General features: G+C 58.9%; 39 protein-coding genes and 5 pseudogenes. 25 read left to right on the top strand and 19 right to left on the bottom strand.

All coding sequences use genetic code 11. The features are described from left to right. The first annotated feature begins 560 nt into the window (after positions 1–560). The 11 genes from CK219_RS29200 to CK219_RS29150 all read left to right on the top strand — a co-directional run bounded on the left by CK219_RS29200 (position 561) and on the right by CK219_RS29150 (position 12,486). Positions 561–842 (top strand): acyl carrier protein, encoded by a 282-nt coding sequence (locus CK219_RS29200; protein WP_029356603.1) that lies wholly within the window; start codon positions 561–563, stop codon positions 840–842. Continuing rightward, positions 843–2,051, top strand: a complete 1,209-nt coding sequence (locus CK219_RS29195; protein WP_095769981.1) for a beta-ketoacyl-[acyl-carrier-protein] synthase family protein — start codon at positions 843–845, stop codon at positions 2,049–2,051. Between the two features lie 853 nt (positions 2,052–2,904). Further along, positions 2,905–3,495 (top strand): NodA family N-acyltransferase, encoded by a 591-nt coding sequence (locus CK219_RS29190; protein ID WP_063169401.1) that lies wholly within the window; start codon positions 2,905–2,907, stop codon positions 3,493–3,495. Next, positions 3,492–4,151 carry a chitooligosaccharide deacetylase NodB gene (gene nodB / locus CK219_RS29185; RefSeq protein ID WP_063169400.1) on the top strand — a complete coding sequence of 220 codons (660 nt, stop codon included), beginning with the start codon at positions 3,492–3,494 and terminating at the stop codon, positions 4,149–4,151. Before CK219_RS29190 ends, nodB begins: the two co-directional genes overlap by 4 nt. A 15-nt stretch (positions 4,152–4,166) precedes the next feature. Next, positions 4,167–5,492, top strand: a complete 1,326-nt coding sequence (nodC, locus tag CK219_RS29180; protein WP_063169399.1) for a chitooligosaccharide synthase NodC — start codon at positions 4,167–4,169, stop codon at positions 5,490–5,492. 261 nt (positions 5,493–5,753) lie between these two features. Next, on the top strand, positions 5,754–6,668 hold the full coding sequence (gene nodI, locus CK219_RS29175; protein WP_024505873.1) for a nodulation factor ABC transporter ATP-binding protein NodI: 915 nt from the start codon (positions 5,754–5,756) through the stop codon (positions 6,666–6,668). 3 nt (positions 6,669–6,671) lie between these two features. Next, positions 6,672–7,460 (top strand): ABC transporter permease, encoded by a 789-nt coding sequence (locus CK219_RS29170; RefSeq protein ID WP_063169398.1) that lies wholly within the window; start codon positions 6,672–6,674, stop codon positions 7,458–7,460. Between the two features lie 283 nt (positions 7,461–7,743). Then, complete coding sequence (locus CK219_RS29165) at positions 7,744–8,505, top strand: sulfotransferase domain-containing protein (RefSeq protein WP_063169397.1); 762 nt, start codon at positions 7,744–7,746, stop codon at positions 8,503–8,505. 392 nt (positions 8,506–8,897) lie between these two features. Then, on the top strand, positions 8,898–10,181 hold the full coding sequence (locus CK219_RS29160; protein WP_210326678.1) for a dicarboxylate/amino acid:cation symporter: 1,284 nt from the start codon (positions 8,898–8,900) through the stop codon (positions 10,179–10,181). A 275-nt stretch (positions 10,182–10,456) separates the two neighbouring features. After that, entirely contained in the window at positions 10,457–11,518 is a 1,062-nt protein-coding gene (locus CK219_RS29155) for a LacI family DNA-binding transcriptional regulator (RefSeq protein ID WP_051695606.1), read from the top strand. Between the two features lie 164 nt (positions 11,519–11,682). Then, positions 11,683–12,486 carry a TIM barrel protein gene (locus CK219_RS29150; RefSeq protein WP_063169395.1) on the top strand — a complete coding sequence of 268 codons (804 nt, stop codon included), beginning with the start codon at positions 11,683–11,685 and terminating at the stop codon, positions 12,484–12,486. 48 nt (positions 12,487–12,534) lie between these two features. Here CK219_RS29150 and CK219_RS29145 read toward each other — a convergent pair whose 3' ends face one another. Next, entirely contained in the window at positions 12,535–13,452 is a 918-nt protein-coding gene (locus CK219_RS29145) for a LysR family transcriptional regulator (protein ID WP_063170390.1), read from the bottom strand. A 701-nt stretch (positions 13,453–14,153) separates the two neighbouring features. On the opposite strand from CK219_RS29145, the pseudogene CK219_RS31540 reads away from it, so the two are divergent. The 5 genes and pseudogenes from CK219_RS31540 to CK219_RS29115 all read left to right on the top strand — a co-directional run bounded on the left by CK219_RS31540 (position 14,154) and on the right by CK219_RS29115 (position 20,933). After that, positions 14,154–15,377, top strand: a pseudogene (locus CK219_RS31540) (IS110 family transposase). Positions 15,378–16,595: 1,218 nt separating this feature from the next. Beyond that, positions 16,596–16,877: an acyl carrier protein gene (locus CK219_RS29130; RefSeq protein WP_029356603.1), complete on the top strand. Its 282-nt coding sequence runs from the start codon at positions 16,596–16,598 to the stop codon at positions 16,875–16,877. Beyond that, a complete protein-coding gene (locus CK219_RS29125; protein ID WP_095769981.1) occupies positions 16,878–18,086 on the top strand; it encodes a beta-ketoacyl-[acyl-carrier-protein] synthase family protein in 1,209 nt (402 codons plus the stop codon). A gap of 772 nt (positions 18,087–18,858) precedes the next feature. Further along, positions 18,859–19,902, top strand: a pseudogene (gene nifA, locus CK219_RS29120) (nif-specific transcriptional activator NifA); the annotation flags it as partial. A 464-nt stretch (positions 19,903–20,366) separates the two neighbouring features. Beyond that, positions 20,367–20,933 carry a sugar O-acetyltransferase gene (locus tag CK219_RS29115; RefSeq protein ID WP_024505228.1) on the top strand — a complete coding sequence of 189 codons (567 nt, stop codon included), beginning with the start codon at positions 20,367–20,369 and terminating at the stop codon, positions 20,931–20,933. Between the two features lie 307 nt (positions 20,934–21,240). Here CK219_RS29115 and CK219_RS29110 read toward each other — a convergent pair whose 3' ends face one another. The 14 genes and pseudogenes from CK219_RS29110 to CK219_RS29045 all read right to left on the bottom strand — a co-directional run bounded on the left by CK219_RS29110 (position 21,241) and on the right by CK219_RS29045 (position 32,742). Then, on the bottom strand, positions 21,241–22,134 hold the full coding sequence (locus tag CK219_RS29110; protein WP_024505229.1) for an SIR2 family protein: 894 nt from the start codon (positions 22,132–22,134) through the stop codon (positions 21,241–21,243). Positions 22,135–22,168: 34 nt separating this feature from the next. Beyond that, positions 22,169–22,381 (bottom strand): putative nitrogen fixation protein NifT, encoded by a 213-nt coding sequence (nifT, locus tag CK219_RS29105; RefSeq protein WP_024505230.1) that lies wholly within the window; start codon positions 22,379–22,381, stop codon positions 22,169–22,171. Then, on the bottom strand, positions 22,378–22,698 hold the full coding sequence (locus tag CK219_RS29100; RefSeq protein WP_024505231.1) for a nitrogen fixation protein NifZ: 321 nt from the start codon (positions 22,696–22,698) through the stop codon (positions 22,378–22,380). Before CK219_RS29100 ends, nifT begins: the two co-directional genes overlap by 4 nt. Positions 22,699–22,783: 85 nt before the next feature. Further along, on the bottom strand, positions 22,784–22,978 hold the full coding sequence (locus CK219_RS29095; RefSeq protein ID WP_024505232.1) for a 4Fe-4S binding protein: 195 nt from the start codon (positions 22,976–22,978) through the stop codon (positions 22,784–22,786). A gap of 29 nt (positions 22,979–23,007) precedes the next feature. Next, positions 23,008–24,489 carry a nitrogenase cofactor biosynthesis protein NifB gene (nifB, locus tag CK219_RS29090; protein ID WP_063169393.1) on the bottom strand — a complete coding sequence of 494 codons (1,482 nt, stop codon included), beginning with the start codon at positions 24,487–24,489 and terminating at the stop codon, positions 23,008–23,010. Positions 24,490–24,762: 273 nt separating this feature from the next. Then, a pseudogene (locus CK219_RS31535) lies at positions 24,763–24,849 on the bottom strand (helix-turn-helix domain-containing protein); the annotation flags it as partial. Positions 24,850–25,540: 691 nt separating this feature from the next. Further along, positions 25,541–26,257 carry an alpha/beta fold hydrolase gene (locus CK219_RS29080; RefSeq protein ID WP_063169392.1) on the bottom strand — a complete coding sequence of 239 codons (717 nt, stop codon included), beginning with the start codon at positions 26,255–26,257 and terminating at the stop codon, positions 25,541–25,543. A 255-nt stretch (positions 26,258–26,512) separates the two neighbouring features. After that, on the bottom strand, positions 26,513–26,812 hold the full coding sequence (locus CK219_RS29075; protein WP_024505235.1) for a ferredoxin family protein: 300 nt from the start codon (positions 26,810–26,812) through the stop codon (positions 26,513–26,515). A 12-nt stretch (positions 26,813–26,824) separates the two neighbouring features. Next, the gene (locus tag CK219_RS29070; protein WP_063169391.1) at positions 26,825–28,129 is read right to left on the bottom strand and encodes an FAD-binding protein; all 1,305 of its coding nucleotides are present in this window, start codon (positions 28,127–28,129) and stop codon (positions 26,825–26,827) included. A 10-nt stretch (positions 28,130–28,139) separates the two neighbouring features. Then, positions 28,140–29,249, bottom strand: a complete 1,110-nt coding sequence (locus CK219_RS29065; RefSeq protein ID WP_024505237.1) for an electron transfer flavoprotein subunit alpha/FixB family protein — start codon at positions 29,247–29,249, stop codon at positions 28,140–28,142. A gap of 16 nt (positions 29,250–29,265) precedes the next feature. Further along, on the bottom strand, positions 29,266–30,117 hold the full coding sequence (locus CK219_RS29060; RefSeq protein ID WP_063169390.1) for an electron transfer flavoprotein subunit beta/FixA family protein: 852 nt from the start codon (positions 30,115–30,117) through the stop codon (positions 29,266–29,268). Between the two features lie 188 nt (positions 30,118–30,305). Beyond that, positions 30,306–30,683 (bottom strand): nitrogenase stabilizing/protective protein NifW, encoded by a 378-nt coding sequence (gene nifW / locus CK219_RS29055; protein WP_063169389.1) that lies wholly within the window; start codon positions 30,681–30,683, stop codon positions 30,306–30,308. Between the two features lie 179 nt (positions 30,684–30,862). Continuing rightward, a complete protein-coding gene (nifS, locus tag CK219_RS29050) occupies positions 30,863–32,074 on the bottom strand; it encodes a cysteine desulfurase NifS (RefSeq protein WP_063169388.1) in 1,212 nt (403 codons plus the stop codon). Between the two features lie 347 nt (positions 32,075–32,421). Then, positions 32,422–32,742: an iron-sulfur cluster assembly accessory protein gene (locus CK219_RS29045; protein ID WP_029356570.1), complete on the bottom strand. Its 321-nt coding sequence runs from the start codon at positions 32,740–32,742 to the stop codon at positions 32,422–32,424. Positions 32,743–32,952: 210 nt separating this feature from the next. On the opposite strand from CK219_RS29045, the gene CK219_RS31525 reads away from it, so the two are divergent. Both CK219_RS31525 and CK219_RS29040 read left to right on the top strand, forming a co-directional pair. After that, entirely contained in the window at positions 32,953–33,276 is a 324-nt protein-coding gene (locus CK219_RS31525; protein ID WP_126066777.1) for a hypothetical protein, read from the top strand. A gap of 51 nt (positions 33,277–33,327) precedes the next feature. After that, a complete protein-coding gene (locus tag CK219_RS29040; RefSeq protein WP_082826587.1) occupies positions 33,328–34,464 on the top strand; it encodes a ChuX/HutX family heme-like substrate-binding protein in 1,137 nt (378 codons plus the stop codon). Between the two features lie 156 nt (positions 34,465–34,620). Here the strand turns inward: CK219_RS29040 and CK219_RS29035 are convergent, their stop codons facing one another. Next, complete coding sequence (locus tag CK219_RS29035) at positions 34,621–35,853, bottom strand: MFS transporter (RefSeq protein WP_063169386.1); 1,233 nt, start codon at positions 35,851–35,853, stop codon at positions 34,621–34,623. A gap of 1,487 nt (positions 35,854–37,340) precedes the next feature. Between CK219_RS29035 and CK219_RS29030 the strand changes: the two genes are divergently transcribed. The 6 genes and pseudogenes from CK219_RS29030 (at position 37,341) to CK219_RS29010 (ending at position 42,951) form a co-directional block, all read left to right on the top strand. Then, the gene (locus CK219_RS29030) at positions 37,341–38,519 is read left to right on the top strand and encodes a cytochrome P450 (protein WP_063169385.1); all 1,179 of its coding nucleotides are present in this window, start codon (positions 37,341–37,343) and stop codon (positions 38,517–38,519) included. Further along, positions 38,510–38,671, top strand: a pseudogene (locus CK219_RS32450) (ferredoxin); the annotation flags it as partial. The gene CK219_RS29030 and the pseudogene CK219_RS32450, both read left to right, overlap by 10 nt. A gap of 138 nt (positions 38,672–38,809) precedes the next feature. After that, positions 38,810–39,397 carry a nuclear transport factor 2 family protein gene (locus tag CK219_RS29025; protein WP_050580531.1) on the top strand — a complete coding sequence of 196 codons (588 nt, stop codon included), beginning with the start codon at positions 38,810–38,812 and terminating at the stop codon, positions 39,395–39,397. Positions 39,398–39,545: 148 nt separating this feature from the next. Beyond that, positions 39,546–41,147, top strand: coding sequence for an SDR family oxidoreductase (locus CK219_RS29020; RefSeq protein ID WP_063169384.1), 1,602 nt, complete (start codon positions 39,546–39,548; stop codon positions 41,145–41,147). Positions 41,148–41,285: 138 nt separating this feature from the next. Then, positions 41,286–42,338 carry an LLM class flavin-dependent oxidoreductase gene (locus tag CK219_RS29015; protein WP_063169383.1) on the top strand — a complete coding sequence of 351 codons (1,053 nt, stop codon included), beginning with the start codon at positions 41,286–41,288 and terminating at the stop codon, positions 42,336–42,338. Then, positions 42,325–42,951 carry a nitrogen fixation protein NifQ gene (locus CK219_RS29010; protein WP_063169382.1) on the top strand — a complete coding sequence of 209 codons (627 nt, stop codon included), beginning with the start codon at positions 42,325–42,327 and terminating at the stop codon, positions 42,949–42,951. The genes CK219_RS29015 and CK219_RS29010 overlap by 14 nt, the downstream gene beginning before the upstream one ends. On the opposite strand, the gene rpoN is transcribed toward CK219_RS29010, so the two are convergent. Both rpoN and CK219_RS29000 read right to left on the bottom strand, forming a co-directional pair. After that, positions 42,948–44,381: an RNA polymerase factor sigma-54 gene (gene rpoN / locus CK219_RS29005; RefSeq protein ID WP_063169381.1), complete on the bottom strand. Its 1,434-nt coding sequence runs from the start codon at positions 44,379–44,381 to the stop codon at positions 42,948–42,950. The genes CK219_RS29010 and rpoN overlap by 4 nt on opposite strands. Before the next feature lie 68 nt (positions 44,382–44,449). Further along, positions 44,450–44,983, bottom strand: a complete 534-nt coding sequence (locus tag CK219_RS29000; RefSeq protein ID WP_063169380.1) for a peroxiredoxin — start codon at positions 44,981–44,983, stop codon at positions 44,450–44,452. A gap of 1,173 nt (positions 44,984–46,156) precedes the next feature. On the opposite strand from CK219_RS29000, the gene CK219_RS28995 reads away from it, so the two are divergent. Next, the gene (locus CK219_RS28995) at positions 46,157–46,429 is read left to right on the top strand and encodes a hypothetical protein (protein ID WP_199489650.1); all 273 of its coding nucleotides are present in this window, start codon (positions 46,157–46,159) and stop codon (positions 46,427–46,429) included. 161 nt (positions 46,430–46,590) lie between these two features. Here the strand turns inward: CK219_RS28995 and CK219_RS28990 are convergent. Then, a pseudogene (locus tag CK219_RS28990) lies at positions 46,591–46,722 on the bottom strand (IS481 family transposase); the annotation flags it as partial.

Here is a 46,722-nt window from a genome sequence, read left to right as displayed (position 1 = left end):
GGCCGCACTCATGACCGGCTGGGCTCGGTTAATCCTGCATGCCGCGCCCATGAGGTTACTTGTCCGGAGTGCGTCGAGCACAACGAGGAGATGTAGTTCACGATCTTTGAAAAGCGTGGTCAACCATCCAAAGTGTGGATGCCTTTCATCGAAACAAACGATTTCATCAATGTTCTGGAATCCTGCATGGGCAGAAGCACCTGATGGACACCGATGCCCCCACTGCCTCATGGCGTGGCGAGCGTCTTAAGAAACCGCCCGAAAGGAGATTTTTCATGCGCTCTACCGGGCAGTGGAGTGCTGGGAAAGGGAGTTGCAACTGACCGGCCATGTCAAACTGTCCGACTTCTTCCGAGCCTATGGACAGACCGGGAGACGCGCACGTGTAGCGGCTCACATCGTCATACTGCACCTACGCCACACACCGGCCGGACCTGATCCGGCTTTATGAGCATTGGGTTTTGTCAGTTGCCCAAGCGTGATGGCTTTCGCGACGCGGCGCGCCTCAGGAACTGAGCCGCGTCCAGGTCGAAACGCGGGAAAGAAAGACAGGAAACAGAATGGCCGATCAATTCGCAACGGACGTCATTGCCCTGATCAAGAAACGCGCCGAGTCGGAGAGCGGTGAGGGAATGCCTGCGTCATTCGTCGGCGAGATAACAATCGCCACGGAACTGGACGCGCTCGGGTTCGATTCGCTGGGTTTGGCGGACGTCCTCTGGGATGTGGAGCAGGCCTACGGCATCAAGATCGACATGAACACGGCCGATGCCTGGTCCAATCTCAAGAATGTCGGCGACGTCGTGGAAGCCGTCCGCGGCTTGCTTGCGAAGGAGGCTTGAATGGACAGGCGCGTCGTTATCACCGGAGTGGGCGGCCTGTGCGGACTGGGCACCGACGCCGCCTCTATGTGGAAAGAGATGCGCGAAGGCCGCTCCGCCATCGGCCCGATCGCCAATTCCGAGCTTCATGACCTGGAGGGCATGACCGGCGCTGAGATCAAGGCGCTGCCCCAGCACGACATCAACCGGGGGCATCTCATCTCCATGGACCGCTTCAGCTTGCTCGCCGTGCTTGCAGCGCGCGAAGCCATGCGGCAGGCCGGACTTTCCTGCGACGAGGGGAATGCCCATCGCTTCGGCGCGACAGTGGGCGTCGGCGGCTTGGGCTGGGATGTGATGGAGGAAACTTACCGGGCCCTCCTTTTGGACGGCGCGAGGCGAGTTGGCATCCTCGCTGTACCCAAAACGATGCCAAGCGCCGCCGCCGGCCAGGTGAGCTTGAGCCTCGGCTTGCGCGGGCCGGTCTTCGGGGTGACCTCCGCATGTGCCTCGGCCAACCATGCGATCGCCTCGGCGGTGGACCAGATCAAGCTGGGCCGGGCCGACGTAATGGTTTCCGGGGGCAGCGACGCACCCTTCGCATGGGGCGTGCTGAAAGCATGGGAAGCAATGCGCGTGCTTTCACCCGATACCTGCCGGCCCTTCTCCGCCGATAGGAAGGGCCTGGTGCTGGGCGAGGGTGCGGGCATGGCCGTGCTGGAAAGCTACGAGCATGCCACGAGGCGTGGTGCCACAATTCTTGCCGAGATCGCCGGCGTCGGCCTTTCCGCCGATGCCTTCCACATTGCCGCGCCATCTGTCGAGGGGCCAGCGTCGGCGATGCGCGCCTGCCTTGCCGATGCCGGGCTGAATGCCGAGGACGTCGACTACCTCAACGCGCACGGCACCGGTACCAAGAGCAATGATCAGACTGAAACGGCGGCGATCAAGCGTGTGTTTGGAAACCACGCTTATTCGATGTCCATCTCTTCCACCAAGTCCACGCACGCGCATTGCCTCGGCGCAGCGAGCGCGCTTGAAATGATCGCCTGCGTGATGGCAATCCAAGAGGACGTCGTGCCGCCGACCGCCAACTATCGCGAGCCAGATCCCGCTTGCGACCTCGACATCACACCCAATGTGCCGCGGGAGCGCAAGGTGCGCGTCGCCATGAGCAACGCCTTCGCCATGGGCGGTACGAACGCAGTTCTGGCATTCAGGCAGGTGTAGAAGCCATGCAAGACGCCTCATTTGAGGTCACCTGTCGTATCTAGCTGCTTGCCGGACCACTATGTAAAGCGAGCGCTATTGGCTGCCTCTGCGATGCGGGAATTGGCAGCGGACGTCTCTCGATCAAACAGGCATCTTGCTTGTAGAATTCTTTTAATCGTGAAGCGGCGCGAGTGCGCTATCCGTTGAGGTGAGCAAGGCCGGCGCCCTGGGTGAGCGCTGGTGTCGGGTGGTGGAAAGTACAGGGGGAGCTGTGTGGCCCCTCTTTCTCGGCCTCGACGATGTGCGAAGGAGCCTGCGCGGCGAACGGGCCAACGCCCCAGGCTCAGAACCTGGGCGAACCTAACTCCCGCCAAAGGACAGCCCAGAGCTGGATACACGAAAGAGATACTGAACCCGCGAATCAGATTCTGATCAATCGTCGTGTCTGAGCTCCACTCGGCTCTTACGGAGATAATCGCGCGGCCCGGCAACGGCCGCGCGTGCCGCGGGCGTGAGCTTTGCGCTTCGTCAGAAGTGCCTCGAGCGTGACGACGATAATTGACCAGCCATATGGAACGCATTCGCCCAGTTATCCAAAGCGTGGATACCTTTCATCTAAACAAAGGATTTTACCGTTTTTGCTGCAGGTCCCATAGAAGCGCTTCAAGTTGGAAAGATAGGTAGTTCCGATGGTTGCGTTGGATCTGAGGAGCATCATCTGGTGTGCGGGGCGTACAAAGTCAGTCGCATCTGCATTGCGGCTTGGTCTTTCGGCGGTCCCCACAAGTTACGCCCCGTTGGCGCGACGCCAATTATTTAATCAATGCTTGGACATTTATCTCAACCAGACAGCTACAAGGTGAGGTCTTCCATGCGTCCGAATGTCGAGTGGAAGTTGTGCTGGGAAAATGAGCTGCAACTGGCCGACCATGTCGAACTCTCCGACTTTTTTCGAAAGACCTATGGACGGACTGGCGCCTTCAACGCGGAGCCATTCGAAGGCGGCCGCAGTTGGGCCGGCGCGAGGCCGGAATTCCGCGCAATCGGCTACGACGCGCATGGGGTAGCGGCTCACATCGGCATGCTGCGGCGCTTCATCAAAGTTGGCGAGGTCGACTTGATCGTCGCTGAATTGGGCCTGTACGCGGTTCGTCCGGATCTTGAAGGGCTCGGAATCGGTTTTTCGATGCGCGTGGCGTACCCAGTGCTCCATCAGTTGGGTGTTCCATTCGCTTTCGGCACGGTTCGGCACGCGCTGCGAAACCATGTCGAAAGATTCTGCAGAGCCGGCCTCGCGAACATTGTGTCGGGCGTTCGCGTACGGTCGACCCGTCCAGATGTGCATCCCGACCTGCCGCCCACGCGCCTGGAAGACGTACTCGTGTTGGTTTCGCCGATCGGACGCTCGATGGACGAGTGGCCGTCTGGTACCCTGATCGACCGGAACGGTCCGGAACTATGAAGCCTCTGGACTACATATGCGAAGGGCAGAGTGACAATGCCGATCGCATTGCAGAGCGCAGCGTCTATCTGACGTTTGACGACGGTCCCAATTCATTTTTCACACCGCAGATACTCAATGTGCTGGCGCAACATCAGGTGCCGGCGACCTTCTTCGTTGTTGGGGCCTACGCGGCCGACGAGCCGGAACTCGTTCGCCGAATTATTACAGACGGCCACGGTATAGCCAACCACACGATGACTCATCCGGACCTAGCTAAATGCGGGTCCGTCGAAGTCGACTGCCAGATAGTTGAGGCAAACAGAGTCATAGGGATGGCTTGCCCGCAGGCCATGGTTCGGTACTTTCGTGCACCCTATGGCATCTGGACCGAAGAAGTAATCGCTGCATTAGCGGGTGAGGCATTGGCGCCCGTCCATTGGTCCATTGATCCACGCGACTGGTCTCGCCCCGGCGTTGACGCCATCGTCGACAGAGTGCTCGCCGATATCCGGCCGGGCGCAATCGTGCTGTTGCACGACGGGTGCGCTCCCGACGAATTGCAACCAGGCAATCAAGCCAGTCTGCGCGACCAGACGGTGACAGCGTTGTCACGCCTAATTCCAGAATTGCACGGCCGCGGATTTGTAATCCGATCACTTCCTCAACATCCCTGAACAAACAGAGATCCTATGGACCTTCTCACCACAGCCAGTACTGTTGCCGTTTCGTCTTATGCGGTGCTCTCGACTGTTTACAGAGGCATGCAAGCGGTCTACTCCCAACCGGAAAATGTTACGCCGCCGTCGGAAAGCTTGTTCGGATCCGACCGTTGGCCGAGCGTGGATGTCATTATCCCCTGCTACAATGAGGACCCGCGCACACTCGCGGCGTGTTTAGCTTCCATTGCAAATCAAGATTACTCCGGAACATTTCAGGTCTATCTGGTTGACGACGGTTCTGGAAATCGTAATGCCGTCATCCCGGTACATCACGCCTACGAGGGCGACCCGAGATTCAATTTCATTCTGCTCCGCGAAAATGTTGGCAAACGCAAGGCGCAGATCGCCGCCATCCGCCGCTCATCTGGAGATTTCGTGCTCAGCGTCGACTCTGACACGACACTTGCGTCCGACGTCATCACGAAGCTTGCAGTAAAAATGCGGGATTCCATGGTCGGAGCGGCCATGGGCCAGCTGACGGCATACAACCGCAGCGACACTTGGTTGACCCGATTGATCGATATGGAATACTGGCTGGCTTGCAATGAGGAGCGCGCGGCGCAAGGTCGCTTTGGTGCGGTCATGTGCTGCTGCGGCCCATGTGCAATGTACCGCCGGTCTTGTCTCCTTTCTCTGCTGGATCAATACGAGACGCAGCTGTTCAGGGGGAAACCAAGCGACTTCGGTGAAGACCGTCATCTTACGATCCTCATGCTGAAAGCAGGCTTTCGAACCGAGTACGTTCCAGGTGCCGTCGCGGCGACAGTCGTTCCGGACAAGATGGGACCTTATTTGCGCCAACAACTCCGCTGGGCACGAAGCACTTTCCGGGACACGATGCTTGCGCGAGGTCTACTGCGTGGCCTGGATCGCTATCTAACTTTGGATGTGATGGGAGAGAATCTCGGCCCATTGTTGCTCGGCATCGCGGTAGTAACGGCGCTCGGTGAGTTACTATTTTCACATACAGTAAATTGGTGGACGGTGCTGGCTATTGTCACGATGACCATAATCAGATCTACGGTGTTATCTTTCCGCACTCGGCAGCTTCGATTCATCGGCTATTCAATGCACGCGTTAATCAGGATATTCCTGTTGATCCCCTTGAAGGCTTACGCCCTGTGTACATTGAGCAATAGCGATTGGCTGTCGCGTAAAAGTGTTCCCCTGCCCAACAGCAGCACAAAGGAAATCACAAGCGCGATGCCGCTTGGCGGAGCAAATGCTGCGGGCAATTCTGGAATTGCGGAGTCACTTCATACTGCAGATCTTTCGCTCACAGCTAGTGAAGTCTGACGGCCTTGCAGCGCCGAGTGACCGAGTAAGTTGTGTCAGTCGACACGGGGTGAAGCTTGTCGAGTTACCTATGGTCAGAACGGGGACTATGTGGAAGCGACACGTGGCATCTTGACGTTATTCTTTGGCGGAAGCGATACACACGTCGCTCCGGCCGCGACTTTCCAAAGGTGTCATCTCAAGGCGGTGGCCTGCTCTGAACCAGAATTCGCAAGTAAGCTGCCGGTGGCCAATCGGACTCATTCCGCTTGAGATAGACGCATGTCCAATGTAGCAATCGACCTTACCGGCGTAACCAAATTATTCGGAAACAAGCTCGTTGTGGACGGGCTGTCCTTCACCGTTGCATCGGGAGAGTGCTTCGGTCTGCTGGGGCCTAACGGCGCAGGCAAGAGCACGATTGCGCGTATGCTCCTCGGTATGACCCGGCCTGACGCGGGTGATATAACAGTCCTCGGTCTACCAGTGCCGGCACGCAGCCGCTTGGCCCGCAAGGGCATAGGCGTGGTCCCGCAGTTCGACAATCTCGACCTGGAATTTACGGTACGTGAGAACCTGTTGGTGTTCGGGCGCTACTTCGGCATGAGTACAAGAGAGATCAACGCCGTCATCCCACGGCTGCTCGAGTTCGCTCGCCTTGAGAGCAAGGCGGATTCACGTGTCGGCCTGCTATCCGGCGGGATGAAGCGGCGCCTGACGCTGGCACGTGCTCTGATCAACGACCCCCAGTTGCTTGTGATGGATGAGCCCACGACCGGCCTCGACCCGCATGCCCGCCATCTGATCTGGGAGCGACTTCGTTTCCTGCTGGCGAGCGGAAAAACGATCATTTTGACCACCCATTTCATGGAAGAGGCTGAGCGGCTTTGTGATCGGCTGTGTGTTCTCGAGCGGGGACGCAAGATCGCCGAGGGCAGTCCTCATGCGCTGATCGACGAGTACATTGGGTGCAACGTGATCGAGATCTTCGGCGGTAATCCACAGGAGCTGATTTCGCTGATCAGACCGTACGTTCAGCGTGTCGAGGTAAGCGGCGAGACGCTCTTTTGCTATGCGCCTGAGCCGGAGGATGTGCGCATCCAGCTTCGCGGTCGAGCGGGTCTGCGTATTCTAGAGCGTCCACCCAGTCTGGAGGACGTTTTCTTGCGGTTAACCGGACGTGAGATGGAGAAGTGAGCAATGGGTGAACGTTTTGCGGCCGCTCTACCCGCCAACGCCTGGAACTGGATGGCGGTGTGGCGCCGCAATCATCTGGCATGGAAGAAGGTGGCATTTGCTTCAATGCTCGGCACCCTTGCTGATCCGATGATTTACCTTTTCGGGCTCGGCACTGGCCTTGGACTGTTGGTAGGCCGCATCGAAGGTGCATCCTACATCGCCTTTCTGGCAGCCGGCATGGTTGCGACGAGCGCGATGACAGCATCAACCTTCGAAACAATTTACGCGGTTTTCGGTCGAATGCGCGATCAGGGCACTTGGGAAGCAATCCTGCACACACAACTTACCCTCGGCGACATCGTTCTCGGTGAATTGACCTGGGCAGCCACAAAGGCTTTTCTGGCCGGTACGACAATTGCGATTGTTGCGGCCGCGCTAGGTTATGCCGCGTGGACGTCGGTTCTCTACGTGCTACCGGTCGTCGCTCTCACCGGATTCGCCTTTGCGAGCCTGGCCATGCTCGTCATCGCGCTCGCGCCCAGTTATCACTATTTTATTTTCTATCAGACGCTTGTCATCACACCCATGCTGTTCCTTTCGGGCGCGGTTTTTCCAGTCGGCCAATTGCCAGGAGTGTTTCAGCAGATTGCGGCCTTCTCGCCCCTGGCGAATTCTATCGAGCTAATCCGTCCGGTGATGCTCGGCCGCCTGGGCGACAATGTAGGGCTGCATATAGGCGCACTTTGCATGTTCGCTGTATTGCCTTTTTTTCTGTCGGCTGGACTGTTTCATCGACGACTAATGCGTTGACGCTTGCTTACACCCATTAACCAGAAGGAGGTCCGCAATGCCGGATGCAAACTGCCCACAGCGGCCCGGAGGCATGCGTATGCTAGGAATCGCGAGTGGTACAACGCCGAAGCCGGGCGCCACCCAGCCGCTGCAGGCACCCGCCCAGCTTCGCGACCACACCTCGAAGAACAGGCTGGATGGTGAGGCGCGGACCCACCCGGAGCGTTCAATCGATAGCAGCCAAGCTTCTTGTGCGCGTCCACAGACCGTCGCGGCCATTATTTAGTTGGATACACATGCAATGACCCACAACGAAGCAACTCTTGAGCCTTTTGTGATCCTTGCTATGCCAAGGACCGGAACACACTATTTAGAAGAATTGCTAAACGAGCATCCGACCGTTTTGAGTAACGGTGAGTTGCTAAACGAATATGATCCCAATTGGCCCAGCACTGATCGCCTGCTAGGCACGGATCGCGAGCTTCTTGAGCTTGCCTATGTGCGCTGCCCTATGCGCGACTACAAGAATGTGACGCATCTTGGATGCAAGATCAATGAACCTCAGTTTCGCGAGCGTCCCGCATTCTTTGCGGAACTGGCTCGTTGGCCAGCACTCAAGGTCATCCTTGTTGTTCGCCGAAACGTATTGGAATCGCTCCGATCCTTTGTGCAGGCCAGGGAAAGCGGTCACTGGCTGAAGTTCAGCTGGGACAACGATACCGCTCGGCCACCGAGCGTCAGGTTGTCAATCGCCGACTGTGAGGCTTATTTCAAAGCCGCCGACGATTTTCACGCTCGCGTTATGGACTCCTTCACGTCGACCAACCTGCTTGTAATGGAATACGAGAGCCTACTTCACGAACCTGCCCAATGCCTGGGAGCGGTTTGGGATTTCCTGGGCGTTCCAGCGCTTGAGCCATCAGATAACGCCATCCTGCAGCGCCAGGAAACGCGACCGCTGGATCAAACGGTGGAGAACTTTGACGAGTTGCGGATTCACTTCGCACGGGGACCTTATTCAAGATTTTTTGACCTCGGAGATTCAATGCGCTCCTACGCTTAATCGCTTGTACCGCGTGCTCTGATGGGCGTGTAGGATATCCTGCAGTTTGCGCGCATTCCGTCGCAAAACTGACAAACCAAAGTCACCAAGACGACAGAGATATCGGCCGGCAGTCGATCTGCGGCAGACATCAAAGACACGGCCGCAAGGCGACCTGGTCAATTCCCTCTCTGGCGAAGCACTTCTTCAGACGCGATCTTTGGCGAGCCTTGAGTGCAAATTCCGGCAAAGGTGGAGGGTTCCAGTGCGCAACCCGCACCAATCTCGCTGGACGGGACAGGCCTCCAGTTGGCACGGCGCTTGCTCCGAGATGACAGCAGCGCTCGACCGGAGCGCAGCATGGGAGAAGGAGGAGCCCCCACCCCGATCCGGTCAGGGAGAGAGAAACGGTGTTGGTTCCAAGAGTCCCCCGCGCGATCGCAGCGCCCCGCAAGCCCCATTTTGCCCGGACCTACGTGCAGGTGCTTGCCGCCATAGTCCTGGGAGCCGCAATTGGCTACCTCTATCCGGAAACCGGCCAGAGCCTGAAGCCGCTCGGCGATGCCTTCATCAAAGTCGTCAAGATGATTATCGCACCTGTCATCTTCCTGACAATTGCGACCGGCATTGCCGGCATGAGCGATCTGCAGAAGGTCGGCCGAGTTGCCGCCAAGGCGATGGTTTATTTCCTCACCTTCTCGACACTTGCACTCGTTGTCGGACTGATTGTCGCGAATATCGTTCAACCTGGCGCCGGCCTCAACATCGATCCGGCCTCGCTCGATGTCCAAGCCGTTAAGGGCTATGTGGCCACGGCTCACGAGCAGTCCGTGACCAGCTTCCTGATGAACATCATCCCGTCAACGATTGCCAGTGCCTTCGCGGAAGGCGACATCCTGCAAGTCCTGTTCTTCTCGGTCCTGTTCGGCATTGCTTTGGCGATGACCGGAGAGACGAGCAGGCCGGTCGTTACCTTTCTCCAGGCGCTTACCGCCCCCATTTTTAAGCTCGTCGGCATTCTGATGAAGGCTGCACCCATCGGCGCCTTCGGCGCAATGGCCTTTACGATCGGCAAATACGGAATCGGTTCGGTGGCCAACCTCGCGATACTGGTCGCGACGTTCTATCTTACCGCCTTCCTCTTCGTGTTCGGGGTTCTCGGCGCGGTCTGCCGCTACAACGGCTTCTCGATCTTTTCTCTCGTCCGCTACATCAAGGACGAGCTGCTGCTTGTCCTGGCAACGTCCTCCTCGGAGGCCGCGCTGCCCTCGCTAATGGAGAAGATGGAGAAGGCCGGCGCCGCCCGTTCGGTCGTAAGTCTCGTCATCCCTACTGGATACTCATTCAATCTGGACGGTACCAATATCTACATGACGATCGCCGCCCTCTTCATCGCCCAGGCGACGAACACAGATTTGTCAATTGCCGATCAGATCCTCCTGCTGCTAATTGCGATGCTTTCCTCGAAGGGTGCGGCAGGCGTCACCGGCGCCGGCTTCATCACATTGGCCGCTACTCTCTCTGTCGTGCCGAGTGTTCCCGTTGCCGGAATGGCTCTAATTCTTGGCGTGGACCGCTTCATGTCGGAATGCCGCGCGCTGACGAATTTAGTCGGTAATGCGGTGGCATCGCTCGTTGTCGCTCGCTGGGAAGGCGAATTGGACCAGTCACGGATGGAAACCGCTTTCCGCGGTTAGGGTTACATCAAACTGGCTCCCCGCAAGCAAGATCGCAACAGCGCGACGTGTAAGTAGCGGCCTTGACACAACAGTCGAATTGCCAGCCTCCAAAGAGCGCTGGAAATAGAGTACTAACGCAGTGAGTAATACAACACCATGAAGCCCCTAAGCAAACGAACGGTTCACGGAGACTCATCTGGGTGCGCATGGAGCGCTGTTCGTCGAATGCGCTATCCGCGGGGTGGGGGAACTATTTCAGCTTGCCGCCCCAAGCCGTCGCGGGAGCGCACCGGATGATGGAGGACCGGCCGATCAGAATCGCTAGGGGAAAGCGCGTCACAATAGCCGATCTCGCCCGCGAAGCCGGAGTCAGCGTAGCAACAGTCGATCGGGTTCTGAACGTCCGCCTTCCGGTGCGAGAGGAGACCGCCCAGCGGGTCCATGCGGCCGCGCACGCGATCGGCTATCATGCTGCCGGTCTCATCAAACAGCGCTTGCAGCAGCACCTGCCGCACTACAAGCTGGGCTTCATCTTGAGAAAACCTACCCACGATTTCTACCAAGATTTCGCTCGCAAGATCGAAGAGTCGGTCAGTATGGCTAAATCCTTCCACGGCCTTCCGATCATCGAGTTCGCGCAGTCACATTTGCCGCGTGACCTGCTCCCGCTTCTTAAGGACCTTGGGAGCCGCTGCCAGGCGATCGCCATGGTGGCGGCCGATCACCCGAAAATCACAGCATCAGTCGAGGAGCTCAAGGCGAAAGGTATCCCGGTATTTTCGCTGCTATCCGACTTCGCCGATGGCGTGCGCGAGGGCTACATCGGCCTCAACAACAGCAAGGTCGGACGGACTGCCGCTTGGGTGTTTTCCAAGGCCGCAAAACGGCCCGGCAAGGTGGCGGTGTTTGTCGGAAGCCATCGCTTCCAGGCGCATGCGACGCGGGAAACGGCCTTTCGTGCGTATTTTCGTGAGAACGCGCCAAAATTCGAGGTGCTTGATGCGCTCGTGAACCTTGATGAACGGCAGCTCACTTACGAAAAATTGCTGGATCTTATGCAGCGGGAACCAGAGCTCGTCGGCTTCTATATGGCCGGCGGGGGGATAGAGGGGGCAATTTCCGCGCTCCGAGAAGAGGGGAGCGGTCAGGATCTCGTCGCGATCGTGAGTGAAATGACGCCGCAGTCACGTGGGGCGCTTGCGGATGACATCTTGACGATGGCGGTCGGCACGCCAATGCGCCGACTTTGCCAGGAGCTGATAATGGCAATGGAGCGGGCCATCAAAGCCGGCGTCGCGGAGAGCCCGGGGCAGACATTTCTGCCGTTCGACATTTATCTTCCGGAAAATATTTGACCTTGATGGATTTCTATCATGAGCGCCCATTTTCCTTTCACCGATGAAAGGAAAGCTCGATTGACTCGGCCGTCTCTGTCCGATCTGTGAACCGGCGTGGTTCCGTCTTGAAAGAAGCCGGATGCCGAAATGGCAGCCGCGCTTCATGGAAGGAAAGTCAAGCAATGCGCCAGGTATCGCCCCGCTTTGCACTCGATCACATGGCGGCGCCCCGCCTTGACGTCAGTGCGCTTTTCGCGCTTGCCCGTGACCAAGGCCTGACCGACGTCCAAATCCGTTACCCTCATTTCAGCAATCCTGTCGCACGCGGCATTCCGGCTGCGGACGTTCGGTTGGCCGCTACCGAAGCGGGCGTCACGATCATCTCTGTCAACGCCTTGCAGCGGTTCAACGACTGGACTCCAACGCGTCAGGCCGAGGCAAGCAACCTCGCCGATTATGCGACGGCGTGCGGGGCGGAGACGCTCGTGTTGGTGCCGGCCAACCGCAGCTCGTGGCCCACCAATAGCGAGCGCCAGGACAATCTTCGTTTCGCTCTAAACGAGATCAAGCCAATCCTCCAGTCGCGGGGTCTGATCGGTCTCATCGAGCCGCTGGGTTTCCGAACCTGCTCGCTTCGATCAAAGAAGGAAGCGGCCGAGGCCGTTGCCGCGGTTGATGGCCAGTCCGTCTTTCGCCTCGTGCACGACACGTTCCACCACACCCTGGCCGGGGAGACATGCCTGTTCTGCGAGCTTACCGGCCTGGTGCACATTTCAAGCGTAAACGACCCGACCTTCTGGATTTACCCCGATCGCTTTCTTGCAGGTTCCGACAATGGCAGCCAGATTCAGGCGCTGCTGGATGGCGGCTACGCGGGACCTTTCTCATTCGAGCTGGTCGAGGAAGTCCATTCTCTGGACGATCTCGCAGGCGCACTTGCCGCCAGCATCGACTTTATCCGGCGAGGGCTATTGTCGTCAAAGTAGATGGTGACAGGAGTAGTGACTATAGGTGCGCCTGAATTTTCCGTGGGTTCACAGCGGGGCAGCCATCCGAGATGCCTCCTGTATCATTATCTCCCGCATCCAGATGCTTGCCGGATCGCTATTGTGGAGGGCCGGCCATTGGAGGGTCTCGGTGAATGTGGGAAATGGCAGCGGAAGTTCGATAACCCGCAGGGGGAACGTTTTTTCGAAATGCCTGACCAGCCGTAAGGGCATGGTCGCTATACGAGCTGTGCCGGACACCATAGGTGGAATCATGCTGAAGCCCTGCACGGCGACCTCGACACGTCTCTTAAGGCCATGCTCAAGCAAAAACCATTCCTCGATAGACGGCTTCATCGTACGCCCGAACCTGACCGCGACGTGCCTCATCGACATGTATCTCTCGAATGTAAGCTGCTGTGGCAGCTGCTTGTTTGTGGGACAGCCTACGCACACGAGCTTCTCGTCAAACAGCGCAACGCTTGAATGCACACTCGACGTGAACATATCCGGTAGAATTAGAAAATCGACGTCACCGCGCCGGAGAAGCTCATCGGGGCTATCGTCGACAGGCAGCAGTTCGAAGCTGACGGCGGGGGCTTCCCGTGAAATACGCTCCACAAGCTTTTCGAAAAACACGAGCGTGACGAAATCGGAAAGAATGATCCTGAAGAGGCGATCGGCTCGAGCTGGGTCAAACGGATCCGAAGAAATAATCGAGCACTGGATGTGCTGGAGAGCGTCGCGAACTGCGGGGGCAAATGCTGCCGCACGCGGGGTTAGAAATCTTTCGCGACCTCTTATCGTAAACAGTTCATCGCGGAAATAATCGCGCAGTCGGGCGACGGCCGCACTCATGGCGGGCTGACTCAGGTTAATCCTGCGTGCCGCCGCCGAGAGATTACGCTCCGTCAGGAGTGCGTCGAGCACAACGAGGAGATTTAGATCAAGTCCTTTGAAACGCATGTCATCAGCCATCCATGGGATGGATGCCTTTAACCGAAACAAACGACTTTAACAATTTAGCATTCTTGCAATCTTTTGTCGCAAAAAGTTTATGATGGATGACGTTAAGGTCCGACATATGAGCCGCGTGATCTGCCGAAGCGAGCAATCGTTCGTACTGTGCAGGTCAGAGATTGGCAGTTTGAAACGCCGGGCCGATGGCGCCGGTCTATCAACCAGCGTCTTCGGCGGCCCCGACCTAGCTAGGCGTGGAACCTAATAGGGTGCACCTTTCCAGTCCGAGGCGACTGATGGGCGGTTTGATCCTAAGCTGCCGTGAGGCCTGTGCCAATTGTATCGGCGAGCCAATGCAGCAGTCCGGCAGCGTTTTTGAGAGCTGTTGTAGGCTCGGCCTAAGCCCATTGGCGCAAGCCTATCTGAACGAAGCGCTTGGCCTTGCCGCTATCCGGTATGTGATCTGTGGTGCCTTCTCGTCCTGCTGTTCTTGTTTTGGAACGCCCTTATGGTGAGCCCATCCGGGACGTGGGGCACCGGGAGCACAAAGGTGCAGGCAGGCCGTCAATAGACCGTGGGCTGAGAGCCCGAGCTCGTTACATGGCCGCCCCTCGCGACTTTCCCGGATGCGCTGCGAGCGCGGATCAGTAGATGTCGTGTTGCCCGCCAGCTCCCGTCTTTGACCGAGCCAAGAAGGAGGAACGGGCATGCTTATCATCGGACTGGATATTCACCGCGCCTTCGCCGAAGCAGTGGCATGGGAGGAGGGCAGGCTCAGGCGACTCGGCCGCGTCGACATGCGGCGCGATCTGCTGGCGGCGTTCGCCGCGAAGCTGTCGCCGAACGATGTCGGGGTGATCGAGGCCACCGGCAACGCGACGTCCGCTGCAGCTGTGGTTGCGCCGCATGTGAAGAAGGTGGGGATCGCCAAGCCGAAACAGGTGTTTATCGTTGCCTATGCCAAGATCAAAACGACGATCGACGCCGACGTTCTTGCGCAGCTCTATGCCAGCGGCTTCTTGCCAGAAGTCTGGATTGCGGACGAGCCGACGCAGGCTCTGCGTCGACAGGTGACACGGCGCAATCAGATTGTCCGACAGAGATCTCGATTGAAGAGCGTCATCCAGTCGATCCTTCATAGCCACCTGATCCGTCCTGCCCGCATGCTGACCTGTGCGGCGCCAAGGGTCGGACCTGGTTAATCGAGCAGGTCGTACCGCAGGACGAGCGCCTCGCGATCGATGGGCATCTGCGCGAGTTCGACCGATTGGGCGAAGACCTCCAGGTCATCGAACGCGATCTTGTCCGCTCGGCTCTCGAGGATGAAGGCGTGAAGCGGCTGATGACCATTCCCGGCGTCGACATCACCGTCGCGCTGGCGATGAAGGGCGGCGATCGGCGACGTGTCGCGCTTCGACGATCCGCAGAAGCTCGTGACCTATCTCGGGTTGAACCCAAGCGTCCAGCAGTCCGGCCAGGTCCGGCCTACCATGGGCGGATCACCAAGCAGGGCCGTGGTCATGCGCGCGGCATGCTCGTCGAGGCGGCCTGGGCGGCCGCTCGTGCTCCCGGACCGTTGCGAGCCTTCTCCCTGCGGCGTGCGAGCCCGGCGCGGACAGCATGTCGCGGCCGTGGCAACCGCACGCAAACTCTCTGTCGTGATCTGTCATCTGTTGAGAAGGGCGAGAGTTACGCGTGGGCTCGACCCTCCCTGCATGCCAAGAAGCTTGCGCGATGTGGAACTCAAGGCCGGGAGCAAGGCTGTGCGCGGCCAAAAGGGAGCGCACGCCTACAACATAAAGAGCCACCGGGAAGAAGAGCGCCGCTGGGTGGAGCAGGCCGAGGGCGCCTATGCACGCCTCGTCGCCGGTTGGAACCCACGAGGTCCGAAGAGGGTAGGCACGGATGCCGCAAACGAGGCGCGACGATAGAAGCTGCGCGGCAGGGCTCTCATCTCGGACCCTGCTCTTCGCCACGCGGTCGTCCGTGCGCGACAGGAGAATAGCGCAGATTTATCAAAAAGGCTCTTGTCGATCACATCAGTGGTCTTGGGCGCTGTACGGCCGGGTGAAGACTTTGCAGGTGGCCCGGAAAGCGTTTGACCTGCAGCGAAGCAATTGTCGTCATTACGCGCTCGACCCGGGCGCCCAGCTTGGCATAAGGGCTACGTGGCCTCAGGAAGCGTCGTCGCCAATGCAGACCATGGACGAATTCCCAGCCGATGCCGAGATGCCGGTCGACCGTGCCTGTCGCCGTCCGGTGATGCGATGCCCCCGAGCGGATGAGTTCGCCCCGGATGCTCCCGGTCACGACGCACGGGTTCGGGTTCCAAGGCGCTCAGTTTTGTTCGCGCCCAATCGGTGTAGGACGCGGCAGAAATACGAGCGTGACGAAATCGGAAAGAATGATCCTGAAGCGGCGATTCGGTAGAGCCGGGTCAAACTATCCGACGAAATAAACGATCACTGGATGGGCGGGGGAGCGTCGCAAACTGGAGGGCAAGAGCTCCCGGACGCAGCGTTAAGTTTGAATACCTCCGCGGACATGGTCGCGAGCTTATCGCGCAAATAAATCGAGCAGCCGAGCGCCGGCCGCACTCATGACCGGCTGGGCTCGGTTAATCCTGCATGCCGCGCCCATGAGGTTACTTGTCCGGAGTGCGTCGAGCACAACGAGGAGATGTAGTTCACGATCTTTGAAAAGCGTGGTCAACCATCCAAAGTGTGGATGCCTTTCATCGAAACAAACGATTTCATCAATGTTCTGGAATCCTGCATGGGCAGAAGCACCTGATGGACACCGATGCCCCCACTGCCTCATGGCGTGGCGAGCGTCTTAAGAAACCGCCCGAAAGGAGATTTTTCATGCGCTCTACCGGGCAGTGGAGTGCTGGGAAAGGGAGTTGCAACTGACCGGCCATGTCAAACTGTCCGACTTCTTCCGAGCCTATGGACAGACCGGGAGACGCGCACGTGTAGCGGCTCACATCGTCATACTGCACCTACGCCACACACCGGCCGGACCTGATCCGGCTTTATGAGCATTGGGCTTTGTCAGTTGCCCAAGCGTGATGGCTTTCGCGACGCGGCGCGCCTCAGGAACTGAGCCGCGTCCAGGTCGAAACGCGGGAAAGAAAGACAGGAAACAGAATGGCCGATCAATTCGCAACGGACGTCATTGCCCTGATCAAGAAACGCGCCGAGTCGGAGAGCGGTGAGGGAATGCCTGCGTCATTCGTCGGCGAGATAACAATCGCCACGGAACTGGACGCGCTCGGGTTCGATTCGCTGGGTTTGGCGGACGTCCTCTGGGATGTGGAGCAGGCCTACGGCATCAAGATCGACATGAACACGGCCGATGCCTGGTCCAATCTCAAGAATGTCGGCGACGTCGTGGAAGCCGTCCGCGGCTTGCTTGCGAAGGAGGCTTGAATGGACAGGCGCGTCGTTATCACCGGAGTGGGCGGCCTGTGCGGACTGGGCACCGACGCCGCCTCTATGTGGAAAGAGATGCGCGAAGGCCGCTCCGCCATCGGCCCGATCGCCAATTCCGAGCTTCATGACCTGGAGGGCATGACCGGCGCTGAGATCAAGGCGCTGCCCCAGCACGACATCAACCGGGGGCATCTCATCTCCATGGACCGCTTCAGCTTGCTCGCCGTGCTTGCAGCGCGCGAAGCCATGCGGCAGGCCGGACTTTCCTGCGACGAGGGGAATGCCCATCGCTTCGGCGCGACAGTGGGCGTCGGCGGCTTGGGCTGGGATGTGATGGAGGAAACTTACCGGGCCCTCCTTTTGGACGGCGCGAGGCGAGTTGGCATCCTCGCTGTACCCAAAACGATGCCAAGCGCCGCCGCCGGCCAGGTGAGCTTGAGCCTCGGCTTGCGCGGGCCGGTCTTCGGGGTGACCTCCGCATGTGCCTCGGCCAACCATGCGATCGCCTCGGCGGTGGACCAGATCAAGCTGGGCCGGGCCGACGTAATGGTTTCCGGAGGCAGCGACGCACCCTTCGCATGGGGCGTGCTGAAAGCATGGGAAGCAATGCGCGTGCTTTCACCCGATACCTGCCGGCCCTTCTCCGCCGATAGGAAGGGCCTGGTGCTGGGCGAGGGTGCGGGCATGGCCGTGCTGGAAAGCTACGAGCATGCCACGAGGCGTGGTGCCACAATTCTTGCCGAGATCGCCGGCGTCGGCCTTTCCGCCGATGCCTTCCACATTGCCGCGCCATCTGTCGAGGGGCCAGCGTCGGCGATGCGCGCCTGCCTTGCCGATGCCGGGCTGAATGCCGAGGACGTCGACTATCTCAACGCGCACGGCACCGGTACCAAGAGCAATGATCAGACTGAAACGGCGGCGATCAAGCGTGTGTTTGGAAACCACGCTTATTCGATGTCCATCTCTTCCACCAAGTCCACGCACGCGCATTGCCTCGGCGCAGCGAGCGCGCTTGAAATGATCGCCTGCGTGATGGCAATCCAAGAGGACGTCGTGCCGCCGACCGCCAACTATCGCGAGCCAGATCCCGCTTGCGACCTCGACATCACACCCAATGTGCCGCGCGAGCGCAAGGTGCGCGTCGCCATGAGCAACGCCTTCGCCATGGGCGGTACGAACGCAGTTCTGGCATTCAGGCAGGTGTAGAAGCCATGCAAGACGCCTCATTCGAGGTCACCTGTCGTATCTAGCTGCTTGAGGGGCGGGGCATTGTGATACAGGGAGGGCTGTGGGGTCCCTCCTTCTCGGCCTCGACGATGTGGGAGGAGCCTGTGCGGCGAAACGGGCTAGACGCCCCCAGGCCCAGAACTTGGGCGAAACCAACTCCCACCAAAGCACAGCCGCTTTAGTAGCCGAACAATGAAGCCTCGCTCGACGAGCCGCCGCCTCTACTGTCAGCGGCATCACGCGGTTGAAGCGAACAGCGCAGCGGCTACTGTTTCCCGCACAACTCGGACGGCAATTGGGACAAGTCCGCACATGTCGTCACGTAAGCTGAACGCCGCAGGTACAGCCAAATTGGGGGCGGGGCGTTTCTGCCGTTTTGATAGAATTCTATCAAACTGACAATTTTCCTTGCACGAATGCAAGGAGAGCTCGATTGACTCCCCTCCTTTCTTGTCAAGGATGGGTTTGCAGGCTGCGGTGCGGCAGAAGCCGGACAGAACGGCGACCGGTCGAGTAAAGGCCTGCGCAAACAAGCGCGCATATTGCGGGCGCCCGCACGGAGGAGAAGACGCTCGTCCTGGTGAAAGACAACGATGCTCAGGCGCCATTGCCATTTGCCGAGGGGGTCCGCGCGCCGGAAATTTCGAAGCAACAAAGGTGAGATCGAGAATGATGATGGCGAAATACAACACAGCTCACCGTCCAGTGCAGTTCTACCGGCGGGTGGCGGAGTGGGATGGGCTGCCAAATGGAACGTAAAAAGATCAGCAAGGAGATGCTTGGCGATAGTCAGGCGCTGCGCAAGCTGCGTGAGCACCTTGTCAAGGTGGCCAAGGCGAAGACTACGGTCCTGTTGCGAGGTGAATCCGGAACCGGCAAGGAGCTGGTTGCCAAAGCCATTCACGAGCTCTCGCCTCGCGCCAAGCAGCCCTTCATCAAGGTCAATTGCGCGGCGCTCACCGAGACGCTTCTGGAATCTGACTTGTTCGGTCATGAGAAGGGTGCCTTCACCGACGCGAGCAGTTTGCGCAAGGGGCGCTTTGAGGCTGCCGACAAAGGCACATTGTTTCTGGACGAGATTGGCGAAATATCAGGTTCGTTCCAGGCTAAGCTGCTGCGTGTCCTGCAGGAGCAGGAGTTTGAGCGCGTCGGCAGCAACCACACCATTAAAGTTGATGTTCGCGTGATTGCCGCAACGAACAGGGACTTGGAAACGGCAGTTCAACGCAAGGAGTTCCGGCAAGACCTCTATTATCGCATCAACGTCGTCACTTTACGCGTGCCGGCATTGCGCGAAAGGCGAGGTGATATTCCGCTCTTGGCCGCTCAGTTTCTCAAGAATTTCAATACTGAGAATGATCACACGCTGACCTTCGCTCCCGAAGCGATTGAGGTGCTAATGAACTGCGAATTTCCAGGTAACATCCGAGAGCTCGAAAACTGCGTTCAACGGACGGCAGTTCTGGCGACGGGTCCATCAATCCTCAGAACTGACTTTGCCTGTTACGCGGATCAGTGCTTGGCCGCGGCGCTGTGGAAGAACGGACAGCCGACGTCAGAGAAGTCGACTACGATCGAGCCTTCCGCCGCCTGTGCCGCCCCGCCCGTCGGCGACGGGCAAGCGCCGATAGGCCCTGCCACGACTCGTGGTAGGGTGCCCGATGCCGATACGGTCATTGCTGCCATGGAAAAGTGTGGCTGGGTGCAGGCAAAGGCGGCGCGCCTGCTCGGTTTGACCCCGCGCCAGATCGGCTACGTGCTGAGAAAACGCGGTATCGAGATCAAGCGTCTCTGAAACAACCCGCCGAGCAAGAGCTGGAGCAGGTCAAGCATTGGTGCTCTGGCGCCGAGCCCATCGGCCAGGCTTACGAAGTGGGTGTGAACAGCGCTGCCAAGATTCCGGCCGTGTGCTTTCTACCACCAGTCGTACTGGGGCTCTGCGACTGACAAACTAAAAAGGAGTAATCCTCTGGCGGGACCTGGTCGATACATTAGCTGATGGCTTACCGCTCGATATCACGCAATCTGAGATGGGCATGAAAGTGAGTTCGACCGCTGGACAGTTGCCGACTTCGTCAGGTATTGGCCCCTGCGACCGGTTGATCTCCGATATCCAAATTCTTGGAAGTTGGTCGAGACGAAACTGTCGCCCCGGCTCGTGACCGACCGCGCGCCCGGCAAGATCGAGTTACAAAGTTGCCGAGGCAGTTTGATGTGCGTTCCTGCATCACTGTACGGGACACGACCTGACGGGAGACTATGATGCGTAGCCAAAAAGAAAAGATGCTCGCAGGCGAGTTTTACAATGCGGCGGATCCGGAGATCCAAGCTGACCTGTTGGCAACCGGGGCTTGGCTCAAGCGGTACAATGATACGCTGGGGCAGACCACGGGGCATTGGCATGAGCTTTTGTCCGAGCGGCTGGGAGAGGTTGGGCGCGGAACGGTCATCCGTCCGCCCTTTTTTTGCGACTACGGATTCAATATCCGCATTGGAGCCAATGCCTACATCAACTTCAACTGCGTTATTCTTGACGTGGTAGAGGTCAAAATCGGGCAAGGAACGGCAATTGGGCCTGCTGTGCAGATTTATACCGCCGATCATCCACATGATGCCGAGCAGCGGCAGGCCGGCCTGCAGGTCGGGCGTCCTGTTCACATTGGCAGCCGTGTCTGGATCGGCGGTGGAGCAATCATTCTGCCTGGCGTCACGATTGGTGATAATGCAGTGGTAGGCGCTGGCTGCGTGGTCACACGAGATGTTCCCGCCGGGGCAAAGGTAGTGGGAATTCCTGCTCGCGTGGCCGACCCACATAAACAGGCATAATCAACCTCGTTGACCCTGGAGGTGCATGCGAACTGTCGAAACTGTGCCGAATTTTTGTCGAAGCCATTGAGCGCTGCATATGTTGTCGCGACTCGGGCGCTTCAGTTCTTTTGCCACGGGGGTCACAAGATCATGTGCGTAATGCCGCCGCAACGTGCTCACGTCCCGCAGCAGCGGACCCTTTCACATGGCCCAACGAATTCAGAGCCTACGTTGTGCTGCCACTAGCATTACTGCTCACGAATGTATTCCCAACTGAGTTTTCGCCCTTGGAGGCAAGCAGCGACTCACCAGCAATCGCCGGCCATTAATCCTGGCTAGCATCGACCCCGACGAGGCGAGCCGCGGCGTTGCGGATCGGCATGTCGATGACCGTGATTGCGCCTTCGGCAAGGAAACGACGTTCGTTTCTGGTCAGCGTAGCCGAATCGATCACCGCAAAATGTGGGCCAGTGGAGCGCTTCATCAGCTGTCTGGCATATGTGCGCAGCATCTGATCGTTGAAGCGGCAGCCCACGAAGAAAAAACCCCGGTTGACGCGCCGTTGCTTCACCGCGTCCGGGATCGGCGTCTGGATATCAATTTCGGTTAGGACTTCGACGTAATCGGAATCAGCCACGAGGAAGTTTGCCGCCGGCCTGACGCTGCCGTGCGGCGCATAGAGCACCGTCCTAGCCACTTGTTCGGCCTCGAGTTCTGTTCCTGACAAATCGTAAGTTCTCGTCCAGATGTTACCGATTCCGGTCGCGCGCGTCGTTCCTTGTATCTCGACAACGTCTGTTTGGCCGGCCTCTGCAAGGGCTGCTCGCATGGCGCCATCGTACCAGCTGTCGATGATGACAGACAGTTGAAGGGTTGCGAGCCAGGCGTGAAGAACGGTCGGCTCGGCGGGGGCTGCGAATATCTCCGCCATCCACGCTTGGAGAGTCCGACGATGTCGGCGCTGCTCGATAAACTGCGCGACCGACCACATATTGGTGCGAATCCTGGAAGGGGCAGGCGCCCGCTTGTTGAGGGCCGCGGCGACATCTTCAGGGGTGCAAGGTACAGGGGATTCCGGTGGGTTAAGCTGCAGAAGACCAGGACCGAGATAGGGGATCACTCGATCGGCCTTGAGAGCGCCGTTCAGCAGGTCAATCAGTTTTTTGGCAAAACTGCCCCGGACGACGACGAGATGGTCCCAGCTCAGCATCGTGTTCATACGCGTTTCCTCTCCGCCACTGAACCCACCGGCATCAGGCCCCGTCGGAAATCTTCATCGCCTCGACGGTGATCGGCAAACGCGTGTCGCGCGGAAGGTCGGGCAGCATGAGCCGCCAACCGTTCCTGAGCGTCACGGTCCCGCCCCATAAGTCAGCGTTCTCAATCTCGGTGATCGGCTCTTCGAGATCCTTCTTGGGGACATAAGCCGACAAGCCAGTAGCGGTCCTGCGAATCATTACTTTCATCCGGCTGTTCCCCCGTTGGAAATGCCTTCAGCTCCGCAGGGAACCTCGACTTTGTCGAGGCTAATGAGTTCGCGCGCTCGCATGCCGACGACCGTGCCACGATCGATCCATTCGACCGCATAGATGAAGAATTGCTGGAGAAAGGTTCCAATGTCGCGCACGTAGCCTTCGTCGCCCTTCCGCACGAGGTTTTCGCCGATCTCCTTGCCGGGATAGGTGCCGTCGTTTTTTATGTGGCGTATCGCACGGACCCGCTCACCCTGCATGAACCGTGGCGGTCTGCCGATTTCGACCTCCTGTTCGCGTCTGGACCACATGCTGTCCATTCCTTTCTCGAGGCTTTTGTTGTGGTCGCGGGTTGCAGGCGTCGTCGTGCGGCGAACCCGACCGTTTCGGTAGGAATCAAGCGGGAACGCAGGTTTTCGGTACCGGACAGACCGACACGCATTGCTGCGTATCGAAGGCCTCCTTGCATTCGGTGCACTTGTTTGGATCGATCACATAGGCGTCGCCCTTGAACTTGATCGCTTCCGAAGGACATTCGAACTCGCAGGCCCCGCATTGGGTACATTGGGATGCGATGATCTTTAAAGCCATTCTAACTCCTGGTTATCGGACGAGACGGCTCAGGCCGTCGCCGCTAGTGGTCTGATCCCAAACTCTGCCGCGTAAAGTGCGCTGACTGCGGTCTCGATGTAGTCATGGCCATAGGCGTCGGTTACGCGCAGTCCAACTCGCGAGAGTTGTTCCTTCGGGCGATTTCCGATCTTGGCGCATAGCACTATGTGTATGCCTTCGAGCGCTGCGATGACGCCCTCGAGGATGGCGTCTTCGCCCCCGCCTCCGAGGCAATACCGCTCGACCTTCCGATGCCCGACCAAGCTGATCCCTCTAGGCGAGACTTCATAAACCTGGAATTCCTTCGCGTGGCCGAAGTGTTCGTTGACCCGTCCACCTCCCTTAGTGGCCACCGCAACCAGAAGCGACTTTTCGGAGTCTGTTGCCTTGACCATACCGATGGCCTCGCTCCTCGCCGCCTCATGATCACGGCGCTCGTGTGCGACCACCTGCCGATAGGCCTGACGCTTGCCAGCATCGTAGGCGACATCGTCGGGAATACCGTCCAGCGTGAATTCCTGGCCACGATCTTCACCGAGCAGGCCGACAGCATCTGCCCGGCACTGCCGGCAGTGGCGCATCAACTTGGCGCCACCTTCAAGTCGATCCTGAAGAGCCATCATCTCCGTTGCCGTTGGGCCGCGCTGCCCGATGAGTCCGTAGTGGGTACCGTGCGCCGGGTCCGAAATCAGAGGCATCACGTTGTGCAGAAACGCGCCCCGCTCCCTGACCATTTTGTTCACCTCAAACAGGTGCTGGTCGTTCACTCCAGGAATCATCACCGAGTTGATTTTGGTGAGGATGCCGCGCGCGCTCAGCATCTCCAGGCCCAGCATCTGCCGCGCGTGCAAGATTCGAGCGGCTTCGATGCCGAAGTAGCGGCGATTTTCATAAAAGATCCATGGATAGATCTTCGCGCCGACTTCCGGGTCGACCATGTTGATGGTGATCGTCACGTGATCAACATTCATTTCGGCAAGCTCGGCGACATGGTCCGGCAGCACGAGCCCATTAGTGGAGACGCACAGCTTTATGTCGGGGATTTCCCTGATGACGCGGTCGAACGTTGCCTTCGTTTTCTCCCAATCGTAACAGGCATCCCCCGGCCCAGCGATGCCAAGAACCGAAAGCTGCGGAACTTTGTTGGCAACGGCGATGACCTTGCGTAGCGCTTGGTCGGGCGTCAACTTCTCAGACACAACACCAGGCCGGCTCTCGTTGGCGCAATCGTATTTGCGATTGCAATAGTTGCACTGGACATTGCAAGCCGGCGCGACCGCCACATGCATACGCGCGAAATAATGATGCGCTTCCTCCGAAAAGCAGGGGTGATCCTTGATCCTTTCCCAAATAGCCGGATCCTCTTCGCCCGGGCTGGTCGGCGACGAGCCGTAGGAAGACGATGCGCAGCCACCGGATTTCGCGGCTGCCAGAAGACCCTCGGATGTCGTGCTAGTCGGCCCCTCAATCGAAACTGTCGGTGAGGACATCAAACGGCTCCGTTGCTGGTAACGTCGCGGTTCAAGGTGCAAGAGCCATACCAACTGAAAAAAGCGGCTTCAGTTCACTATTCGGGTCGATATCGCATTGTGTCAGGCCGGCGCGACACAATTTTGTCCTGCTTGCGACAGTGCAAGTCCAAATCCGTTCAGAAGCACGAAGCACTCCTTGTCGCGCACAGGGCGCGCAAGACCACTGGCCTGACGATTGGCTCATCAGGCTCTTAGAAGTTCCTTCACCTCGATACTATGCCGGCGTATCGCCTAGCCGACTTGTCGCAGCTTGAGGCCGAGAATTCGAGCCGCATTAGCCTGAACCCAGCCGGCCTTCTCCATTGTGTCGATCAGCCGTCACGCTTCGTCCGCCGCGGTCCCAGCCCCCGTCCGGCCGTATCGTTAGAATCGCAAGTGGCCATCTCGTGTTCAGGCGGGCGCCGATGCGCCGAACCGGCATCGTGCTGGCCCGTGAGAGCTCGTCGATGACATTGCCACGTTCCGAAAGATTGGTTCCTTCCAGAGGAGAACGCCAAGCACGCAGTTCTCCGGCTCGCGGACGTTGCCGGGGAAATAGCATTGCGAGATCAGCTCAACTGCCGACGGCGCAAAGCCATGGTTCTCCATATTTCAAGGGTAAGCGCTGTGTCCTTCCAGGAGGACCCGCGATCTGTGGGCCTGCCGATTCTGAGGTGGATCGGAGATCGGCTTGTGTCTGAACTTGAACTTACGATTGACCCTGAGCGGCAGCCTCGGCGTTTTCGAGGGTGATCAACGGCGCTGTTGGTCGGCGGCATTGGTCGATGGACGACAAGGCACGGAGTCATCTCCGAGACCCTGGAGCCGACGCGGTGATCTCGGAGGTTGCCCGGCGCTACGGGCTGCGGCCGCGGCGGAACGCTCGCAAGCTTGCGACGTCGGCAGGACAGGCCACTCCCGCCTAGTGGTTTCGGTGGCGCCACCGGAACGACCCGTTGGGCCTACATCCTTGCACCAGAGCTCAAGGCCACGGCCTGAGAATCGGCCGCCGCTCCCCCTACTTGGTTCCTCAGCCGACAGCGCTAAGAAGGAGAGCAACTTCCGTCGGCGCGAGGATCATTGCGTCGTGGCCAGTGGCGAGTTCCTGCCACGCCCAGCCATCCTGCTTCGCGACCCATTCTCGCGCTCCCGCCATCGGCGGGTGGAGTGGATTAGTGCAGACGACATAGGTTCGGGGTCTGCCGTTGCCGAGCGGGTGCTCGAGCTTAAGTCCGCTTTCGTAGGTGCCTGCCGGATGCGGTGTTATCCGGCGCCGCACCCAGTCCGTGAGCGAGTGTCCCTCGGGAGTGCCGAATGCTGTTGGCGGCGGAGTCGGCATGAAGATACCCCGTCCTTCCTCCGCAACCAATTTTCGACGGGCGGCGACGATGTCGGGGGGCATGGTGCTGAATACACTTTGACCGCTCTCGACGATGGCGCCGTCGAGATAAACGAGATGGCTGATATGGTCGGGTATCCGGTCGGCGGCGCCGGTGATGCTGATGCCGCCTAGACTGTGACCGACAAGGATCACATCGCTCAGCTCTTCCGTTACAATGTGGTTGACGATGTCGGTCACGAATGTGTCGGGCGTGATGTCCTTGCACAGCAAACGTGCGCGTTCGCCGACACCTGTCTGGGTAGGCGTGGTCACGTGGCATCCCATCTTGCGAAGATTGGCGGCGACGTCCCGCCAACACCATCCGCCATGCCAGGCACCATGCACTAGCACATACGTCTTTATCATGGATTGTGCCGTTCCATTTGCTCACCGGCCGTTGTGGCTGCCATCCGGCACGATGGCCGGACATTGTCCAAAGGGGCTCGACCACGTTACCGGTGGTAAGTCCGGCACAGGCGCCCCGTGGCCTGAGGATACCCCTACCAAGTCGAGGAAACTTGAATTGCGAAACCCAATATTCACTAGCTCTTTGCAAGTGGATGGAGAGGCTCATGGTGTGCCGCAGTTGCTCGCTGCCGGCATGCTCTTGGCACCGGCTGATCATCCGAACTTGAACAGGACACCAAAGCCGCCGCGCGGATAGTTCCACTCGATGTCGCCGCCTTTCTCGCACAATATCCGGCAGGTGCCGCATTCCATGCAGCCGTCGGCGGTGATCTCGACTTGACCCTTGTCATTCAACTCATAGCATTTCGCCGGACAGACGTAGGTCAACGCAAGCAAGTTCGCGCTTGGCTTGTCGTGCGGTCGCACTATGATATGGGGGCGGCCGGAATCGACCAGATAGCGGTTCTGGTAAAGTTTGTCCTCGACACGAACCTTCGTCACTGCGATCGTCATCTTGTACCCTCTTCAGCGCCATGCCAATGCCAGGCGGACCGCGTCGCTGACCAACCCCCAGCGCGAGCGCGCGTTGATGAAGGCGGCCGTGGTGTTCTTTTCCTTCTCGATCTTCGGCGTGCCGTCGACACGCATGAAGGTCTGAGCGGCATGCGACATCAACCGCGGATAGCTGTCAAAAAAGTTGCTGGAATTGGTGTGGAGTAAGGCTGGCATGTCCTTGTATTTCTTAAGATCCTTGATCACAAAGGAGTCATCCAGCATCGTCTTGTAGAGCGCAAGGTTCGCTTTGGTCATAGGACCGTTGCGGCTTTTGACTTTGATGATCGCCTCAGCCGCGACACGACCCGAGGTCATGGCAAGGTTCGAACCCTCACGGTGAATGGCATTGTTCAGTTGCGCTGCGTCGCCGACGATGACCCAACCGTCGCCGAATAGCTGCGGAATGGCCCTGTAACCACCTTCGGGGATAAGATGGGCGGCATATTCTTTCACCTCCGAGCCAGCGATCAGCGGCCGGATCGAAGGATGGTTTTTCATCGCATCCAGGAGGGCGGACGGGCTCTCCATCGTCGCGGCGAAATCCGAGACCAGGCAGCCGATGCCGAGTGAAATCGACTCCTTATTGGTGTAAAGGAAGCCGAGCCCGGCCATGCTGCGAGAGATCGTGCCCACGGCCTCGATTACGCAGCCTTCATCGCCCTTCACCCCGAACCGCTGGCCAATGACCTCTTCGGGCAAGAAATGCATTTCCTTGACGGCAATCGCCACGGTCTCCGGCTTCGGCATCTCGCGCAGGCCTGCGCGAGTGCCAAGCAATCCCGACACCCCTTCTGCGAGAACGACCACATTCGCGAAGACCACTCCGCCAGCCCGGTCTGTGCGGACGCCGATCACCTTGCCATTGCCATCACGGACGAGTTCCGTCGCGGTCGTCTCACACAGGACCGTCGCGCCAGCCTCGCGCACCTTGCGGGAAAACCATTTGTCGAACTGGGCGCGGATGATCGTGTAGCGGTTGGGTTTCGCCTCATTGAAGTCGTCCGACCGGTAATGAATTCCGGTGTGAGACGTGTCGTCCATCACCCAAAGTCGCTGTTCGACCAGGTGCCGCTCGAGGGGCGCATCATCCCGGAAGTCCGGGATGATCTTCTCCAGCATGTTCGCGTACATTATGGCACCCTGGACGTTCTTAGAGCCCGGATATTCCCCGCGCTCCAACTGCAGGACCTTCAGCCCCTGGCTTGCCAAAGTGTAAGCAGCTGCGTTTCCAGACATGCCGGCTCCGACCACAATGGCATCGAATTGTTCAATCATGTCCTCTCCCTCAACTCGCAAGCTTGTCTCGACTGTGCGGCGACAGCCGCCGGGTGAAGGCTTCCGTCAGTGCGGGCAGGAAGCGGATTGCATCCGTGACGATCCCGAGGTGGGCGAACTCGAAAATCGGCGCGTTCGGATCGGTGTTGATCGCGACGATGAGATCGGCCCCCTCGACCCCAACTCGGTGCTGGATGGCGCCGGAAATTCCGGCCGCGATGTAAAGCTTCGGTCGAATGGTCTTGCCAGTTTGTCCAATCTGTCGATCAGCCGGCATCCAGCCCTTCTGGACCAAGGGGCGCGAACAGCCATGCTCGGCGCCGATCGCTCGGGCAAGATTCTTCACAAGCTGAAGGTTCTCCGCCGCTCCGAGACCGAGGCCTCCCGCAACCACGACATCCGCATAGGCAAGATTTGCCATTGCCGACTGGTTATCCGGTAGGAAGCCGAGGACTTTGGTGACGATATCGTCCTCAACGAGCGACAGCTTGTGCCGCATGACACGCCCGACCGGCTTATCCACCCGTTGCGGCATAGGCATGACCCTTGGTCGCACCGTCGCCATTTGCGGCCGGTAATTTAGTGTATAGATCGTACACAACAATGAGCCACCAAAAGTCGGACGGGTCGCGGCGAGTGAACCGTCGGAATCTACATCAAGTTCGGTGCAGTCGGCCGTGAGCCCCGTCTGCAGGGTCGTCGCTACCGAGCCTGCAAGATCCCTGCCCAGTGTGGTCGCGCCGAGAAGGAGGATTTCGGGTTTATGGGTATTGACCAGATCCGTGAGCGCCTTGGCGAACGGCTCGTTCCGGTAGTCGGCGAGCGGCGGCGCATCGACGATGTAGACAAGATCCGCCCCGTAAGCGAAGGCCTCGGCAACAGCGTCCTCGACCATCTCGCCCGGCGGTCCCAGCACGACGCCCGCGAGCTGGACTTCAAGCTTGTCGGCTAATTTGCGGCCTTCGCCCAGCAGTTCGAATGATACAGGATGCACATTGCCGCGTTCGAGCTCGAGGAAGACCCACACGTGCCGGTAGTCTTTGAAACGGTCGGGAAGTTCTTTCTTTACACCGGCACGGCCGGGGGCAATGCGAGGGGTAGTTTGGCTTGCGGTCGACATTTTCTGCTCCTGGCCGTCACGTGCCGCTGTTGAAGGCCAGCTCATGTTCCAGCGCCGGCCGGCGGGTTAAGATATCGGCGATGAGTTCATCGGCTATGTCCTGCAAGCCCCTTTCCGCGGTGTCGATCTGCGCCGCCCTTTCTGCCCGTGCGGTGGGGGCGAAAACACGCTTGACGACTGTAGGCGAGCCACGCAGACCGCACCGGGTGAGATCGTCAATGCCGGCGTCGGCTGCAGTCCACTTCACGACTTGGCTGCGCGCCGCGCACAGAGCCTGCTGGAGCGAGCCCCGGCGGATTTCGTTGGTGTCTTCCAGCATGGTAATGAGGCAAGGGAGTCTGCTCTTCAGCAACTGGGTGCCGCCTTCGGCGCGACGAGCGACTTCGATCTCTCGCGTATCGAGATCGATGGAGGCAATCTTCGCGACATAGGTAAGTTGCGATAAATCTAGGCGCTTGGCTATGCCCGGTCCGACCTGGGCGGTATCGCCGTCAATCGTCTGCTTGCCGGTGAAGACGATGTCCGGCCTGCCGAAAGTCTCCCCAATTTTTGCGATTGCTTGCGAAAGAGCAAAGGAAGTCGCCAGCGTATCGGATCCGGCAAAATAGCGGTCCGTCAAGAGAACTGCTCGGTCAGCACCGTAACCGAGCGCCTTTCGCAGCGAGTCCTCCGCCATGGGCGGACCCATTGTGAGCACAGTAACCTCGCCACCATGAACGTCGCGCAGTTTGAGCGCTTCTTCGAGGGCGAACAGGTCGTAAGGATTGATGATGGTCGGAACACCCTGACGCATGATCGTGTTCGTCACCGGGTGCACGCGGATCTGTGCCGAATCCGGCACCTGCTTGATGCAGACTACGATATGCATTGGCGGTTTCTCTAAGCTCCCAGTCCGGATTCGTGCTTGGCGGTTCACCTCATTGCCTGCATCGTTCATGCCAAGTCGTCTTCCTGCCTCTATTCCAGAAGGTGGCTTCGTTTGCTTCCGAGGAGGCGTCATGAGGACTGGATTTGTCGACTTCTCGACATTGTCGCGTCGCAGCCGTGTCGGGCTCATTACTTTCCGAACCGCTTCAGTGCAGAGTCGAGCGGGACGAAGGCGCGGCCAGGTGCGGGACATATGTTTGGATCGTGGTCCCTTAGCACCTTGAACACACGTTGCGTGAGCGGCGAGGAAGTCGCGAAATCTTCGTAGGCGCGTTCCAGCTTGGCGCGCACCCGCGCGGCGATTACCTGGTTAGGCAGACCGGAGAAATCTTCTTCGGCAAGGTATTGGCCCACGCGCTTCATGATATGGAGCCGCGAGACATTCATCACTTTCGGGTCGTAGGAGACGTCAAGGCAGGCGAAGAAGTCCTCCGCGGCCGACAGGCCCTTCAGTCGCGCTAGGATATCGGTGCGATCGATCGGGCGGCTATCAGCGGAGCAGTTCATTGTATTCTCCCGGCGCGAAATTGTGGTGTCGATGCATTGGTGACATTGCTGACGGCGTGCCGACCTCTGGCACGGCGGCTGGGCAAGAGACTTGGCGATCTCAAGCTTTTCTGAAGTGGTGAAGGCGACCCCGAGTTTAACTGCTCTCCTTGCGCAGGGTCGTCACGTTGAGGAAGACCTCACGGCTCGTCGGCTATTGTGCCGCTCGGACCCGGGCCGGAATGAAGCTGTTCTGCACCTCGCCCGCACAGTCCAGCACTGGGAACGGCCCGTAGCTTCTCGGTGATCGCAGGCAGGACCTCAAGCACGCGGTCTACGTCATCTTCGCCGTTGTCACGCGACAAGGAGAAGCGGACTGCCCCACATGCCGCGTTCATAGCGATCAGAACATGGCTCGGTTCCAGTGAGCCAGAGGCACAGGCGGACCCGGCGGAACAGGCGATTCCCAGCCGGCTCAGGACAATTGGAATTGCATCGCCTTCGATACCTTCGAATCCAATGTTTGCAGTGTTTGGCAATCGCTCTTGCGGATCGCCGTTGATGGATGTGTTTGGGATGCGCTGGATGATCCCGTTCTCAAGGCGGTCGCGCAACCATTTTATTCGTTTTGTCTCGTCCATGAATTTCAAGGCGAGTTCGGCCGCCATGCCCAGTCCGACTATGCCGGGTGTGTTTTCAGTGCCTGCACGCCGGTCGCGCTCTTGGTGCCCACCCTTGATCATGGAGGAGAAGCGCACGCCACGTCTTACATAAAGCGCGCCTATCCCCTTTGGACCATGCAGCTTGTGGGCGGAGAGCGACAGCATGTCGATCGCGGTCGATTTCAGCTCAATCGGAAGCCTTCCGACCGCCTGCACTGCATCAGTGTGGAAAAGCGCGCCGACTTCCCTGGCTAGATCGGCAAGCTTAACCACGGGAAAGATCGTACCGGTCTCATTGTTCGCCCACATTATCGAGACGATTGCCACTTGTGGGGTGAGGGCGGTTCTGTAGGCGTCCAGGTCGAGCCGGCCGTAGTGATCGACTGGGATAATGTGCACCTTGACGCCGCGCGTCTTCTCAAGGTGCGCGCACAACTTCAGAACGGCCGGATGTTCAACCGCGGAAGTCACTATTTCCGTTCGGTCGGGCATCACCTCCAGCGCCGAAAGGATGGCTGTACTGTCGCTTTCAGTCCCGCCCGAGGTGAAGATGATCTCGTCCTCGAATCCCGCGCCGATGAGGGCTTGCAACTGTTGCCTCGCCTTTCTCACGGCTTCAGCAACCGATGCGCCATAGGCGTGCATGGACGAATGATTGCCAAATTGCTCCGTAAAGAAAGGCAACATCGCTCCAACGACTGCAGGATCAACCCGCGTCGTTGCGTTGTTGTCGAGATAGACAGGGTTCATGGGAGTGATCCTTCAACTGCTGAAATGATTCAAGGGTAGTCGGGCCATTGAACCTCTGGCGCATATCGTATCTGGTAAGGTGGGCGGCCGGGGGAGCGATGGCTTGGCTGACCGGTCGCTGTCGACATTGCCCTTTGGTGGCGGCATCCGCCGGGAATTCAGCTGTTTCGGGCAATTTTGTTTGCTTGCCCACGGCAACGATCGATGATCGCGATTTGGTGCATCACCGAACGCAATTGTTCCGGGCCGACAGTGCGTGTCGGCCGGTTCCAGAGCGCCGGCGGTTACCGGTTCGACGCAGTATTCCTTGGCGTCGCTATAGTCGAACATAGCCTGTTCCCTCGCAATCATTTGCAGGACTTGCCGCAGCCGCACGTCTCACGCGCATTGGGGTTATCGAAAACAAAGCCGGATGTTTCGAGCCCAGTGACGAAGTCCACGGTCATGCCGGCGGCATGGGGTTGGGAGCCTCTATCCATGAACACCTTGAGCCCATCTCGCTCGATGATCGCATCGCCCTCACGTGAGACGCTCTCCAGGCCCATTGAGTATTGGAAGCCGGCGCAGCCGCCGGCATGGACCATGATGCGAAATCCTTCCGCCGGCTCGCTGGCGCGGTAAAGAGCGGCCTTGATGGCGGCAACAGCGTTGTCGGTGAGCGTAATCATGGCTCGATTTCTCCTCGGTCCGGCGTTTTCGTGGATCATCTCGCATGGACCGTGCCAAAGGGAAGACGTGTCAAAAACCGTAGGACATCCCGACGTCTCTTATGCTCGATTGCTGGGGAGACGTCCGACAACCGACACTTACTGTCGGGTTTGTCGCGTCCGCGTCACAGGAAGGGCGCCTGAGTTCGCGATGCACTCACGCGTAAAGCAATGAACAGAGCCAAAGATGTTCAGAGCTTGCCGCGGAGCAACTGGCACGATTTTTGTGAAGCCTTCGTTGCGGCGGCAAAATTGCCGGCCGATTCACCTTTGGGTTGCCCTCGCAATCGAAGAACGAAGGAAAGCAATATGATCCATCAGACCCGCCTTGGTGGGAAAGCAGCACCGCCGGTGGTACCCGAATGCTCGATCGGCCGATTGGCGCCGACCACCCAACAATCGCTCGCTACCGGCGATTGGCCGCTGACCGCCCGGAGACAGGATTCGACTGGCATGTGCCTGACGATCGATCGCGTCCGCCGTGCACATCCCTGAGGCCCGTTTTTCGATCGATCGTCAAAAGAAGAACGGGGCAGGGGTAAAAACATGGATCAGCGCAAGAAGCGGTCGCCCAACGAAATCCGGCGTGCGTGGGAAGTCTGTCCGAACATTCCCGCGCGTGATTTCGCCGCCCAATTGGCCATTTCGGAAGCGGAACTGGTCGCGGCCCATTGCGGTTTCGGCGCGGCACGCATCGACCCGCGCGTCAATCACCTTCTGACGGGCCTCGAATTCGTGGGCGAAGTGACGGCGCTGACCCGCAATCAAGGTGCCGTGCACGAAAAGATTGGCGTCTTCAACAGAGTGATAACCGGCAACAATCACGCCATGGTCCTTGGTGACGAATTCGACCTTCGCGTCTTCCCGCAGGCTTGGAGGTATGGTTTCGCTGTTGAAAGGCGCCATCGCGGCGGAATCCAGCGCAGTTTGCAATTCTTCGACGCCGCCGGCGCAGCAGTGCATAAGGTGCATCTCAGGCCGGTCTCCAACCTTCATGCCTATCGAAAGCTGGTGGCCGAGCTCGTATCCGCCAACCAGGAGCCGACCATGTCGCTTAAGGCGAGAGTAGCCGACCTGGGCGCGAGGACTGCGGACTGGGCCGGCACGGTGGACGACCTACGCGAGTACTGGAGCCGGCTGACTGACGTCAACCTTCTAAAGACGCTCAAGCTCAGCCGCTGCCAGGCTTTGCGCATGGTCGGCCAGGATTACGCTTGGCTGCTCGACAATGCCGCAGTTGGCGCCGTGCTCCAGCGTGCGGCCGAAGACGAATTGCCGATCATGTGCTTCGTCGGCAACCGAGGTTCTATCCAGACCCATTCCGGCTTAATCAAGTCGGTCAAGCAGATCGGGCCGTGCATCCATGTGCTGGACGAAACGTTCCGGCTGCATCTCAGGACCCACCAAATCCGTGAGGTTTGGGCCGTGCGCAAGCCGACCAATGACAGTCACGTCACCTCGCTCGAAGCATATGGGTCCGACGGCAAGATCATCATCCAGTTGTTCGGTGCGCGCAAGGAAGGCGAACGCGAGCGCGACGACTGGCGGGTTCTGGCGGAAAACCTGCCTCGTTTCCCCGACAGCTACATGAGAAAAGACCGATCGTCGTCGGTGGGACGCCGGCGCCCATCTGCCTCCGCAGCCAGTAGCCGGGCATTGAAGCCGAGACCGGGGACACGATGACGCAATAAGCGCGCTGTATTATCGCAACGCGATGAGCAGGAAGCAATTTGGCGCTGCCCCATCGACCGCATGGTTACGACGAAGCCGCGGCCTTTGGGCCGAGCTCAGAGGTGACAATAGCGTGAACGCCGCCGACCGTCACTCCCCACCAGGCGGTCAGGTTTTGCGGTTCGGGCCGAGCAAAAATACTGTCAAGACAGCGAGGAACGTGGCAACCGCGCTGTAGACAAAGACACTGGCAATACCCGTGTGATCCACCAATAGGCCACCGCAAGTTGTGCCGGCTGCGATGGCCACTTGGAAGGTTATGACCATCAGTACACCAGCGCTCTCGGCCTGTTTCGGAGCGGCGCGTAGCACCATCCATGTCTGCAATCCGACCGGGACCGCGCCAAAAGCAAAGCCCCATACGGCAACTGCAATTGCCGAGGTCAAGGCCGATGCTCTCATGGTCAGGAGCGAGACAGCGGCTACGGCAATGAGCAGGGGCGGCAGGGCCGCGACCGCCTTGAGACTGTGTTTGGTGAGGAATGCGCCGGCTAAATTGCCGAAGACGCCGGCCGTGCCAAAAGCAAGGAACACGAGCGGGATTGACTTCTTGTCGAGCGCAGGAACGCTCTCGAGAAAGGCGCGGATGTAGGCGAAGCTGGCAAAATGGCCGGAAGCGACCAATAGCACGACTAGCACCGCAACCTTCATCGCCGGATTCTTCGCGACATCCAGCGGACTGCGGAATCTGCGCACTTCGATCGGAGGCAGTGGCGGAATGGTTACGAGTTGCACGAGCAGCGCAACGGCACTCACGATTGCGGCGACCTTGAACGAGGCTCGCCATCCCCAAATGTCACCGACATAAGCGCCGATTGGAGCCGCGCAGACGGAGGCGACAGAAACGCCGGTGAGGATGACCGACATGGCGCGCGGCATGAGGTGACTTGGAACCAGCCGCATCGCCAACGCTGCCGAAATTGACCAAAAACCACCAAGCGATATGCCAAGGACGACGCGTGCCGCCAGCAAAACCGGCAGCGACCCCGCAACCTCCGCCAGAACGTTCGACAGGATCAGCAGGAGCGTCATCGCCCAGATGACGACCCTGCGGTCCAGACGCTTTGTCACGATGGCGATTATCGGTGCCGAGATCGCCGCGACGATTGCGGCCGCTGTTAGCGCCTGTCCAGCCGTGCCCGTGGTGATACGGAGATCATGCGCGAGCGGTGTCAGAACGCTGGCGGGCAGAAACTCTGCCGTCACAAGCCCGAAGGTGCCGAAGGAAAGCGAAATGATGGCACCCCATGCAGGGCCAGAACGTTGATAGGGACTTTCTGGGTCAAGCCGATCTCGGTCGAACAAAGCCGCGTCCACTAAATCTGTCGCCGATTCGGTCATGAATGAGTTCTCCGGCTAGGAGCTGTTGCAGCAGGGGTGGCTACATCGCCGGGGATCAAAGCCGCGAGACCTTCCGGCGGCGGCCAGTCGGCATCAGTCGAGGCCTCGGAGCCCGACGCATCCGAGGCCTCATCGGAGGGCCGACGGACCCAACCGTCGACAATGCGGGAGAGTTCTCGGCGCGGTCGCATCGATCGCATTCGTCGAAGTGCGGTCTGTTCACTGCGAACCAAGCAAGCCGAACGCGGTGTCCTCGATCGAGGCCTTGATGGGGGGATGATCGACGATCTCTATATTGCTTTGAAGCAGGAAGTTCCGTCGCCATATGTGGTTATCCTGGCAGCCAGAATTGAGCGGTTGTCGCAAGCACCAAGGCGGTCGCAATGAGTGCAACGAGGCGGAAGTCTGATCGATGGCTGCGGTTCGATGGCCGCGCGATCGACAAAATTGAGGTGATGAGTTATCCCTTTTGAAGCCGTTGCTCCCAATTCTGGGATAAGGTAATTGCAGGCGGTCCCAGCAACGTCGGGCGGCCTTTTTGGTGATCGAATTCATGGGACGACACTCTCGGTCCGTGACGCATCTGCGAATGACTCCGCAAGTTCCGTGCCATCAACGACAAATCTGGCTCTGCTGAGCGGGTGGTGGAGGCACGAGCGTGGGCTATCCCAAGAGCTTGCCGCAAGGTTGTTCGAAGTTGAGGTGCCGGATAGACCGCAAATATGTCGGGCGGCCTGGGGTTGGCCAACACGAAGATGCGCAAGTTCAAAAGGACGAGCTGAACCCTTGCCGATATCCATCCGAGGCTGATCTGGAGAAGGTCAAGAACTGCGTCTTGAAGGCTTCCGCCGCACCGGCAAATGCTAAGCCAAGGTGCTGGGCAAGATGGACAGGGCCATCCAACCCGTCGACTGGACGCTCATTAATGGCGTCGGTGTGGCTCTGTAGCTGGCGAGAAAAACGCCCTGCTGAAAGACAAAAGCTCGTGTGGCCGGCTCTGAAGGACGGCCAATGAGGCATGCGAGGAGAGGCTATAGTCCATTCGTGTAGACTGATCTTGTCCTACGGAGGCGGCTAACCACCCCGCCAGACATCATCGAGGGGAGCGCCACTAGGCTCACCCCAAGTGTTGGTCGTTTCCACCTGGTGACCTCGGCCAAGTCACCAAGCCGCTTAGCGCAAGCTTTCGAACTGGATGCTCCCCGGGCACATGATCGGCTAGCGATCCCACCAGTTGAGTTGCTCCAAGTCGCTGTCTAGCATTCTACATTCTGTGTCCGACGCTGGACAAGAATGTTGCAATCCCGACCAGCAAGTCAGCGCAGGCGCCACCTGTTGCCCAGCAAACGGCAAGGATTATCGAAAGACGAATTCGGCACGGAGCTTGCACCGACGATTGCATGCAAATGCCGACAGCATCTCATGAACGGTCTCTCGATTCTGGCGCGGTTAAATCGCGGCCGGTTCCAGATCATGTCCCGCCCGAAATGGTGAGGGACTTCAACCTGTTTACGTCGCCCGGCATGTTGCCGACGGCTAACGGGGATCCGCATGCAGCGGTTGCTTGCGTTCATGCCGGGCCTCCGATCTTTTATTCAACCAGCAACACGCGCGACGGTCGGGGTACCTGGGTCATCACTCGCGCGAGCGACCAGCGCCGGGTGCTGCAGGACACCGAAACGTTTTCCAGCCATCGCAGCATCTTCGCCTCTGTGCTCGGCGAGAGCTGGCCGATGATCCCGCTTGAGCTCGATCCGCCATTCCACGGTGTTTTTCGCTCACTGCTCAATCCGCTGCTTTCGCCAAAGCGGGTAATGGCATTGGAGCCGGCTGTCCGGGAACGAGCGATCAAGCTGATCGACAGGATCGCCGCATCAGGCACGAGCTGCGACATCATGAAGGATTTTGCAGTTCCGTTCGCGGTCAATATCTTCCTTCGCTTTATTGGGCTTTCGGACAACGGACTAGAAACATTTGTCGGCTGGGCTAGAGATCTGCTCCACGGCGATAAGGAGCAACGACCACCCGCAGCCCGGACGATCGTGGCCTTCATCGACGAACTTGCCACCGAGCGCCGCAAGGAGCCGGTCGATGATTTCATGACCTTCATCGTGAAGGCAAAGGTCGAGGGTCGTCTGCTCAGTGACGAAGAAGTCCGTGGCATCGGCGTGCTTGTGTTCGTCGCGGGACTCGACACGGTCTCAGCAGCCATATGCTTCGACTTGGCCCATCTCGCGCGCAACCCCAAAGATCAGGAATTGCTACGAAGCGAACCTGACCGGATTGCCGTCGCTGCGGAAGAATTGCTGCGCGCCTATTCGACCATTCAGATGATCCGAGTGGCAACGAAGGATGTCGACTTCAAAGGCGCGCCGATCCGCAAGGGAGATTATGTTTCCTGTGCCACGATGATTGCCAATCGTGACCCGGCGGAATTCGAATGCCCGAATGAGATCGATCTGGCGCGCGAGGACAACCGGCACGCTGCCTTTGGCTATGGTCCCCATCGTTGTCTTGGCTCACACCTTGCCCGGCGGGAGATTGTCATTGGCCTGGAGGAGTGGCTGGCGCGCATCCCAGCCTTTCGGATCAAGACAGGGACTGAACCTATCACCTTCGGCGGCCATGTGTTCGGGATCGAGAATCTGATCCTGGAATGGTCCTGAAGTTTCAGCCAACGACATTGGAGTTCGCTATGCGTGTCGTCGTACATAAAGCCAGATGCCAGGGTCATGCGCGCTGCTGGGCGCGGGCGCCGAGAGTCTTCAAGCTTGATGACGCCGGCTACATCTTGCCCGGTGATATTGATGTTGCCGATGGGGAGCAACTGCTTGCCTCAAAAGGGGTACGAGCCTGCCCCGAACAAGCTCTGGAAGTTGACGAGCCCCCCGCTAACTCAGTTGTAGAGAGAGACACACGCAAAGTGCAGACTGGCATCGGGAAGGACAAAACAATCATACAATTCGCGACAGACCCTGTCGACCACGCGAAAATTACCGAACTGCGTGACCGAGAGGCGATCCGCAACTGCCTGTATCGGTACTGCCGCGGGATAGACCGCGCCGATGAGGCGGCGCTGCGTAGCGCATACTGGCCCGAAGCGTATGACAGGCACGGTCCCTATTGCGGACCGGCAGAGGACTTCATCCAATTTGCTCTCGGTCTGCCGGGGCACCGTAACATCCATCAAATCACGAACAGCCTGATCGACTTCATCAGTTCAGCAGAGGCCGCGGTCGAGAGCTATTTCACCGCGCTGCAACGCGGACCGGATACAGACCAAGAAATACGTCAGACGCTGCTTTGCGGCCGTTACTGCGATCTGTTTCAGAAGAGGCAGGACGAGTGGCGAATTGCGGAACGGACAGTCGTCTACGATTGGGTTGAGGAGCAAATCCCGCCAGCGATTCTTGAGGCAGATAGGTTCGGCCGGCGACAGCCGATTGGAGCACCACATCCAGACGATCCCATCTACCAGTTGCTCAAGGGTCACATCCCCACCGACCAAGATGGCGTCGAGGGTCCCCAACTGGGAGCTGCATAAGTGGGTAGGAATGGAGGATGAGCGCCCTACGGGAACGACATCTGTGTGGGGCCGCGACTGGCGGTCACTGCAACGATTTGGCTCGGCCCTTCATTCCGCCCAAGGTTGATGGGCTGAGATCACAAGCGGTCATCGTGGAGAAGCTCTCGTGAAACTGGCAGCACGCACCGTAATCATCACAGGCGCTGCGGGCGGGATCGGCCGTGCCCTGGTCGATATCCTTGCCGCGGACGGAGACACTGTAGTTGCGGTGGACCTTCCGGGCAGTGGTGTGGTTGAACTGGCTCGGGATCTCGGGTCGCCGCACGTCGGTCTGGAGTGCGATGTGTCGCGAGAGAAGGACATGCTCTCACTTTTCGGCCAGGTCGAAGCACGGTTCGCGCAAATCGATGTCCTCATCAACAATGCGGCGGTTGGACCCACGATGGATAGGATCATCGACACCGCTGTCGATACCTTCCGACGCGGCGTGACAGTGAACCTTATTGGGCCATTCGTTATGGCCCGGGAAGCGGCGCGGCGCATGAAGCCGGGCGGTGCGATCGTCAATGTGGCTTCGATGGCGGGCGTGGTCGGCAATCCCAGGCGCAACGCCTACGCAGCCTCGAAAGCTGGCGTGATCTCGTTGACAAAGTCCCTTGCATGCGAGTGGGCTATGCGAGGAATCCGCGTCACGGCGGTGGCGCCGGGCTCCGTCCGCACCCCAATGGTCACAGAACTGGCACGCGCTGGCAAAATGGACCTCGCGGCGATACGCCGCCGCGTGCCGATGGGGCGCTTGGCTCGCCCCGACGAGATCGCCAGGGTCGTGCGTTTTCTGAGCAGCACGCAGGCGCGCTACATCACCGGCTCGGTGCTGGCAGTCGACGGAGGCTGGATGTCATTCAACCAGCCGGGGGATGCTCACCCGCCGGTGGATGGTGCGCTCCAAGCCGAGCTCTCCTGTCCGGCCGAATGCACAGATGCGCGAATCGTGCTCGTCACCGGTGGCGCAAAAAGCATTGGCGCGGCCGTCGCTCGCCGCTTTGCCGCGAACGGCGACACCGTCGTGATTGCTGATAAAGATGGCACTGCAGCGGCAGAGCTGGCTACATCGCTCCCCGGCAAGCATCTGGCGAAATCGCTGGACGTGGCCGTCGAGAGCGATGTGGTGTCGATGTTCGAAGAACTGAGGGGACGCTTCGGGTATATCGATGTTCTGGTCAATAGTGCTGATACCGCCGACAGGATTGTGCCTGCGATCGAGCAACTGTCGAAACAGCTCGAACACGTCCTGGATGTCAACCTTACCGGCGCCTTCACCTGCGCGCGCGAAGCGATCAAGGCTATGCGCCCGGGCGGCGTGATCCTCAATCTCGGGTCGATCGACAGCTTTCTGCCGTTCGCGCCGCGCCATGCCTACGGCGCCTCCAAGGCGGGGATGGATATGCTGACCCGTTGCATGGCGGCCGAACTCGGGCCGGTCGGAATTCGGACAGCCACCGTCGCTCCTGGCCACATCCGCACGCCCGCACTTGCTCAGTTGGCCAAAGCCGGCCGCATCGACCTGACAGCAATCGGACGACGCATCCCCATGGGCAGGATGGGACGGCCAGAAGACGTCGCAGATGCATCGTTCTTCCTTGCTTCGTCTGACGCCTCATACATCAACGGCTCGATCCTCTACGTGGACGGCGGCTGGACCTCGTTCGGTGATGCGGGAAACGCCAGCGAGCTCTATGACGAATGTTTTGCGGAGGCCGCAGGTTAATTGCCAGGCCTTCGCAGGGCGACCGGCCGAGCATTATGAAGCCTCGGCTCCACGACGCACCTGAGGTGCTTGAGATCCAAGCATGCGCATGCCGAGCACATTCCCGGTCGGCTGACGTGTCTATAACGAGGAGAAATCATGGAATTTGCCACTTTCATTCTGGCCGCCCAGCGTGGCTATCACCAATCCTCAGAAAGCGTCATCCGCAACTCCATCGAACAGGCCGTCGCTTCGGAGCAGGCTGGGTTCAACACCGCGTGGTTTGCTGAGCACCACTTCAACAATTACAGCCTCATACCATCCCCGCTGATGATGGTGGCGCACTGCGGCGGCTTGACAAGCACGATTCGCCTGGGCACTGCCGTCTGCGTGCTGCCGCTTTACCAACCGCAGCGCCTGCTGTCCGAGATCGGCTTCGCCGACATCGTTGCGAACGGCCGTCTCGAGCTCGGCGTAGGCTTGGGATACCAGCAGTTCGAGTTCGAACGGTTCGGCGTGGACATCGATGAGGCGCCGGCCGTCTTTTCGGAATACCTGGACATCATTCTCAAGGGCCTCAACCAAAACGTCTTCGAACACGACGGCCAGTATGAGAAGATCCCCCCAACAGCGATTTCGGTCCGCACAGTCCAGCAGCCGACGCCGCCTATCTGGATCGCTGGCGGAGCCGCACGGATGGCTCGGGCCTACCGCGAGGGGCACAATTTTTTTGTCACAGCCTTCCACGACGGCTTAGAGACTTTGACCACACTGCGTGAATCAGTCGAGAGGGCGGCGGCATCCGAGGAAAAGAACGTCACCGACGTCAAGATATCGCTGCTGCGCTGCTGCTATGCCAGCCACGACGAGTTGGAGATCAACAGCTATCTCGACAATGCCCGCTTCCAGCGCCGGCTTTCTGAAGCCCTGCATCAGCGTCGCCAACAGAGCCACGATGGCTACCTGCTGCAGGAGACACCGACCCAGCAGGATCTGTCCTTCGAGACCATGCGCAAAAATTTGCCGATTGGCAGCGTAAATCGCGTGATTGATCGCCTGCTGGAAGAGATCGATATCTTGAAACCGGACCAGATCGCAGTTCAGACTCAATTGGGCGACTTCGACCAAAAGACGATGCTGCGCCAGATCGAGCTCTGGGGCGACAAGATCATCCCTGCGGTCAACAAGGCGCTTTGTCATGCCGGAAGCTGAAGCCGGCCGTTACGATGATGGCTGCCTATCCAGCGCGCAATGGCGTGGGTCCGAGCTAGGGAGGAGCTTCGATCAGCATGTGCTGCCCTGCGTACATTCACGTTCGCTTGAGGAGGTCCAGGCGGGCGAGGTGTTGGCGACGGAGGGGACAGGCCTTTCGTCTGTCGAATTGCGTGATGTCTTGGCCGCAACTTTCCCGTCTACCTCCAGCAGCGTATTCGCTTTGGAGGAGTTGAGCGAGCCCGAGCCGGAACTGGAAGAGGAACTGCTACGCCGGCTGCTGCTAGCGCATGCTGCGCCGGCCGACCCGGCGAGCGCCCGCTTGGCCAAGATCATCGCCCGGCGTGCGATGCGCATGGACCATCTTTGGCGGGATCTTGGCCTCTCAAATCGCGCTGAGCTCAGCCGCCTGCTTGCCAGACATTTTCCCGCGCTGGCGGCAGGCAACACAGAAAACATGAAATGGAAAAAGTACTTTTACCGCAAGCTGTGTGAGGCCGAAGGCTTTTCGTCATGCACAGCACCCAGTTGCGGGGAATGCCATGACTTCGAAAGCTGCTTCGGCCCGGAGGAAGTTGAGAGTCGCCTCTCGCCGACCACGAATGTCGGTTAGTCACTTCGCTTGATCGCAGCTGCGGACAAACGCTTATCGCGGCGCCGTCGTATGGAGGAAGGGATGTTCATCGCCTCGCGATATTTGGTGACGGTACGGCGAGCGACATCGATGCCGGTCTCCTTGAGTTGAGCAACGATGTCTTCGTCGGAATGTACCTTGTCGAGCGATTCTTCGGCTATGATTGCCTTGATCCGATGGCAGACAGCTTTGGCGGAGTGCGCATCGCCGCCCTCGCAGGATGCGATTGGCGCAGCGAAAAAATACTTCAGCTCGAACACCCCGCGCGGAGTCAACATGTACCTGTTCGAAGTCACCCGGCTTACCGTCGACTCGTGCATGCCGATCTCGTCAGCGACATTTTTGAGACAGAGAGGCCGCAGATGGGCGGCGCCGTGTGTAAAAAAGGCATCCTGCTGGCGCACGATTTCGGTCGCAACCTTAAGGATCGTCTTAGCGCGCTGCTTGAGACTGCTGATCAGCCAGTTCCCTTTTTCCTGGCAATTGTCGAGAAACGCTTTGCCTTCCGGATTTTGCTTGGTCAGCTGCGAGATTTCGGCGACATAGGTGTGGTTGATCAACACTTTGGGCAGCGTGGCCGGATCAAGCTCCACCCGCCATCCACCTTCGGACTTGGGCATTACCCAGACGTCCGGTACGATGGTTTCCGGCGTCCCGGACTGGAACCGGTCTCCAGGCTTGGGATCGAGCGCGCGGATTTCGTTCCTCATGTCGAGGAGATCCTCCTCGTCGACTCCGCAACGCTGCTTCAATCCCTGAAAATCCCCCCGTGCAAGCATCTCGAGATTGGCGACCAAAGCTGCCATAGCCGGGTCGAACCGGTCTTGCTGGCGCAGCTGAATCTCCAGGCATTCGCTGAGAGTTCGCGCAAAAATGCCCGGCGGATCAAATTGCTGCAAGATTCCGATGACCCGTTCCACATCAGCTTGCCGAACGTTTAACGTCCTGGCCAGATCGAAAAGGTTTACCTGAAGATAGCCAGTGTCCTCCAGATGAGCGGCGAGCTGTCCGGCAATCAGCCGCTCCTGGGGGGTGAACGGGTTGAGGGCGACCTGGCGGGCGACATGGTCGTGCAATGTTTCGGTGTGGGCGGTAAACTCCTCGACGGCAGGTCGATCGTTGCCGCTACTGCGTTGCGACTTCCATTGCCCGCGCCCGCCAGACGGCCCGCCAATGGGCGATTCGCCGATTTCGCTTCTGCTTTGACTGCTCCGCTGATCCACCCCTGGCAGCGGCGAATCGTCGTCAAACGGGTCAGGCTTCAAAACGGGGTTCTTCTCGAGTGCCTGCTGCACGAGCTGATGGAGTTCAGTATGCGTCAATCGCAGCAAGCGAATAGCTTCAATGGCTTGAGGCGATAAGACCATACGTTGCTTCTGGCGTTGAAGCAGGCTTGCTGAGAGATGCATGTTGAACCGTGATCTGCCGAGGAGGCTCTAGTGTGTGCTTGGGTTGTGTGAGACTTTCCACTTCTGGGTCATGCCGCCGCCTTCAATTTGTCGAGAACGTTTTGCGGGGATGAAACGCCATAGGGGTCCGTCTCGCAGTTGTCACAGAAGCCTTCCTCCTCGAACCACTGCTCCACCACGCCATCGTCGATCAGAGCGGCGTATCGCCAGGAGCGCATGCCAAAGCCCAGATTGTCCTTCGCGACCAGCATGCCCATTTTGCGCGTGAACTCGCCCGACCCGTCTGGGATCAGCTCGATCTTCTGCAGCCCCAAGGACTTTCCCCACGCATTCATGACGAAAGCATCGTTGACCGAGACGCAGTAGATCGCGTCAATTCGCAGTTCCAGAAATTGATCATAGAGTTTTTCGAAATCGGGCAGTTGGAAGGTCGAGCAGGTCGGGGTGAAGGCGCCAGGCAGCGAGAACAGGATGATGCGCTTGCCCCCGAAATAATCGTCGGAGGTCTTGTTCTCCCACTGATAAGGATTTGGCCCCCCGATCGACTCATCGCGAACACGCGTGCGAAAGGTCACGAGAGGAACGTTCTTTCTATAGGTCATTGATTTGCTTCCAGGCCAAAGTGGTACGGTGCATTTTTCGGTTAAACTGAAGCGGCATCGACTTCGGTCGACAGTTCCGGCAGCCTCGCGCCTTGGCGTGGTTGCCTCGGACCGGTCTTGTGCAAGACCGCCCCCGAGCAGGCACGTTTAACGGCGACGAGCTTCCGCGGAGACGGGGAATTTTGCTCGCGTGCTTTATCGAGCTTTGAGAGGTAGGCATGGTCTGCAACCGTGATTTTGACTGCGTTCTATCGACCGAGTCGCAAGCGCCATGCCAATTGACCCGATGCCTTGGGTTCACTTCGGTTTTTGCAGCAACTTTCGTGTTGTGCAGTAATGCCGGTCGATATTATTGCTCAAGCAGCACTGGAAATTGGGTGCGACTCCGTTCGGCAAACCCGGCCTTTGTCCGAAGCCGGACACGAATGTCGGAAATAGCCAAACGCCAGGATCTGGGGCGGGTTAAGAAACGTTGCCGTGGGCACCGGCTTCAGCACAATTGCGCCACGCGAGCATGGCTCCCAGCGTCAATGCCGTGCAGCAGCGAGACGAAGTCACTGCAGAATATCAACCTCTGCGAAGTCGTTGAAACCCAGCATGTGCGAGCCGTTCGAGGCGCAGATCAAGGCATGCTCGAGGAAGAGCTCGTGCTCTCGGCAGCAAGTGTTGCGACGTCTGACAAGGATCGTCGCGCTTCAAGGAAAAGAACCTGAATGGTGCACGGCTTGTGAAGGCCGGCGCATGGAAATGGCTGGGCTGATCATCCTCCATGAGGGTTGAATGAAGAGCTGGCCCCTATCTCCCTCAGCTGCAACGGGGGGAGATAGGGCATGTCCGTCTATCGCGCTGGGTAACATTCCTCGGTGATGCAATAAGGGGGAGCAATTTCTCATTTCGGCAGACACGACCCAGCTCTCCTTTCATGCGCTGATTCCCCCAGGGGAAATCGCGACTCCAGGCTTCCTATGCAGCGAATCGCGGTGCTGTCCGATGTCCGACAATGTCGGATGCGGATCGTAGCTGGGCTAGATCCGTCACTTTGCCTCGATGGTTTCCCACTGGCCTTATATCTGCTTCGCCCAAATGCGGCGACATAACCTGTGCGGCATCTGTGAATGGATCGACTTCAATCGAGACCTCGGAGGTCCCGATGCGCGAAGGGAGCTTGCCGATATGACGGCCACCATAGCGAACCACGGTCCGGACGACGAGGGGACTTGGATCGGCGGGCCTGCGGCGCTGGGACACCACCGCCTGGCAATCATCGATATCCAGGGCGGCCGCCAGCCGAGGATGCTCCAGGGGGATGGCCGACCTGACTTGGTGCTCGTCTACACGGGTGAGACTTACAACTACCGCGAGCTGCGTCAACAGCTGGCCGGCCTAGTCCATCGCATGAACACGAGCAGTGACACCGAGGTGGTGCTGCACCGCCCCCGCGAGTAGGGCTCTTCGGCGGGTACACTTTTTTCACGAAATCCGTGAATGTTTCTCGCGACATCATCCCGCAATCGGTGGTGCAGCGGGTGAAGAGCCCGTATCCGGCTATCCAGAATGCCGCCTACGACAAAATACTACGTACGCGGTTCACTGTGATGCTGGACGACCTAGTTGTGGAGCTTCAACAGGTTGTCCTCGATCAGGGCGAGGCGACTGATAGGCGTTTTTGACTTTAGGCTGCCATGTGGACGATGCCAATTGTATCTGTGCAGCCAGACAGGCAGTTCGGCGGCACGATG

The sequence above is a fragment of the Mesorhizobium sp. WSM4313 genome (assembly GCF_002294725.1).
GTDB lineage: Bacteria > Pseudomonadota > Alphaproteobacteria > Rhizobiales > Rhizobiaceae > Mesorhizobium.
The sequence above is the reverse complement of the archived record's forward strand: the minus strand, read 5'-3'. Positions and strand labels throughout refer to the sequence as shown.

Bases quoted from the DNA above. Each gene is read 5' to 3' on its own strand.
- CK219_RS29200 (WP_029356603.1), top strand. From the start codon at position 561: ATGGCCGATCAATTCGCAACGGACGTCATTGCCCTGATCAAGAAACGC.
- CK219_RS29195 (WP_095769981.1), top strand. From the start codon at position 843: ATGGACAGGCGCGTCGTTATCACCGGAGTGGGCGGCCTGTGCGGACTG.
- CK219_RS29190 (WP_063169401.1), top strand. From the start codon at position 2,905: ATGCGTCCGAATGTCGAGTGGAAGTTGTGCTGGGAAAATGAGCTGCAA.
- nodB (WP_063169400.1), top strand. From the start codon at position 3,492: ATGAAGCCTCTGGACTACATATGCGAAGGGCAGAGTGACAATGCCGAT.
- nodC (WP_063169399.1), top strand. From the start codon at position 4,167: ATGGACCTTCTCACCACAGCCAGTACTGTTGCCGTTTCGTCTTATGCG.
- nodI (WP_024505873.1), top strand. From the start codon at position 5,754: ATGTCCAATGTAGCAATCGACCTTACCGGCGTAACCAAATTATTCGGA.
- CK219_RS29170 (WP_063169398.1), top strand. From the start codon at position 6,672: ATGGGTGAACGTTTTGCGGCCGCTCTACCCGCCAACGCCTGGAACTGG.
- CK219_RS29165 (WP_063169397.1), top strand. From the start codon at position 7,744: ATGACCCACAACGAAGCAACTCTTGAGCCTTTTGTGATCCTTGCTATG.
- CK219_RS29155 (WP_051695606.1), top strand. From the start codon at position 10,457: ATGATGGAGGACCGGCCGATCAGAATCGCTAGGGGAAAGCGCGTCACA.
- CK219_RS29150 (WP_063169395.1), top strand. From the start codon at position 11,683: ATGCGCCAGGTATCGCCCCGCTTTGCACTCGATCACATGGCGGCGCCC.
- CK219_RS29145 (WP_063170390.1), bottom strand. From the start codon at position 13,452: ATGCGTTTCAAAGGACTTGATCTAAATCTCCTCGTTGTGCTCGACGCA.
- CK219_RS29130 (WP_029356603.1), top strand. From the start codon at position 16,596: ATGGCCGATCAATTCGCAACGGACGTCATTGCCCTGATCAAGAAACGC.
- CK219_RS29125 (WP_095769981.1), top strand. From the start codon at position 16,878: ATGGACAGGCGCGTCGTTATCACCGGAGTGGGCGGCCTGTGCGGACTG.
- CK219_RS29115 (WP_024505228.1), top strand. From the start codon at position 20,367: ATGATGCGTAGCCAAAAAGAAAAGATGCTCGCAGGCGAGTTTTACAAT.
- CK219_RS29110 (WP_024505229.1), bottom strand. From the start codon at position 22,134: ATGAACACGATGCTGAGCTGGGACCATCTCGTCGTCGTCCGGGGCAGT.
- nifT (WP_024505230.1), bottom strand. From the start codon at position 22,381: ATGAAAGTAATGATTCGCAGGACCGCTACTGGCTTGTCGGCTTATGTC.
- CK219_RS29100 (WP_024505231.1), bottom strand. From the start codon at position 22,698: ATGTGGTCCAGACGCGAACAGGAGGTCGAAATCGGCAGACCGCCACGG.
- CK219_RS29095 (WP_024505232.1), bottom strand. From the start codon at position 22,978: ATGGCTTTAAAGATCATCGCATCCCAATGTACCCAATGCGGGGCCTGC.
- nifB (WP_063169393.1), bottom strand. From the start codon at position 24,489: ATGTCCTCACCGACAGTTTCGATTGAGGGGCCGACTAGCACGACATCC.
- CK219_RS29080 (WP_063169392.1), bottom strand. From the start codon at position 26,257: ATGATAAAGACGTATGTGCTAGTGCATGGTGCCTGGCATGGCGGATGG.
- CK219_RS29075 (WP_024505235.1), bottom strand. From the start codon at position 26,812: ATGACGATCGCAGTGACGAAGGTTCGTGTCGAGGACAAACTTTACCAG.
- CK219_RS29070 (WP_063169391.1), bottom strand. From the start codon at position 28,129: ATGATTGAACAATTCGATGCCATTGTGGTCGGAGCCGGCATGTCTGGA.
- CK219_RS29065 (WP_024505237.1), bottom strand. From the start codon at position 29,249: ATGTCGACCGCAAGCCAAACTACCCCTCGCATTGCCCCCGGCCGTGCC.
- CK219_RS29060 (WP_063169390.1), bottom strand. From the start codon at position 30,117: ATGCATATCGTAGTCTGCATCAAGCAGGTGCCGGATTCGGCACAGATC.
- nifW (WP_063169389.1), bottom strand. From the start codon at position 30,683: ATGAACTGCTCCGCTGATAGCCGCCCGATCGATCGCACCGATATCCTA.
- nifS (WP_063169388.1), bottom strand. From the start codon at position 32,074: ATGAACCCTGTCTATCTCGACAACAACGCAACGACGCGGGTTGATCCT.
- CK219_RS29045 (WP_029356570.1), bottom strand. From the start codon at position 32,742: ATGATTACGCTCACCGACAACGCTGTTGCCGCCATCAAGGCCGCTCTT.
- CK219_RS31525 (WP_126066777.1), top strand. From the start codon at position 32,953: ATGAACAGAGCCAAAGATGTTCAGAGCTTGCCGCGGAGCAACTGGCAC.
- CK219_RS29040 (WP_082826587.1), top strand. From the start codon at position 33,328: ATGGATCAGCGCAAGAAGCGGTCGCCCAACGAAATCCGGCGTGCGTGG.
- CK219_RS29035 (WP_063169386.1), bottom strand. From the start codon at position 35,853: ATGACCGAATCGGCGACAGATTTAGTGGACGCGGCTTTGTTCGACCGA.
- CK219_RS29030 (WP_063169385.1), top strand. From the start codon at position 37,341: ATGGTGAGGGACTTCAACCTGTTTACGTCGCCCGGCATGTTGCCGACG.
- CK219_RS29015 (WP_063169383.1), top strand. From the start codon at position 41,286: ATGGAATTTGCCACTTTCATTCTGGCCGCCCAGCGTGGCTATCACCAA.
- CK219_RS29010 (WP_063169382.1), top strand. From the start codon at position 42,325: ATGCCGGAAGCTGAAGCCGGCCGTTACGATGATGGCTGCCTATCCAGC.
- rpoN (WP_063169381.1), bottom strand. From the start codon at position 44,381: ATGCATCTCTCAGCAAGCCTGCTTCAACGCCAGAAGCAACGTATGGTC.
- CK219_RS29000 (WP_063169380.1), bottom strand. From the start codon at position 44,983: ATGACCTATAGAAAGAACGTTCCTCTCGTGACCTTTCGCACGCGTGTT.
- CK219_RS28995 (WP_199489650.1), top strand. From the start codon at position 46,157: ATGACGGCCACCATAGCGAACCACGGTCCGGACGACGAGGGGACTTGG.